This is a genomic window from Sphingomonas sp. (genome assembly GCF_036269755.1).
GTDB lineage: Bacteria > Pseudomonadota > Alphaproteobacteria > Sphingomonadales > Sphingomonadaceae > Sphingomonas.
In genome coordinates, this window is the sequence record NZ_DATBDV010000006.1 from 1 (window position 1) to 56,326 (window position 56,326).

Below are 56,326 nucleotides of genomic sequence, written 5' to 3' on the forward strand. Positions count from 1 at the left end.
CAGCGGCGGGTTCACGCATAGCGCGGGCGAGGTCATCGCGACCTATACCGGGAGCACCTGGCTGATCCAGGGCGACAGCGACGGCGACGGGGTCGCCGACCTCTCGATCCAGGTCGACCAGGCATCGAGCTATGCGTGGAGTGCTGCCGACTTCCACCTCGCCCCCGCTCCGAACGCGCTGGTGCTGCCGATCGACAGCGTGACGAGCAACGACATGCTGGTGGTCAGCATGGACGTGCTGTCGTCGGGCCAACCGGCGCCGGCCAGCAACGATACCGACACGTTCGGGCTGCACCACCTGATGCTCGACCACGTCTCGCAACCCGGTTACGACCACATCGTGTGATCGACAGACAATAAGGGACCGCTCTCATGCCCACCGACCCCGCGCCGGCACCCGCGCCGACCCCCGACACTCGCCAGCCCTGGACCCCGCCGGTCATCCACGCCATCCGTGCCGGCGACGCCCAAGCCGGACCCACACCCGTCATCCCAGAAGGCCCTCTCGCGTTCGGAAGCTGAAGGGGGGCAGGGCGGCCGCTTCGACCGGAGCTGAGTTCGCGAGCGTGGCCGCACGACCAGCCATTTCGTGACGCTGGCTTTCGACAAGGTTCTGCCCGACAAGCGAGCGGACGCTGCGCCCGCCAAGCGCCGCGCGGCTGCAAAGCGAGGGGGCTTATCAAGCGCGTTCATTTAGCTTCGCTGCTTTTAGCTGTGGGCATGCCGCTGGGCGCATGTTCGAAGCTCGCGGGCGATGGGCGGAGCGAAGCGTCGGACGAGGCCTTGCGAGCTTGTGCGAACCTTGCTCGCGCGCCGATGGCCGAGATCCCCGGCGGCAGCTTCACGATGGGCGACGACCCGCGCTATCCAGAGGAGGGGCCGCCGCGGCGTGTTTCGGTCAAGAATTTCTGGATCGACACGCACGAACTGACCAACGCCGAGTTCGCGCGGTTCGTGAAGGCGACCGGCTATCGCACCATTGCCGAGCGCGACCCGCCGGCGACGCCGGGGGCGCCGCCTGAAATGCGCTTACCCGGATCGGCGGTGTTCTCGACGCCGGACGGAGGCGATCCCCGCTGGTGGCGCTGGGCGGTCGGGGCGCAATGGCGGCATCCGTCGGGGCCAGGGACCGAAATTGCCGGACGCGGCAGCGAGCCGGTGGTGCAGATCGCCTATGCGGACGCTGCGGCTTATGCCCGCTGGGCGGGCAAGCGGCTTCCGACCGAGGCGGAGTGGGAATATGCCGCGCTGGCCGGTGGCAAGGCGCTGCCCGAGCCGGTCGATGCGCGCGGGACGCCGCAGGCAAACTATTATCAGGGCGTGTTCCCGATCCGCGACTTGGGCCTCGACGGGTTTCGCGGCCGCGCGCCGGTCGGTTGCTTCAAGCCTAACGCTTACGGGCTCTACGACATGATCGGCAATGTGTGGGAATGGACCAGCGACGCCGGCGGGCGGCGCGACACCGGCCTCATCAAGGGGGGCTCGTTCCTGTGTGCGGCGAATTACTGCGCGCGCTATCGCCCCGCCGCCCGCCAGTTCGAGGAGCGCGGGCTGGGCACCGACCATATCGGCGTGCGCTTCGTCAGTGATTGGCCCGTGGCGCCGCGTTGACGGCCTGTCCATATTATGGCACGATGAGTGCCAATAAAAATGTCGTTGAGGGGAGAGCGGCAATGCATGTGTTGAGGACGCCGGACGAGCGCTTCGCCGATCTCGCTGATTATCCCTTTGCCCCACATTATCTTACCGTCACCGATGCCGACGGGACCGATCTGCGAATCCACTATATCGATGAGGGGCCGCGCGACGCTTCGCCGATCCTGCTGATGCACGGTGAGCCGAGCTGGTCGTATCTCTACCGCAGGTTCGTGCCGAATCTCGTCGGGCGCGGCCATCGTGTGGTGGCACCCGATCTGATCGGGTTCGGCAAGTCGGACAAGCCCGCCGCACGCGACGATTACACCTATGAGCGGCATGTCACCTGGATGAGCGATTGGCTGACCGCGCTCGACCTCTACGACATCACCTTGTTCTGTCAGGACTGGGGCGGGCTGATCGGCTTGCGGCTGGTCGCGGCGTTCCCCGATCGCTTCGCGCGGCTGGTCGTGTCGAATACCGGGCTGCCGGTCGGCACCGGATCGTCGGCCGGGTTCGACGCGTGGCTGGCGTTCAGCCAGAACGTCCCGCTGTTCCCGACCGGCGCGATCGTCAATGGCGGCGCCACGCGCGAGCTGAGCGCGGCCGAGATCGCGGCCTATGACGCGCCGTTCCGCGATGAACGCCACAAGGAAGGCGCGCGGCAATTCCCCAAGCTGGTGCCGATAACACCCAAGCATCCCTCGGTCGCCGAGAACCGCGCCGCATGGGCCGTGCTCGAGACGTTCGAGCGGCCGGTGCTCACCGCGTTCGGCGACAAGGACGCCATCACCAGCGGGGGCGAGAAGGCGTTCATGGAGCGGATTCCAGGCGCGCGCGGGCAGCCGCATCGGATCATCGCCGGCGGCGGGCACTTCATCCAGGAAGACGCGCCGGAGGAGTTGTGCGGACTGATCGACGATCTGATTCGCGCCGACGCGGGAGCGCTGGCGTGAACTACGCGAACGCCATCTTCCCCGGACCCGAGCAGACGGCAGCCTTCTTCGGCGGCGGCGAAGATGGTGCGTTCGTGATGGTCAATCTGCTCAAGTTCAAGGACCGCGCCGAATATCCCGACGGCAGCGAACCCAGCCTGTCGGGCCGCGAAGCCTATGCCCGCTATGGTGCCGCGGTGCAGGCGTGCCTCGCGGCGGTCGGCGGCAAGTCGCTTTATGCCGGGGCGGTGACCGACCTGTTGCTCGGCGAGGTCGAAGACCTGTGGGACATGGTCGCGCTCGCGCAATATCCATCGCGCGCGGCGATGATGGCGATGGTGCAATCGCCGGAATATCAGGCGATCGAGAAGCACCGCGTCGCCGGGCTGGCGGGGCAGCTCAACATCCGCACCAAGCCGATCGGCGGCTGATCAGCCGACGGGCAGCCGGTCGAAATCGATCGTGCGCGAGCCGGCAGGCAGGCTGAACATCATCCCGTCCTCGCCGACGATGATCGGCCCATCATAGAGCTTGCGCGCGTCGCCGAGGAATGCCGGGTACATCATCCGCGACGGCAATTGTGGGATGATGTGGCTGAACACCAGATAGCGCACGCCCGCCGTCTGCGCTTCGCGCGCGACCATTTCGGGCGACGCGTGGTAGCTCAATATGTCGCGGGTGATCTGCGCGGTGCCGGTGATCCCGCGCCTGGTCAGCGCGACGGTCATCAGCTTGACCAGCTTGGGCTGCAGCCCTTCGTGGATCAGCAGGTCGACGCCCCGCGCCGCCGCGACCAACGCGGGACTCGCGGTCGTGTCGCCGCTCATCACCACCGATCGACCCTTATAATCGAAGCGATAGCCGACCGCCGGATCGACCGGACCATGATCGACGCGAAATGCGGTCACGCGCAGACCGTCCTTGGCGTAGACCAATACTCGGTCGTTCGATCCGCGCGGCGGGATGGCGAAGGGCAGGGCAACGCCGCCAGCGCCCGATGGCGGCGCGATCACCGGCCCGTGATGCGCCGTGCGATAGCCCGAATCGAGCGCATAGGCCGCGTCGTATCCCGCCACGACTCGATCGACGCCAGGCGGCCCATGGATCGGCAGCGGGCTGGTGGCGCCGTTGCCGGTCCAGCGCAGCAGCATCATCGGCCCGAGCCCGTCGATATGGTCCGAATGGAAGTGCGTCAAGAACACGCCCTCGATCGCACCGTTGGGAATGCCCATCAGCGAGATGTTGCGCGCGCCGCCTTCGCCCGCATCGACGACGAAGATGTGCTTGCCAGCAATGATCACGGTGCACGCGGCCGCACGGCTGGGATCGGGAAGCGGTGAGCCGGTGCCGCACAGCGCAACGTGCAATCCGTCAGGCAAGCCCTGTGTCCGGTCGAGACCGGCGCGATCGGCAAACACCGCGCCGAGGATCTTCGCGCCGATCGGGCGCTGGAACGCTGCGATGGCCGCGATCAATGCGACCATTGCGGCAATCGCCCCGAATAACTTTGCCCGCATTCCTCTGCCCCCTTGCGCCACCGATGCAGCCATATTGTGGCATTAGCAATGCCGAAACATTGCACCCGGCGCGAATGGTGATAGACTGGCGCCAACTTAAGGGGGGACGAGGATGCGAAGCGGGGTACGCGCCGTGGTGGCCTTGGTCGGGGTGTTCAACCTGATGCTCGGGCTTGGCTTCCTGATCGACCCGGCGCAGGCGGGGCTGCGTTTCTTCCTGGCATCGCTCGGCACGCAGGGGCTGGCGACGATGCGCGCCGACTTCACTGCTTTTTTCGTGACCGGCGGGACGTTCGCGTTGATCGCCGCCTGGCGCGCGCGGCGAGCGCCGCTGCTGGTGCCGCTGATGCTGCTCGGCGTCGCGATCGGCGGGCGTGTGATCAGCCTGATCGCGGACGGCGCGCCGGGAAAGGCGTTCATGCCGATGATCGCCGAAGCGGTGATGATCGTCATCCTGGCGTTCGGCTGGCGCTATTTTGAAGACGAGGCGGCGCGATGAAGCGCTGGGTCAAGATCACGCTCGGCGCCGTGGCAACGCTCGGCGTCGCAGGATATCTGTCGAAGGATTATGTGTTCCTTCACCTGCCCGGCTGGCTCGCGCCGCGCGTCTATGACAATCGCCCGGTAAATTGGCAGAAGGGCCCGGCGACCGCCGCGGTGCCGGTCGACGAGCGCCCGCCCAATATCGTCCTGATCGTCGCCGACGACCTCGGCTATAACGATATCAGCTTCAACGGGGGCGGTGTCGCCGGCGGGCTGCTCAAGACTCCGAACATCGACGCGATCGGCCGCGATGGTGTCACGTTTTCAGACGGTTATGCCGGAAACGCGACTTGCGCGCCGAGCCGCGCCGCGTTGATGACCGGACGCTACCCGACGCGCTTCGGCTACGAATTCACCCCCGCCGAAACGCACCCGCCGGCATGGTTCCCCTCCAGCCTGATCCGCACCGATGTAACCTTCGCGCGCAACATCGCGAGCTTCCAGACCGATTGGGAACACAAGACGATCTTCGACGAAGATGCCGCGCGCCAGCCGGCGACGACCGCCGACAAGGGCGTGCCGGCGAGCGAGATCACCATCGCCGAATTGCTGCGCGGCCGCGGCTATCACACCGTCCATCTCGGCAAGTGGCATCTGGGCGATGCCAAGGGCATGCGGCCCGAGGACCAAGGCTTCGACGAGAGCTTGGGCTTCATGATCGGCGGCCAGATGTATCTGCCCGAAAACAGCCCCGACGTGGAGAATTCGAAACAGGATTTCGATCCGATCGACAAGTTTCTCTGGGCCAATTTGCCGTTCAGCGTGCAATATAATGGCGGCGACCGATTTCGGCCGAGCAAGTACATGACCGACTATCTGACCGACCAGGCGGTCGCGACGATCGACGCCAACCGCAACCGGCCGTTCTTCCTCTACCTCGCCTATAACGCGCCGCACACGCCGCTCCAGGCGTCGAAGGCGGATTACGATGCGCTGCCGCAGATCGCCGACCACCGCACGCGAGTCTATGCGGCGATGATCCGCGCGCTCGACCGCGGCATCGGCCAGGTAATGGCCGAACTGAAGGCGCGGCGGCTAGACCAGAACACGCTCGTCATCTTCACCAGCGACAATGGCGGGGCGCATTATATCGGGCTGCCCGACATCAATCGGCCATATCGCGGCTGGAAGGCGACATTCTTCGAAGGCGGCGTGAAGGTGCCGTTCTTCATGCGCTGGCCGGCGCGGATCAAGCCGGGCAGCCGGTTCGACGGACCGGTCAGCCACTTCGACATCTTCTCGACCGCCAGCGACGTGGCGGGGGCAAAGCAGCCAACCGACCGGCCGATCGACGGCGTCGACTTGCTGCCGTTCATCACGGGCGCAAAGACTGGAACGCCGCACAACACCTTGTTCTGGCGCAGCGGGCCGTACCGGGTGGTGCGCGATGGCGACTGGAAGCTGCAATTGCTCGACCTGCCGCACGTCGCTTTGCTCTACGATATGAAGGCCGATCCGACCGAACGGCGCGACGTTGCCGCGCTCCATCCGGATGTGGTGGCGCGGCTCAAGGGTCTGATCGCGCAGCACGATCGTGAGAGCGTAAAGCCGGCCTGGCCCTCGCTGATTCGCTCGCCGATCGCGATCGACCGTCCGCTCGGCACCAAGCCGCGGCCCGGCGAAACCTACATCTACTGGTCCAATTGATGCGCCAATCCGACGCCCAGCAGGACGGCCGCCGGCGGCGATCGCAAACCAGCCGTGACAAGATCGTCGCGGCGATGCTTGAGCTCGTTGCCGAAGGGCGGATCACCCCGAGCGCCGAAGAGGTCGCGGCGCGCGCCAAGGTGGGCCTGCGCACCGTGTTCCGCCACTTCGCCGACATGGAAAGCCTCTACGCGGCGCTGACGCACACGCTCGCCGAGCAATATGAGATGTGGCTGATCCCGTTCGAATCAAGCCACTGGCGCGAGCAGTTGATCGAAGTGATCGAGCGCCGCACCGCGACTTACGAACGCCTGCTGCCGTTCAAGTGCGCCGGCGACGCGCACCGTCACATGTCGCCGTCGATGCAGAATCAATATGCGCGCGTGCTGGGAATCATGCGGCAGCGCCTGCACTCGTTCCTGCCGCGGTCGATCGTCGAGGATCCGACGCGTTTCGAGCTGATCGACCTGATGCTCAGCTTCGAGGTCTGGCAGCGGCTGCGCGGCGAGCAGCAGCTGGAAAGCGACCAGGCGCACCGGATCGTCAGCGCGGAGATTCTGCGCCTAGCGGAGGAGTCCTGAGCTCTCGCTATAGAGAGGTTGCCGACGTCACGCCGGTTAAGCGAAGTTTGGCAATTACTTGGCTCCGCATGGCAAGTCTCGAGACAGCCGGCGAGCGCGATTCCGCCACCCCGTTGATTACACTGCGAGTCGCGTCGCACGCGATTCCCGCCAAGCCTGTCCCAAATTTTTTCCGCACGGACAGCAAGTATTAAACTTTGACGCAAATTCAGACGCTTAAAAGCAAGCTACAATTCGCGACCTCGAACGAAATCGCCTCCGGGAGTGCTTCCACTCCGGCCACAAACGGCTTATGGTGTCGCACCGGTTTACCATCAGGGGGTATCATGAAAAGTTCGATCAAGCTGCTTTACACCGCTGGCTTCGCGCTGGCGGGCACCGTTGCGTTCGCGTCGCCCGCTTCGGCGCAAGCGACTCGGACATGGGTTTCCGGGACTGGCGACGACGCCAATCCCTGCAGCCGTACCGCGCCGTGCAAGACCTTTGCCGGTTCGATCTCGAAGACCGCCGCGGGCGGCGAGATCAACTGCATCGACGCGGGTGGTTTCGGTGCGGTGACGATCAACAAGTCGATCACGATCCTGTGCGACGAGACTGAGGCCGGCGTGCTTGTCTCGGGCACCAACGGCATCGTCATCAACGATGGCGGCGCTGGCACGGCTCAGGTGACGCTCAGCGGGCTGGATCTGGAAGGACTCGGGTTCACGACCTCAGGGTCAGGGATTCGCGGGGTATGGTTCATCTCGGGTGCGTCGCTGGTTGTGCGCAACAGCACCATCCGCAACTTTCGCGACGCCACCAACGGCACCGGCATCGCCTTCACGCCGAGCACGACGGCGAAGCTGTTGGTTGATAACGTCTCGGTCACGGGCAACGGCAACGGCACTGCGGGCGGCGGTATCGTCATCCAGCCGACCGGCAGCGGCAGTTCGAAGGCAACGATTACCAACAGCCGCATTTTCAACAATGGCGGAACTGGCGTTTTGACGAGCGCTGTCGGGCTGACCGCCGGTACGGCGCTCTACACCGAAATTCGCGGCAGTGAGATTTCGAATAACAACGCCGGGGTGGGTGCGATCTCGCCACCATCGACGCGCAGCGTCATGGTGACGACCGTGCATAGCACGTCCTCGCAGAATACGCTGTACGGCGTCCTCAGCAACGGCTCGAGCGCGCAGAACCGGTTGTCGGACGACGTGATAAACATCAACGGCACCGGCGTTCAGTCTGCGGCGGGCGGTTTCTTGCTTAGCTACGGGGACAACCTGCTGTTCGGCAATACCACCGACGGCACGTTCAGTTCGACGCTCCCGAAGCAGTGATCGACCGGGCGCCGGGCTCCCCAGCCCGGCGCCCTACCGGTCCGCGGCCCTGCGACGTCGCAGCGTGCCGGACAAAAGAAAAGCCCGGCGACCAAGCCAGTCGCCGGGCTTTCTCGTAAGGGCGATACCGCCCTGACCGATCGTGACTACGAAAGGCTGGCTTCGTTGGTGAAACCGCCTGACGTTTCCGCGCTTCCAGCCAGGAAACGATCCACCGCCGGACGTTCCCAGGTGGGACGCGGTGCAGGATTGCGAGTGCTTACGTCCCGCTTAGGCTCATTGGTCATGCGTTCGTCCCCTGTTAAATTCGAACTCGAAACGGACATAACATTCGATCTGCCGTGCTGCCAAGGATTAATTGCGCATCCGCTTCCGGACGAGCCGCACATTCGCGGACGCAGCTCACGCGTTGCTGCCTGAAGCCTTGCGCATGAAATGGCCGCTGGTGACGCCGCGCGCGAGCGCCTGACGATACGGCATGTCGATGTCGGGCCGGTTCCATCCGCCGTCCGGCCACTGCTCGATCAGGCGCAACATACGCTCGACGTCCAGCGCGGTCGCCGCGGCGGGCACGTCCGCCAATCGGGATACCTCGTCGCGCAAGTGTTCGCGCGCCGCGGTCAGGCCTTCGTGCCAATCGATGGATTGTGCTCCGCGTCTTCGTTCCGACAACACGGCTGGCGGCAAGCGATCGGCCAGCGCATCGAGCGCGAGTGCGCGTGGCCGCCCGTCGCGCAGGAACATCTCCATCGGCACCGAAAGGCAGAACTCGATCAGCCGCCGATCGGTGCTGACGTCGCGAATGTCGGTCCCCCAGCCGGCGAGTGCGCCCTTCTGGTTATTGCCGAAATCAACTCGCCGCAGGATCCACAGACGCGTCTCGAACCCGTTCCGCCGCGGCCGATACGACAGGTCGAGCGCATGCTCGCGCGCGCGTCGCTCGATCCCCAGTTCGTTGAAGCGGCGCATGTTGCTCGCGGTGTAGACCGACACGTCCGGGACGGGGTGGTTCTTGGCCCGATTGAGCGCGCGCCACATGGCATCGGGAAGCCAAGGCCCGAACGCCTGGACTAAGGCGCCCCCCGCGCGCATGCCCGTCTCGCGCATCGTCGCCCGCGCGGTTTGCCACAAGCGAAGCCAGTGCAGCTTGGCGGCCTGCTCGGCGAACAGCTCCAGCCCCGCATAGCTGAAGGTCGCGTTGCCCATCGTTGCCGAGAGCACGACCCCCGCGCCGCGCTTCTGCGCCGCGCCGTTGATCGCGTTCCACCAATGCTGAATGTCGCTGTTCAACAGCGGTCGGTCGAACAGGTAGAAGTCGCGGTCGAGATCGTCGAGCATCGTCCGCGCACCGGTCCTGACCGTGACATGCTCGACATTGGGATAGAGCCCGGCGGTCGCCGCGGCGAGCGCGCTTTCGTCGCCGATGCGATTGGCGGGAACGAAGCCGTCATAGCCCGCCCGCGGTGCCGAAGTGAACGCGAGCACCCGACCCCCGCTTTGCGCCATGAGCCGCGCCGCCGTCGCGGTCGTCGCCCCGCTATCGAGCCCGCCGCTCAAATGCGTGGCGACAAGGCCGTTAGTCCCGCGCAGACGCGCCGCAATCGCGCGGTCGAGCTGTTCGCGGAGCGCTTCGGCATAATCCGTCGGCCTGCCGAGCTTCAACAGTCCGGGCGAAGGCTCCCAATGGCGCGTCGTTGCCACGCCGGAGCGCGAGACCGTGACGATCTGCCCCGCCTCGACCCGACTGACGCCTTCGTAAAAGCTGCGCGGGCCGTATTCCGGCAGCAGCGCGAGGAATTCCGCATTGCGCACCGCGTCCGGCGCGCGCGGAACCCGCTCGAGCGCGTGCAGTCCCTTGGGCATCGACGCAACCGCCACGAACCCGTCCGCCAAGTGATAATGGAGCGCTCGGCCGCCGATATGGTCGCGGGCGAGCACCAACTGCTGCTCGGCCGAGTCCCATAACACGAACGCATAATCGCCCGCGATATGCTCGAACAATGCGCTGCCCCAGCGCTCCCAGGCGCGGAGCAGGAACGCGGAATCGGGCAGCATCACGGAGTCTTGCGGATCGATCGCCAGCGCGCTCGCCAGGTCGTCGCGATTGTCGAGACGCACGTCCGCGACGAGGACGAAGCGTCCGCCACCGCCGACCAGCGGCTGGCGGTCGTACCGGTCCTCCGCGAGCAATTGATAGCGGCAGCAGCCCAGCGCGATCGCGCCATCGTCCCAATCGACGTTGCCGTGTGGCCCGTACATGCGTTGTGCGGCCATGATGCGGCCGCAATCGGCAAGCGCGTCGGGCCGGCCGTCGATGTTCCAGATCGCCGCCAAGGCGGTCATTGCCTGTCCGTCCCCCAAACGCCCAACTCGGCGGAAGGCTTCGAAGTCGCATCGCGCGCCGCGCCATGCAAGCCGCTTTTCGATTCGATCCACGATGGCTAGGGACGGCGGATGCCGAGCGAGGTCCGCCATTATCGATTGTTCGGCCTGACGCTGGCGTCGGCGATCGAATTACCCGACTTGCGCGAAGTGACGGAGTCGCGCCCGGACGTAACGATTACGATCGGTGAGGTGCCGATGCCGGCGCAATTGTCGGAGGTCGGGCTCAACCTCGTCGACGACGCTGCCGTCCTGCCGGTCGTTGGTGCGGGTCGCTATCGCGTGCGCGGCGGCACATCGATCCAAATCGATCCCGAGCCCGGCGCACCGGCCGCGAATATCCGACTGTTCCTGCTTGGCTCTGCGATGGGAGCGTTGTTGCACCAGCGGGGGATGCTGCCGCTCCACGCCAATGCGATCGACGTCGGGGGCAGGGCGATCGCCTTTATCGGCCGGTCGGGGGCGGGCAAGTCGACGCTCGCCGCCGCGTTCCACGACCACGGCTGCGCGCTCCTGTCGGACGATATCTGTGTCGTGACCGAGGGCCCCGACGGCGGCCAGTGCGCCCAACCCGGAATCCCGCGCGTGCGGTTATGGCGCGATGCGGTCGAACGCAGCGGTCGAGACGCCGCTGGCCTGGATGTTGCTTATGCCGGGGTGGAGAAATATGTCCTGCAGATCGGCGAGACCTACGCCGATACGCCGCTGCCGCTCGCCGCGATCTACGTGCTCGCCGAGCCGGATGAAGGCGATGCTCCCCCCGAAATCGCGCCGATCACGGGCGCCGCGGCAATCCGCGCACTCGCCGTCAACACCTACCGCGGCGCGTACGTGCCCCTTGTCGGCAGTCCGGCGGACCATTTCGCGCAATGCCAAGCGCTAGTCCGCGACGTTCCGATTTTCCTGCTTCGTCGTCCCTGGCGCGCCGATCGGATCGACGAGACCGTCCGCCTGGTCACCGCGCAAGTTGCGCGTGTCAGCGAGGATCGCCACTTTCCGAAATAATCACGATGCCGTCGCTCGACAGGTCTTGCAGCAGGTCGCGGACATCCGCCTCGCACGTCGCGGGATCGACCTCGAACTCTTCGGCCAACGCCGCGCAAATCTCCGCGAACGACCGGGGCTGCTCGATCAACTGCCAAGTCCGCGTCGCGGTCGCGTTGAACCCGTAGCACATGCCGTTGCCGATATGCAGGCCGACGATCTCGCCATCCATTTCGGCCTCGATCAGCCCGGCGCCTCGCCGCACCAGAATGTTGCTCGTATCGCTCCAATCCATCGCGCGCTTCCAGCATAACGGGGTGCGACGTTCAAGTTCGGCCGGGCGCATGGCGGCAGGAAACCCGTTGCGGGACTCGTCCGGCTGCGACAAACGGGGCGGGTGGGGCGACACGGGATCACGGATTGGGCGTTGGCCGCCGAAGCATTCGCGTCGCTCGCGGTCGCGCGGCTGACGCTGCTGGTCGTGCCGTTCCCGGTGCTGGCGAAACGTCTGTCGGCGCCGCTTGTCAAACGCCGCTCGGTTTCCGCCGCCATTCCCCGGCGCGTCGGCTGGGCGGTCGCAGCGGCGGGCCGGCACAGCCCGATACGGTTCGTCTGTTTTCCGCAAGCGCTGGCGGCAAGGGCAATGCTGCATCGGCGCGGGGTTCCGACGATGCTGCATTACGGTGTTGCCAAGACCGAGGGCAAAGTTCACGCGCATGTCTGGCTGAGCGCGGCGGGCACCGACGTCGTCGGATACGTCAATAAAGCGGATTTCAAGCTGGTCGCGACGTTTCCTGCGCAAGCGATTTGTGCGGAATGACGATGCCCGGCGCGCCTGGCTTGCGGGGAAAGGCGACGGACAGGAACGCGGCAATGCGCTTTCTGTGCCTTCTCTGTTCGCAAGCAACGCCCGATGGCTCGGCGGACGCCGCCGCGCTCGCGAGGCGCATCGCCGACTGGAACGCGTTCGAGCACCTGGTGGCGCGCCATCGGGTGGCCGGGCTGGTGCATGCCGGGCTCAAACGCCAACCGCAGATCGTCGTCCCTGTTACCCCGCGTCAGTCGATCGCGGGCGCTGCCGCGACGATCGCGCGCGAGAACATGGCGATGGCGCTGGAGACGGTGCGGCTTCAGCGGCTGTTCGACGAAGCCGGTGTGGACGCGATCTTCTTCAAGGGCGCGACGCTGGCGCAGCAGGTCTACGGTACTTTCGCGATCCGGCACGGCAAGGACGTGGATTTCGTCGTTTCGCCGGGCGACGTCGAACGATGCGTCGCGCTGCTCGAGCAAGACGGTTACGCGCTGTTCGATCTGCCGTCGCCGCTCAGCCCGCGGCAGTGGCGCGGGCTGCTGCAGTTCGCGATGGAGATCGTCATGATCCATCGCGACCGGCACATTCAGATCGAACCGCACTGGCAGCTTAGCGACAACAGGCGGCTCCTACCGCTCGCAACGCTGGCCCGGTCGGCGAGCAAGGAATGGACCCGGATCGGCGACGTCGCGATCAGGACGTTCCATCCCGACGACTCGTTCGCGTATCTCTGCATGCACGGGGCGCGAAGCGGCTGGTATCGCCTGAAATGGCTGACGGACATCGACGCGCTCCTCAACCCCGCAGGGGAGGACGATCTTGTAAGGCTTTATCGTCATTCCGAAAGCTTGGGCGTCGGTCCGGCAACGGCGCTTGCACTATCGCTCTATGCCCAGCTGTTCGGGCGCCCGGTCCCGGCCGAAATACTCGCTCGCGTAAGTGGCAACTGGACGTTGCGAAGGCTGCGATCCTTGAGCCTTTCCAATCTCGATCGGCCGCGGTCGATGCCGGGTGCGCGTCGCACATTCATGCTGCACATGCTGCTCGCCGCGGCACACGGCTATCTGCTGTCCGAGCTCTGGCGGTGGAGCGTCTCGGTGATTGACGTCGTCAGGGTTCCGCTCCCGCGACCGCTTCACTTCCTGTACCCGGCCTTGCGGTTCCCCCTTTTGATCGGACGGCGGGTCGCGGCCTTGTTCGCCAAAAGCTCGGCTGATGACGCCCCCGCAGCCTAGCCTCCCGCGCGTCTAGGCGACGATCCGCACCGGCACGCCCTTGGCGGCCGGCGTTTTCGATTCCTCGTCGTGGTACCAGAGCGGAACCAGCGGATTCAGCTCGGGAAAGTACCCGCCGATGCAGCCGCGCGGGAGCAGGAACGGCGTGACGGCCAAGCCACCGACCTGTCGATCGACCCCGTCGTCCGCATCGCTCGCCAGCGCGACGACCTGGCCCTTGGTCAGCCCCGCCGCGGCGATGTCCTCGGGGTTCATCAGCACCACCTCGCGTGTTCCCTCGATCCCGCGCAAGCGGTCCGAATAGCCGTAGATTGTCGTGTTGAACTGGTCGTTCGACCGAAGCGTAATGAGGCGATAGCGGCCTTCCTTGTCCGAAAATCCGATCGAGCGCATCGATTTGGGCACGGTGAACTGCGCCTTGCCGCTCTTGGTCTTCCACACGCGCTCGCGCGCCGGATTGCCGCGATAGAAGCCACCGGGGGTAAACACGCGCGCATTGAAGTCGTGGAACTGATCGGGGTAGGTTTCCTCGATCAAGTCGCGGATCCTGGCATAGTCGCCGGTCCAGCCGTCCCAATCGACCTTGGGGTTGGGCGGCAACGTCGCCTTGGCCATGCCCGCGACGATCGCGACTTCCGACTTCAGATCCTTCGACGCCGGCTTATTCTTGCCGAGCGAGCCGTGAATGCACGACAGCGAATCCTCCATCGTGACCGCTTGCTCGCCGCTCGCCTGGACATCGTGCTCCGAGCGGCCGAGGCAGGGGAGGAGGTAGGCGACCTCGCCGTTGATCAAATGGCTGCGGTTGAGCTTGGTCGCGATCTGGACGGTCAGCCGCAATTTCGTCCACGCCGCTTCCATCTTCTCGCGCTCGGGGATCGCGCGGACGAAATTGCCGCCCAGCCCGATGAACGCCTTGACCGCGCCCGACAGGATGTTCTCGCACGCCTTGACGGTGTTCATTCCCTCTTCGCGCGGCGGCTCGAACCCGAATTGCTCGGCGATCTTGTCGAGCGGGACGAGCTCCGGCTTTTCGGAGATGCCGACGGTGCGCTGGCCCTGCACGTTCGAATGGCCGCGCACCGGCGAGATGCCGGCACCGTCGCGGCCGATATTTCCCTTGAGCAGCCACAAATTGGTCAGCATCGCGAGATTGTCGAAGCCGTGGACGTGCTGGGTCAGCCCCATACCGTACAGGCAGATCGCGCGGTGCGATTCGACATAGATTTGTGCTGCAGCCTCGATGTCCGCGCGGGCGAGGCCGCTCTCGCGCTCGATCTCGTCCCAGCTCGCCGCGTCCGCCTTGGCCTTGATCTCTTCGAACCCGACCGTGTGTTGCTTGATGAAGTCCACGTCTAGGACGTGGAGCTTCTCTTCCGCCCACTTCTTCTCCTCGGCGGCGAGAACGTATTTGATCATCCCCATGATCGCCGCGATGTCGCCGCCCGATTTGACCTGAAGATAGAGCGTCGAGATTTGAGTCTCTTTCGGCGTCAGCATTTCGGTCGGGCTTTGCGGGTTCTTGAAGACCTCGAGACCCTTTTCGCGGATCGGGTTAAAGGTGACGATCTTGACCCCGCGCCGCACCGCTTCCTGCAGCGGATGAAGCAGCCGCGGGCTGTTGGTGCCGGGATTTTGCCCGAAGAAGAACATCGCGTCGCACAGATGAAAGTCGCTCAGCACGCAAGTGCCGACCGGAGAGCCGATCACCTTCTTGAGCGCGACCGAGGTCGTCTCGTGGCACATGTTCGAGCTGTCGGGCAGGTTGTTGTGGCCATAGAGCCGAGCGAACAGCGCGTAGAGGTAACTCGTCTCGAGGCTGGCGCGGCCCGAGGCGTAGAATACCGCCGCCCCCGGATCGATCGCCTTCAACTCGCGGCCTATGCCCTCGAACGCTTCCTCCCACGGACAGGGGACGTAGGTGTCGCTGGCATGGTCGACCCGCATCGGGTGCGTCAGCCGTCCCTGCTGTTCGAGGTCGTGGTCCTTCCACGTCTTGAGCTCGGTGACGGTGTGCTCGGCGAAGAATTCGGGGGTGCAGCGCCGCGTCGTCAGCTCCCACAAGGTCGCCTTGGCGCCGTTCTCGCAAAATTCGAACGCATGCGGGTGCGCCGGCTTGGTCCAGGCGCACGACACGCACATGAACCCCTTGACCTTGTTCTGCCGGCGCAGCGTGTTGAGTGCGCCGAGCGTCGGCCGCTCGCGCAACGCCGTCTCGGCGATACCGCGCAGCGAGCCCCAGCCACCTTCGGCACCGTTATAGTGGACCGTCTCGTCTTCGTCGGTCATCGCAATTCCTTCGCCTCGTCGCCAGCCGTCCAAGCTTAGCGCCGGCGGCTGTCATTTGCGAACGCTTGCACCGGCTACGCGATCCTTCAGGGGCTCCCCGGCGGAAAAATTAGCTCGCGATCGCTGGTCGACATTGACGAGTCCGCCTGCGGCCCCAGCTACCTTTTTGCGCGATCGCGCTCCGTTTTAAGCGAAATCAAACGAATATGTTGTTTGATGGCGCTCATGACCAGCCAATCTTCCCAAGCTCGGGCGTCGTCCGAAGCGTTCGCCTTTGTTCCCAGTGCAGCGGGTGTTCCCGCCGATGCGATCACGCGCGTGGCGCGCGCGCATCCCGACCGGACCGCATTGATAGCGCCCTGCGGGACGCTCAGCTATGGCGAGTTGCTCGACCGCGCGGACCGCGTTGCGGCGTGGCTGCGAACCAAGGGCGTCGGCGCGGAAAGCCTGGTCGGTATTTGCATGGAGCGGTCGTTTGACCAGCTGACGGTCGCGCTGGGCATATGGAAAGCGGGCGGCGCCTATCTGCCGCTCGATCCATCCTGGCCCGACGGCCGCTTGCGGATGATCGTCGAGGATGCCGCGTGCGCGGTCGTGGTCGGCCGCAATGAGGTGGTCGAGCGGCTGGCGGGGGTCGATACCCCGGTCGTCGCGCTCGACTGGAACACCTTGCCCGCCGCCGAGGAAGCGTCCGCGACGCCGGTCGATGCGGAGGGCTTGGCCTATGTGATTTACACCTCGGGCACGACCGGCAAGCCCAAGGGCGTCGAGGTGAGCCACGGCAACCTCGCGCATCTGATCGCGTGGCATAACCACGCGTTCGGCGTGACCGCCGACGATCGCGGCAGTCACCTTGCCGGGCTCGGGTTCGACGCCTCGATCTGGGAAGTCTGGCCGTATCTCTGCGCCGGTGCCTCGGTCGTGCTCGCGCCCGATGAGGTCCGCACCTCCGACACCAAGCTGCGCGCCTGGCTGATCGTTCAGGGCGTCACCGTCGCGTTCGTTCCCACCGCGCTGGCGCAGGAGCTGATCCGCGACGATTGGGCGAGCGGCGCCAAGTTGCGCTACCTGCTGACCGGCGCCGACCGTCTGCTCGGGCGTCCCCGCGCGGGGTTGCCGTTCGCGCTGGTCAACAATTACGGTCCGACCGAATGCACCGTGGTCGCGGCGTCCGAAGTCGTGCCGCCCGAAGCGGTAGAGAAGGGTATCCCGGCAATCGGCCGCCCGATCGGCGCGACGACGATCCACATCCTCGGCGCCGAAGGCCAGCCGGTCGCAACCGGCGAGCAGGGCGAAATCTTCATCGGCGGGCCGTCGGTCGCGCGTGGTTACCGCCACCTGCCGGCGATGACCGCCGAGAAGTTCGTGACGATCGCCGGGGAGCGCTGCTATCGCACCGGCGACCGCGGATCGTGGCGACCGGACGGGCAGATCGCGTTCCATGGCCGGGTCGATGACCAGGCCAAGGTGCGCGGCCATCGCGTCGAGCCCGAGGAAACCGCGCATGTGCTGCGCGAGCATCCCGCGGTCCGCGCCGCCGCGGTGATCGCGGCGCCGGCCGCCGATGGCAGCGACATGCTGGTCGGCTATGTCGTCGCCAGCGACACCGTCACCGCCGAGGATCTGCGCGATCACCTCGCCAATACGCTTCCCGAATATATGATCCCATCCGCATTCGTGCGGATCGACGCGCTGCCGCTCACCGCCAACGGAAAGCTCGACAAGAAGGCGCTGCCCGAACCGTCGGACGACAATGCGCTGGCGTCGGCCGGGTTCGCCACCGCGCAGACCGCGGCGGAGGAACGGCTGGTCGAGATCCTGACCGCGGTGCTCGGCCGCGGCAATGTCGGGATCGACGACAATTTCTTCCTGCTCGGCGGGCATTCGCTGCTCGGCACCCAAGTCGTGCTGCGCGCCGGCGAAGCGTTCGGCATCGACCTGACGCTGCGCGACCTGTTCCAGGCGCCGACGATCCGTCAGCTCGCGGCGCGGATCGAGGAAATCTTCCTGCGCATGATCGATGAAATGAGCGACGACGAAGCGCAAGCGCGCGCCGCCGAATAGGACGCATCCATGACCGACCAAGCACCGATCAAGGCGGCCGCCGCGCTCGACCCGAGCCTGAGCCTGTTCCAGCTGCTCGAGCCGGCGATCCACGCCGACCCGTTCCCGTTCTACAAGCGCCTGCGCGAGGAAGCGCCGGTGGCGTGGGACCCGTTCATGCACACCTGGGTCGTCACTCGGTACGAGGACGTCCATTTCGTGCTGAAGGAATTCAGCGCGGATCGCACGCCCGACGTCGCCAAGATGGAGGCGCTCGGCCTGCCGTCGCTCGGCCCGGTCGCCGATGTGATGGCCAAGCAGATGCTGTTCCTCGACGCGCCCGCGCACACGCGGCTGCGCAAGCTCTGCATGAGCGCGTTCACCCCGCGCCGGGTCGAGGCGATGGAAGGCAAGATCCACGAAATCGCGCACCAGCTGATCGACGACCATATCGGCAATGGTCAGATGGAACTGATCGCCGATTTTGCCGAGCCGTTTCCGGCGATCGTCACCGCCGGTCTGCTCGGCGTGCCGCTCGACGATCATCGCCAGCTCAAGGCGTGGTCGGCGACCTTCGCGGAGATGCTCGGCAATTTCCAGCATAACCCCGATCGCATCCGCGACGTGCTCAAGTGCGTCGCCGATATGACCGGCTATTTCCGTGACGCGGTTCGCGAGCAGGAGCGAAACCCGCACGACGGGCTGATCCGCTCGCTGATGGACGCCGAAGTCGACGGCCAGCGGCTTAGCGAGGACGAGGTCATCGCCAACACCATCGTGACGATGGTCGGCGGGCAGGAGACCACGACCAACCTGATGGGCAACGGCCTGCTGACGCTGATCCGCCAGCCCGACAAGCTCGCGCAGTTGCGCGACAATCCGGAGATCATCGCCAGCGCCGTCGAGGAATTGCTGCGCTTCGAGACCCCAAGCCAGCACACCGCACGGATCTGCCCCGCCGATACGATGATGGGCGGCCAATTGATCCGCAAGGGCGAGGCGGTGATGGCGGTGATGGCGGCGGGCAATCGCGATCCGGAACGCTTTGCCGATCCCGACACGCTCGATCTGACGCGCACCGACAACCGCCATCTGGCGTTCGGCTGGGCGGCGCATTTCTGCTTCGGCGCGGCCTTGGCGCGGATGGAGGCCCGGATCGCGTTTCCCGCGCTTGTCGGCCGGCTCCAGAACCTCAGCGTGACGAGCGATATCCTCGAATGGCGGACCAATTCCGGACTGCGCGGGCTCACCGCGTTGCCGATCGCGTTCCGCGCGGGGGAGCGGGCCGCGTGAACGCCCACGCCGCGCTGTCGGATTCGAAACGACAGTTGCTCGAAAAGATGATGCGCGGCGGCATCGCGCCCGCCGACAAGCCCGCACCGATCCAGCCGCGCCGGCCGGGCGCGGCGATCCCGCTATCGGCCGACCAGCGCCAGGTGTGGCTCCACGCCATCATGGCGCCGGACGTGCCGCTGTATAACGAATCGATCACGATCCATCGCTTCGGCAGCTTCGATCGCGACGCGATGGCGCGCAGCGTCAACGAGATATTGCGCCGTCACGAAGCGTGGCGGACGGCGTTCGTCGAAGAAGCGGGCGAGCTCGTCCAGCACGTCCGTCCGCACCGCGACATCGAGCTGCCGTTCGACGATGTCAGCCACTTGCCGGAAGACCAGCGCGATGCCGCCGCGCTCAAGATCGGCAGCGATGACGCCCGCCGCGCGATCGACCTGTCCGACGCCCCATTGTTCCGCGCGCGGATCGTCAAGCTGTCCGACGACAATCACCGGCTCTATTTCACGCTCCACCACATCATCTTCGATGGCGTCGCGATCTATCGCGTGATCGTGCCCGAACTGGCGGCGATCTATGAAGCGTTCGCGCGCGGCGAGCCGTCGCCGCTGCCGATGCCGGCATTGCAATATGGCGACTATGCGATCTGGCAGCGGGAGCATCTCAAGAGCGCGCCGATCCAGAAGCAGATCGATTATTGGCGCACGACGTTGGCCGACGCGCCGGCCAAGCTCGAAATCCCCGGTGACCGCATCAAGGCGGCGCGGCCGACGCACGCCGGGTCGATGGAAGTGTTCCAGATCCCGCACGATCTGACCGAGGCGTTGAAGGAGGCGAGCCGGCGCGAAGGCGTGACGCTCTACATGACCTTGCTCGCGGCCTATCACGCGCTGCTGCATCGTTATTCGGGCGAGGAGGACATTATCGTCGGCGGGGTCACCGATCTTCGCCGCCGGCCCGAGCTCGACCAGGTGGTCGGCTATTTCCTCAACACCATCGCATTGCGCGCCAAGCCGAAGGGCGACCTCGCATTTCGCGATTTCGTGCGCCACGTGCGCGAGACCGTGCTCGGCGCGCTCGGCGCGAGCGAGGCGCCGTTCGACGAGGTGGTGCGCGCGCTCGACGTGCGGCGCGAGCCCGGCACGCATCCTTTGTTCAACTGCCTGTTCTCGATCGAGCCGCCGGTCGAGCCGTTCGCCGACGGCTGGGACTTGACCCAGATGGACGTGGTGGTCGGGGGCGCGAAGTTCGACCTCTACCTCGAACTCGACGAGCGGCCCGACGGGATGATCGGGCGGTTCCTCTATTCGACCGAGCTTTACGATCCATCGACGATCCGCCGGATGATCGGGCATTGGCTCACGATATTGCGCGCGGTGGCCGAGGACATGGGGTGCCCGATCCGCGACTTGCCGTTGCTCGATTCGGTGGAGTCGCAGTTGCTGGTCGACTGGAACAACACCGCGCGGCGGCACAAGGCGAAATTGCTGGTCGAGGCGGTCTCGGCGCAGGCGAAGGCGCGGCCCGATGCGGTGGCGGTGCGGTTCGGCGACCAGTCGATAAGCTACGCCGCGCTCGATGCCCGGGCGCAAGCCATCGCCGCGGCGTTGCGCGCGGCAGGGTTGGGCAAGAGCGACCTCGTCGGCGTCTGTCTCGATCGCTCGACCGACATGGTTGCAGGGTTGCTTGGCGTGTTGCGGATCGGCGCGGCGTACCTTCCGCTCGATCCCGACTTCCCGCCGGCGCGGCTCGATTACATCGTCGGGGAGGCCGGCGCCAAGGCGTTGCTATCCGAACGCAAGCTGGATGCCGTGCTGCCCGGATGCGCGCTGCCGCGCGTCCTGGTGGACGATATCGGCGCTTCGGCGACCGACGTGCCCGCTGCGGAAATCGCCGCCGGCGACCTTGCCTATGTCCTCTACACCTCGGGCTCGACCGGCCGCCCCAAGGGCGTCGAGATCAGTCACGGCGCGCTGATCAACCTGCTCGCGTCGATGCGCGAGCAGCCTGGGTTCGGCGCGGGCGATTCGTTGCTCGCAGTCACCACCCTGTCGTTCGACATCGCGATGCTCGAACTGTTCCTGCCGCTGATCGCCGGCGGCGAGTTGATCGTCGCGCCGCGCAACAGCGCAGTCGATCCGCGCGCGCTGATCGACCTGATCCATACTGCCAACCCGAGCGTCATGCAGGTGACCCCAGCGACGTGGCGCGCGCTGGTCGAGGCCGGTTGGCAAGGCTCACCGAGCTTGCGGGTTCTGTGCGGCGGCGAAGCCTTCCCGCGCGACCTGGCCGAAGCGTTGCTGATGCGTGCGGGCGAGGTGTGGAACGTCTATGGCCCCACCGAGACCACGATCTGGTCGACCGTCGCGCGCGTGACCGGCAGCACCGGCCCGGTCCCGATCGGCCGCCCGATCGCCAACACGAGCATCCACATCCTCGACCGCTACGGCAACACCGCGCCGATCGGCGTGACCGGCGAATTGTTCATCGGCGGCGCGGGTCTCGCGAAGGGCTATCGCAACCGTCCCGATCTTACCGCGGAGCGCTTCGTCGAGGTGCGCGGCGAGCGGCTCTACCGCACCGGCGACCTCGCGCGCTGGCGTCCGGACGGGACAATCCTGTGCCTCGGCCGTGTCGACAATGACGAGAAGATTCGCGGCTATCGCGTGTCAGTCGAGGAGATCGAGGGTGCGCTCGCAACGCATCCTGAGGTTGCCGCCGCCGCCGTCCGCAGCTGGCCGGACGCGTCGGGTGAACGCGCGCTCGCCGCCTATGTCGTCGCGCACGGTGGCGCCGAGCCGAGCCGCGCGGAGATGCGCGAGCACCTCGCGCAGACGCTGCCCCAATACATGATCCCCTCGACCATCGAGCTGTTGCCCGCGCTGCCGATGACGCCCAACGGCAAGATCGACCGCAAGGCGCTGCCCAAGCCGGGCGGGAACGCCGCCGCCGCGATCGAGCCGCCACAGGGCGAAACCGAGCAAGCGCTGGCCGCGATCTGGTGCGACATCTTGCGCATCCCCGCGGTCGGCCGCGACGACAGTTTCTTCGAGCTCGGCGGTCATTCGTTGCTCGTCGCGCGGCTGCTCGTGCGGATCGAGCAGCATTGGGGCCGCCGCATCGGCATGGCAGAATTCTTCGGCGCGCCGGTGCTCTCCAAGCTCGCCACACTGATCGACGGTGACGCCGGCGTCGAGGTGGGCGCGCTCGTCCCGCTCCAGCCGCTCGGCGACGAACTGCCGCTATTGTGGATCGATGGCGGCCCGACCTTCCTGGCGCTTGCCAACGCGATGGGCACTGATCGGCCGTTCCTCGGCCTCGCGCTCGGCCCGATCCTCGAGCGCGACCTCAAGCCCGGCATGCGGTTCGAGGATATCGCCGCCGCCGTGGTTGCGGTGATCCGCCAGCGCCGCCCGCGCGGACCGTATCTAATCGGCGGCTGGTGCACCAACGGCATCCTGGCGTTCGAGATCGCGCGCCAGCTTCGCGCCGACGGCGACGACGTTCCGCTGCTGGCACTCGGCCACACGATGAATCCGGTCGCGTTCCAGGAGATCACCACCGCGCAGATGCGGATGAGCAAGGCGCGCTACCATCTCGGCGTGTGGAACAGCCTGCCGTTCAACCGGCGCCTCGGCTATGCCCTCGAGCGCGCGCGCGGGATGCTGGAGGAAGTCGGCATGGCCGACGCCGACCGCCCGGACGGCCGCTATCGGCCTTTCGCGGCGGTGATGGAGCAGGCGGCGTACGGCTACACGCCCGGCGTCTATGACGGCGCGGTCGCGTTGTTCCAGCCGACCGAACGCCTCGACGTGCTCGACACGCGGCCGGGTTGGGCGACCATCGTTACGGGCCCGCTCCAAGCGCACGACATTCCCGGCAGCCACGGCACGATGACCGAGCCGCCCAATGCCGACGTCTTCGCGGCCCGGCTGCGCGACTCGATCGAGCGCGCCTTGAAGCCCGGACAGAGCGCGGCGGCAGCGTGACTCTGACGATCGACCTGTCGCAGACCAACGAGGTCGTGCTGGTCGAGCTCGAAGTGGCGCCTGCTGCGCTCGCGAATTTCCACGCGACGCTCGATTCCGGCGAGCGTGAGTGCGCGAGCCGGTTCCGCTTCGCGCGCGACCGCGACCGCTACATCGCGCGGCGGGGACAACTGCGAGCGTTGCTCGCCGAAAGGACCGGCGAGCGAACCGCCGCGCTGCGCATCGCGGCAGACGCGTACGGCAAGCCGTTCCTCGTTGACCGTCCCAAGCTCCACTTCAGCCTCTCGCACTCGCATGGCCGCGCATTGTTTGCGTTCGGCTGCGAGGCAATCGGGTGTGACCTCGAATGGCGCAATCCCGAGCTCGCCTGCCGCAGCGTCGCCGCGCGGCTGTTCGCGCCCGCCGAGGTCGCCGCGCTCGACGCGCTTCCCGCCGAGCAATGGGTCGCGGGGTTCTACAATTGCTGGACGCGCAAGGAAGCGTTCGTGAAGGCGATCGGCCTCGGACTGTCCTATCCGCTCGATGCGTTCGAGGTTTCGGTCGATAAGGCCGCGCGTTTCGTCACCGGCGCGGCAGGGTGGTCGCTCGTGTCGTTCGAACCCGCGCCCGGTTTTCAGGCAGCGCTGGTGACTCGCTTGCCCGAGGGTGCGACCGCCGGCTGATACGGCTTGCCGCGCGCCATCGAGATCGCTTCCAGCACGACATCGCGCGTGAACAGCATCAGCCAGCCGGCATAGACCGCCGCGCCCAGCCCGACCAATGCCAGCAGCCGCAGCTGCACCGCCATCTGCGGCAGTACATCGTCGAGAAGCATCACCAGCGCCCCCATCGCGAGCGCCGCCCCGATCGTCGGCGCGATCGCGCGGGCCAGTGCGGTCGCCCTGAGCCCGATCACCGGCAGCACCCGCACCGCGGTGATCGCGAGGTAGATCGGGTAGGCGACAAACCAGGAAGCGGCGAGCCCGGTCACACCCCAGCGCAACCCGACCAGGAAACAAGCTGGCAGCAACACCGCGCCGATCGCACCGATATGGACGGTGATCCCTGGGCGGCCCATCGCGCTGCACGCCGGGCTGAACAGCACTTGTAGCGTCATCATCGGCATCGCCAGCGCGAGCAATTGCACCAGCGGTGCCGCGTCGACCCATTTTGGCCCGAGCACGGTCGCGACCAGCGGCTGCGCGGTCACCGCAAGCCCGATGTAGAACGGCATCGCCACCAGCATCACCATCCGCGCCGACCGCGCGAATCCCTCGGCCACTGCGGAGCGGTTGTCCTGCATCCGGGCATAGATCGAGAACGCGACATCGTTGATCGCTGGAACGAATTTCGACACCAGGATCTGGGTCAGGAACAGCCCGGTCGTGTAGAGGCCGAGCGTCGCCGGGTCGAGGACGCGCCCCGCGATGAACACGTCGGCCTGGCTCTGCAGGAACCAGAACAACTGCCCAGCCGCCATCAGCCCGCCGAACTTCGCGAGCGCGCCAGATCCGCGGAAATCGAACAATGGGCGGTAATGGTGCCCCGATGCGACCGTCATCCCGATTGCGCGCGTGACGTACAGCACCGCGGGCGCCGCGATCAGCGTCCACACGCCGAGCCCGGTATAAGCCCCCGCCAGCGCGGTCAGCGCGCCCGTCACCGACGACAGCAGGTAAACCCGCGCCTGGTGCTTGAAGTCGATCGCGCGGGCGAGCAGCGCATACGGGAACGCGACGAACGGCGTCGTGAAATAGAGGAAGGACTGGACGCGCAACAGGTCGGCGACGATCGGCTGGCGAAAATAGGCGGCGACGACGGGCGCCATCGCGAATTGCAGCGCGCCGAGCGAAAAATTGAGCACGATCAGCATGCCGTACAGCTGCCGCACCGTGCGCTCGTCGGCGTCGGGCTTTTGGATCAGCCCGCTCGCGAGGCCTGCGCCGTTGAGCATGTTGAGCATCGCCAGCACGACCTGAGTCATTGCGAACAGGCCGTAATCGTTCGGATTCAGGATGCGGATCACCAAAAACGTCGCCGCCCAGGTGATGATCTGGCCGACGATCTGCGCGCCCGACCGCCAGATTACCGCACGCCGCGCCTGCGCGAACAGCGGCTCGGGTTCGGAATCGAGCGGATCGGACGGAGACTGCATCCGCGCATTGTGCGCACAAGATGCTTAAAGCGCGCCTAAAGGTGAGGTCCGCCGGAGCGGATTCGGCGCGAAAAGCAGGCCTCACGCAACATAGTCGAGCGCAATCCGTTGGCGCTTGGTGCGACGATGGAGCGAACCATGACCGGCGAAGACGACGGCATCCACCTTTACGGCACCCCCGACCCCGACAATCCGGGCCCACTCGCCGAAGGCGGGCTGCGCGGCGAGCGGACCGGCGATCGCGGCCCGGACCGCGCGCTCGAGGGCACGCCCGGCGGCAACGATCCCGAGAAGGTCGAGGATCGCCCCAATGTCAGCCAAGTGAAGCCCGGGGATTATCCCGCCGCGGACCGCGCGGAGTCGAGCCCCGACAAGGGCTGACCCTCGTCCGCCCATTTTAGCGAGATCGAAGCGAGACGCAGGCCTCGCGATCGGCCATAACCGCTCCAAAACCCGATAGGAGAGGCGCGGCGATGGGGCATTTCGGTGATTACCAGAACGAGATCTACGGCGCCGGCTTGCGCGGCGTGCTGACCAAGCTGCCGGTGGACTTCGCCACGCTGGTCGAGCGCGCGACCGCGGCGATGCCCGGCCACGTGCTCAACTACGTCCAGGGCGGCTGCGGCGACGAATGGACTCAGGACAGCAACGCCGCGGCGTTCCGCCATTGGGGCATGGTGCCGCGAATGATGGTCGGCACCACGCAACGCGACCTGTCGAACACGATTTTCGGCCACACCTATCACAGCCCGATCTTCATGAGCCCGATCGGCGTCACCGGCATGTGCTCGCAGGACCAGCATGGCGATATCGCGGCGGCGCAGGCGTCGGCGATGACCGGGGTGCCGATGACGGTCTCGACGCTCGGCAACGACACGATGGAGGATGTGGCAACGCGCCTCGGTGACGTGCCCGGCTTCTTCCAACTCTATACCCCGCGCGACAAAAATCTGGCCGAAAGCCTGATCCATCGCGCCGAGGCGGCGGGGTATCGCGCGCTGGTGGTGACGCTCGACACGTGGGTGACCGGCTGGCGCCCGCGCGACCTCAACGCCGGCAATTTCCCGCAGCTTCGTGGCCACGTGCTGACCAATTACTTTGCCGATCCTGTGTTCCAAAAGATGCTCGGCAAGGATCCGGCGTCGGCGCCCGCCGAAGCGACGATGCTATGGGCGTCGCAATTCGCGCGGCCGCTGACCTGGGACGACATGGCGTGGCTCAAGTCGGTGACGAAAATGCCGATCGTGCTCAAGGGCATCTGTCACCCCGACGACGCGAAGAAGGCGGTCGATCTCGGCGCCGATGCCTTGTTCTGCTCGAACCATGGCGGGCGTCAGGCCAATGGCGGGATCGCGGCGATCGACATGCTACCGGGCGTGGTCGCGGCGGCAGGGAACACGCCGGTGTGGTTCGACAGCGGCATCCGATCGGGCAGCGACGTGATCAAGGCGCTGGCGCTCGGTGCGAGCGCGGTCGGCGTCGGGCGCCCGTTCGTCTACGGCCTCGCGCTCGATGGCGCGGCGGGCGCGGCGCACGTGCTCAAGTGCATCCTGGCGGAGGCGGACCTGATGATGGCGGTGAACGGGATGCCGACGCTGGCGGATGTGCGGAAGGCGGGGGCGGCGCGGGCGTAAAGGGGGGCGAAAAATGACCGACAGTGACTCAACTCCACCGTCGAACGGTCGCTCACCATTCAATAGTCCAACTATATTATGGGCTGGCTTGGGGTTGGGGGCACTGCTTTTTGTTACGATGTGTAGTGGCAAGCGTCGAAGCGCGCCGACGACCGTCGCAGATTGCAAGTTCTCAGATGTTCAACCGGACTTGGACAAATTCGTAGCCGTTCTGCGGAACGAATGACGACGCAGGATACGCGCGTATCCGCTTGCAACGATTTCGCCGACATCTTGAGCGGCACTAACCGCGATGCCGATATGACAATCATCTCCCTGCCCAGTAATGACAGCTGCAGTTTTTACGATTCCGAGAGCGCAAGGCGTTATCTCATTAAGCAGGCCGGTGGGATGCGTGCCGAAGCAGATCGGATTTGTGGTGCTGGGCTTGAACGCCGGATTGATGCAGGCAAACTCCGCACGGAATTCTCGGACATCGTGAAGAACGCGAACGCTGGCGAAGCTGCGCGGCGTATAGGCAATCGTATGGCGTTGTTCGCGCCTGATATCGACCTGAGGCGCTGCATCGAAACGGCGGGCATTCGCGATGAACCAGCCGTGATGACCCAGCCGTTCAACCAGATTGTCCCGTCGTGCGAACTGATGCTGGGTCTGCCCGCTCAATCACCTGAGCAGCGATGGCGTATCCCCTCAGTCGATGAGCCTATCGCTAACGGAATTGGCGCCGCCTCCAATTCTGCTGACAACGCTGCTTCGGACGCACCGTCGGAGGACGAGAGCAACGAACTGTAGCGGCTAATCTGCGCGCTATCCGCCGTTTAGCGCCGCCGTTTGCCGCGGCCGCCGGTCATCAGATCGGGCTTTCGCGGCGGCTTCCACCCCTTCGGCGGCGTCATGCGTTGCTGGCTGGTGCCGAGGCCCATCTTGCCGGGCTGCTGGCGATCGATCCCCGACGTGTCGCTCGCTTCGGCTTCGGCGAGCGTGGCGCCGCCGCGCATCAGGTTGAGCTGGTCGCGCAGGCGCTTGGCCAGCTCGAAGTCGAGGGCTGCGGCGGCGGCTTCCATGCGCAGGCGGATGGCTTCGATGTCGCTGGTCATGGGTGCGAAACGCGCAACCATGCGGGTAGGCTCAATATGGCCCATTTGCGATCGAAGCCGATGGCGAACGCCCACTATCACCACCGCCGCAGGGCAGCGTGATAGTGTGACCTTGGTGTGACCTTTGGCCCGCGCGATCGTGCGAAACCGGGCGAATTTCGGCTAGGCGGCGGGTGCCGTGGCCTTGCGCGCGACTTGCTCGAACGCGTCGAGGACTTGGGGGATCAGCGGCTCAGGCAGGTTGTGCCCCATGCCGGGGATCTCGACGATCTTCGCGCCCGGGATCGTCTCGGCGGTATCTCGGCCGCCGGCGAGCGGCACGAGCGGGTCGTCGACGCCGTGGATCACCATCGTCGGCGCGGTGATGCCGCGGAGCGCTTCGCGGCGATCGCCGCTGCCGACGATCGCCGCCATCTGGCGCGCGATGCCGGGCGGATAGTGCATCCGGCGGAAGCTGGCGCGGACTCGCTCGCTCAGCTCGGCTTCGTCAGCGGGGTAACCGGGACTGCCGATCACCTTTTCGGCGCGGACGCCGTGTGCGACCATCGATTCCTCGTCGCTGCTCGTCGGGCGCTGGGTCAGCACCGCCATCGCTTCGCGCGTCGCCGAGGGCAGCGCAGGGTTGCCGGTGGTCGACATGATCGAAGTCAGCGACAGCACGCGCTCTGGATAGGCCGCCGCGACCATCTGCGCGATCATTCCGCCCATCGACGCGCCCATGATGTGTGCCTTGGCGATGCGGAGCGCGTCGAGCAGCCCGATCGCGTCGGCCGCCATGTCCCCGATCAGATAGGGCACGTCCGGCTTCGCGCCCATCATCATCTCACCGATGATCGCGGCCATCGCCGGCGCTTGCTCGTGGTCGAACTTGGTCGACAGCCCGACATCGCGATTGTCGTAACGGATCGCGCGATAGCCGCGCGCCACCAGCTGATCGACCATCGGCATCGGCCACAGGGTCAGCTGCGCGCCGAGCCCCATGATGAGAAGCACAGGCGGCGAGTCCTTGTCGCCATAATCCTCAAACTCGATCTCAATGCCGTTCGCCTGAGCTTTCATGCGCGTCTCCTTTGTCGTCGGCCACGTTCGCAGGGCGGCGGCTTGTCGGCAAGCCCGGTCAGGGGCAGGGTGCGGCGATGGACCTCGACGATCAGCTCCGCCGCTATTTCGGGGCCACTGACCTCGCTTCGCTGTCGCCCGGCGGGCTGGCGGCGGGGACCGAGCGGATGCGGGTCGAGTTCGGCATGACCAAGGATCGCGGGCGGCGGTTCGCATTATGGGCGCTGATGCACATGCTCGGCGTCGCGCCCGACCTCGACGTGGCGTTCGAGGACGAGGCGGACCGCGATGCCGCGCGCGACTTCATGGACCTGAGCGCGGCGAGTAAATCCTGCCCGTGAACGGGGAGGATTAAGGAAGGTTCGCCGCGAGCTCGTCGAGGAAAGGCTTGGCCGTCCCGTCCGAGGGTGCGCGCCAGTCGCCACGCGGGCTGAGCGACCCGCCCGCCGAGACCTTCGGCCCGTTGGGGATCGCCGAGCGCTTGAACTGGCTGATCGCGAAGAAGCGGAACAGGAAGGCCTCAAGCCAGTGCCGGATCGTCGGCAGATCGTAAGCGACGCGCGCCGATGGGGGGAAATCCCGCGGCCAGCGGCCTCGCTCGACATCCTCCCACGCCTTCAAGGCGAGGAACGCGATCTTGGACGGCGCCATGCCGTGGCGGACGACATAGTGCGCGAAGAAGTCGTTGAGCGCGTACGGCCCGATCTTGTCCTCGGTCGACTGGATCGCCCCGCCGGCGTCGGCCGGGACCAGTTCAGGCGAGATCTCCTGCGCCACGATCGCGTCGAGCACGCGGTCGGTCTCGGCATCGTACTGGCCGGTGCGGATGCACCAGCGGATCAGGAACTGGATCAGCGTCTTGGGCACGCCGGCATTGATCGCATAATGGCTCATCTGGTCGCCGACGCCGTAGGTGCACCAGCCGAGCGCGAGCTCCGACAAGTCGCCGGTGCCGACCACGAGGCCGTTGTGGCGGTTGGCGAGGCGGAACAGGTAGTCGGTGCGCAGCCCCGCCTGGACGTTCTCGAAGGTGACGTCATAGACCGGTTGGCCGCTCGCGAACGGGTGGCCCATATCCTTGAGCATCTGTTCGGCGGCGGGGCGGATATCGATCTCCTCCGCAGCAATGCCGAGTGCCCGCATCAGCGCCCATGCATTGCCTTTGGTCCCCTCGCTCGTCGCGAACCCCGGCATGGTATAGCCGAGGATGTGATCGCGCGAGCGACCGAGCCGGTCCATCGCCTTGGCCGCGACGATCAGCGCGTGGGTCGAATCGAGCCCGCCCGACACGCCGATCACCAGCCGCTCCGCCTTGGCCGCGACGATGCGCTGGACGAGCGCGGAGACCTGGATGTTGAACGCCTCGTAACAATCGTCGTCGAGCCGTTCGGGCGTGTTGGGGACGAACGGGAAGCGGCGGATCTCACGGCGCAAGCCGACATCGGCGAAATCGGGCTTGGCCTCGAAGCCGATGCGGCGAAAATCGTCGGCTTCGACCCCGGTGAAGCGCGCGGTGTCGTTGAAGGTCGGGTTGCGCATCCGTTCCTGGCGCAACCGGCCGCAATCGACGTCGGCGACGAGCAATTCGGGTGCATCGTCGAACCGCGCAGACGCGGCGATCAGCTCGCCGAGCTCGTGGACCATGCCCTGGCCGTCCCAGGCGAGGTCGGTGGTGCTTTCACCGGGCCCCGCCGCGGAAAAGACATAGGCGCAGATCGCGCGGTCGGACTGCGCCGCCGAGAGCAACATTCTTTGCCGCGCCTTGCCGATGACGACGTTCGACGCTGACAGGTTGCAGCACACCAAGGCCCCGGCGAGCGCGGCGAGGCTCGAGGGCGGGATCGGCCCCCAGAAATCCTCGCAAATTTCGGCATGGAAGATGAAATGCGGCAAGTCGCTCGCAGCGAAGATCAGGTCGGTGCCGAACGGTGCGGTCTGCCCGGCAACGTTGATTTCGTCCCAGCTGATCCCGGCGCCGCTCGCAAACCAGCGCTTCTCATAATATTCGCGGTAATTGGGCAGGTAGCTTTTGGGGACGACGCCGAGGATGCGCCCGCGATGGATCGCGACCGCGCAATTGTACAGCCGCCCGTCCTTGGGCAACGCCGCGCCGACGAGCAGCACGGGTCGAAGCTTGGCGGTCGCTGCGGCGACCTCGGCGATCGCGTCTTGCGCCGCGCGCTGGATCGCTTCCTGGAGGTGGAGATCATCGATCGCGTACGAGCTGATGTTGAGCTCGGGATAGACGAGCAAGTCGCATGCCGCCTCGTGCCCGCGTTTGGCGAGCGCGATCGTTTCCGCGGCGTTGGCGGCGATGTCGCCGACGGTCGCGATCGGCGTGCATGCGCCGACCCGCAGGAATTCGTGCGCGTGATGCGAGAAAAAACGATGCGTCTTCGCCATGCCGCGCATTTAGCGGGGTTTCGCGACAGGCGCTATCCGCACGGTGGAACGGCGGGACGAAAGAAAGGCTTGCGCAGCGCGATTGAGAACATATCATGAACACGTAATGTCCGAGTCGGTTGCCTCGCTCAGCAAGTTGCGACGGCGGCTGGCGCGTTTGGAGCGCGCCGCGCCGCGCGAGGTCGTGCGGTTCGCGACCGGGTGCGAAGTCGTCGATGCATGGCTCGATGGCGGGCTGTGCCGCGGGCGGCTGCACGAGGTCGTCGCTAGCGAGAGCGGCGATGCGGGCGCAGCGGCGGGGTTCGGTGCCTTGCTGGCGTTGCGCGCGGGCGAGGGAAAGCCGCTGTTGTGGCTTCGCACCGAGGGGGGCGAACGGCAGGGGGGCAAGCTCCACGCCGGCGGCCTTGTCGAGCTGGGGTTCGACGGCGGCGCGGTGATGCTCGGGCTGGTCGCCGACGATGCCGCGTTACTCAAGGCGGCGAACGACGCGGCGCGATGCGCTGGGTTGGGGGCGTTGCTGATCGAATGCTGGGGCGATCCCAAGCCGCTCGACCTCACTGCGACTCGGCGGCTGATGCTGGCGGCCGAAGCGTCGGGGGTGACGGTGCTGTTGTTGCGAATCGCCGCAGCCGAAGCGCCGAGCGTCGCCGACACGCGCTGGCGGGTGGCGTCGGCACCGTCGGTGCCGCTCGCCGATGGCAGCGCGGCCGGGGCGCCGGGCGATCCGGCGTTCGACGTGGAATTGTTGCGCCGTCGCGCCGGGCCTGCCGGCGCCAAGTGGCGCGTGGAGTGGAATCGTGAACGACGTGCCTTCCAGGAACCAGCCGCCGCGCCGTTACCTGGCGCTGTACTTCCCGTGGCTGCCCACTGAGCGGCTGCGGATCGCGCGCGCGCATCTGTTCGCGGGCGCGGGGCGCGATGTGCCCTATGCGGTGGTGGAGAAGGTCAAAGGCGCGCAGCGGCTGTACGCGGTCGATCCGGCGGCGGCGCGATCGGGAATCGAGCCCGGCATGCCTCTCGCCGATGCGCGTGCGCGGGTGCCCGAGCTCGCGGCGTTCGATCATGCGCCATACGAGGATCATCGCTGGCTCGAGCGGCTCGCCGATGGCTGCACGCGGTACACGCCCTGGGTGATGCTCGATACGCCCGACGGGCTGGTGCTCGACGTGACCGGCTGCGTGCATTTGTTCGGCAGCGAGGCGGCGCTGGTGGCGGATGCCGTCACCCGGCTCGAACGTCTCGGTGTGGCGGCGGCACATGCCTTTGCCGATAACCCCGATGCGGCACGCGCGCTGGCGCGGTGGCGGGTGAGCGGAGCAAACGAGGAGGAAGCGATTCGCCGGCTGCCGGTCGCGGCGCTGGGGCTCGACGACCAGGCGACGCTGGCGCTGAAGCGCGCTGGATTGAAGACGGTGGGCGATGTCGTGGTGCGGCCGTCGTCGGCGATCGCCGCGCGCTTCGGCGGCGATGCGGCGGCTCGCGTTCGGCGGATCATCGGCGAGACAGACAGCCCGCTCGCCCCGCGCACCGTCAAGCCGCCACTACATGTCGAGCGCCGCTTCGCCGAGCCGGTCGCGCGCACCGAATTCGCGCTGGAAGTGGTCGGCGAATTGATGGCCGAGGCTGTCTTCCAGCTCGAGCAAAGCCACGAAGGCGGGCGCCGGTTCGAAGCGCGCTTCTTCCGCACCGATGGATTGGTCCAGCGGCTCGCGATCGAAACCGGGCGGCCGAGCCGCGATGTCGCCGCGGTGCTGCGGCTGTTCCGCGAACGGATCGACGCACTGGCCGATCCGATCGATCCCGGCTTTGGGTTCGACCTGATCCGGCTCGATATTCCAATTGCCGAGCGGCTCGATGCGGCGCAATTGAAGCTCGAAGGCGGAGCGGTCGCCGAGGCCGAGCTGGCGGCGCTGATCGACCGGCTGTCGACTCGATTGGGCCGCGGACGGGTGCGCCGCTTCGTCCCACGCGACAGGCATTTGCCCGAACAAGCCGAGTTCATGCTCCCCGCGGTCGAGCCGGTACCGGCGGGCGAGTGGCCGACACCCGAGCCGGGCGAGCCGCCGTTGCGCCCGATCCACCTGTTCGACCCGCCGCAGCGAATCGAACAGGTCATCGCCGGCATTCCCGACGGCCCCCCAGCACGTTTCCGCTGGCGCCGCATGCTTCATGACGTTGCACGTGCCGAAGGCCCCGAACGGATCGCCGCCCCATGGTGGACCAAGCGCGAAGCCCCAACGCGCGATTATTACCGCGTCGAGGATCGGCGCGGGCGGCGACTGTGGATCTTCCGCCATGGCCTGTTCGAAGACGGCAAATCCGCGCCTGCCTGGTACGTCCACGGAATATTCGCATGACCGGTTTCGCCGAGCTGGTCGCGGCGACCAATTATTCGTTCCTGCGCGGCGCGTCGCATCCCAGCGACATGGTCGGCGAGGCGATCCGGCTGAAGATGCGAGGAATTGGTATCGCCGACCGCAACACCGTCGCAGGCGTGGTGCGGGCGCATGTCGCGCTTAAGCAAGCGCGTGAGAAATGCAGCGAAGATTGGGCCAAAGCGCGCGCCAAGCACGAAGCCGATCGGCCGTGGGAGCCCTTCCCACCGCCTCCCGAATTGCCCGAGCCCGATCTCCATTTCCGCCTGGTGGTAGGCGCACGTTTGGTTTTCCGCGACGGCACCCCGGACATCGTCGCCTATCCCGCGACGCGCTACGGCTGGGGCCGGCTGACTCGATTGCTCACGGCTGGCAACCGCCGCGCGGCGAAGGGGGGATGCCTGCTCGATCTCGGCGACCTGATCGCGCACCATCAGGATTTGCTGCTGATCCTGCTGACGGAAAGCACATTCGATGCCGCGGAAGTCGAGCAACTAGCGGAGAAGCGGCGGGTCGCCGAGGAGCAGGATCGCGGATTTCTGCAACTGGGGGAGGAAGAAGCGGGCGAGAGCAACGTCGTCCAATTCCCAGCACGTCATGCTGGGCCTGTTTCGGCACCCGCCGTTCCAGAGGCCACAGCTCAAGTGGTGCAATGGACCCCGGAACAGGGTCGCGGCGATGTTGGAATCGAAGGAATCCTGGGCCGTCTCAAACGTATCGTTGGCGATCGTCTCTGGCTCGGAATCACGATGCCGCACGGCGGACGGGACAATCGACAGGTTCGCGATCTCGCGAATATTGCGAGGACGGCGGGCGTGCCGCTGCTGGCCACCAACGACGCGCTCTACGCCTCGTCCAAACAGCGCCCGCTTCACGATGTCGTCACTTGCATCCGCAAAGGCACGACCGTGAAGGCCGCGGGTCGGCTGCTCGAAGCCAATGCCGAGCGGCATTTGAAGCACCCCGACGAAATGGCGCGGCTGTTCCGCCGCTATCCGCAGGCGATCGCCGAAACCGAACGACTGCTCGCGCGGATCGATTTCACGCTCGACCAACTCAGCTACGAATATCCCCACGAGCCCGTGCCCGATGGGTGGGAGGCGCAGGATTGGCTGGAGCATCTGGTCATGGAGGCCGCGCACAAACGATATGATGGCACGATTCCAGTCAAAGCGAAGGCGCTGATCCAGGAGGAGTTCGCCCTCATCCGCCAGCGTAAATACGCTTATTATTTCCTCACCGTGCACGACATCGTTCGCTTTGCGCGAAGCTGCGAGCCGCCGATCCTGTGCCAGGGACGCGGATCGGCCGCCAATTCGATCGTCTGTTGGCTCCTCGACGTGACCTCGGTCGATCCGGTCAAGCACGACCTGTTATTCTCGCGCTTCGTGTCCAGCGAGCGAAACGAGCCTCCCGATATCGACGTCGATTTCGAACATGAGCGTCGCGAAGAGGTGATGCAGTACATCTACAAACGCTACGGCCGTCACCGCGCCGCGATCGCCGCTACCGTCATTCACTATAGGTCGCGCAGCACGTTGCGCGAGGTAGGTAAGGCATTGGGAATGAGCGAGGATGTCACGTCTCGTCTCGCCGGTACGATTTGGGGAAGCTATTCCAGCAAGGTGGAGGAAGATCGTTTCACCCAGGCCGGCTTCACGCTCGACAATCCGGAGATTGCGCAGCTCAAGACGCTGGTCGATCAGTTGGTCGAATTTCCCCGGCACCTCTCACAGCATGTCGGCGGGTTCGTGCTGACCCAGAATCCGCTGATCGAGACGGTGCCGTTGCACAATGCCGCTATGAAGGATCGCACCTTCATCGAATGGGACAAGGACGATATCGATGCGCTGAAATTGATGAAGGTCGACATTCTCGCGCTTGGGATGCTGTCGTGCATCCGCAAAGCATTCGATCTGATCGATCAGCACACGTCGGTTCGGCCCGAGCTAGGGACGCTTGCAACCGACGAGAATCCGATCGTCTACGAAATGCTTTGCCAAGCGGACAGCCTGGGCTTGTTCCAGGTCGAAAGCCGCGCGCAGATGAGCATGCTGCCACGGCTCAAGCCGGAAAAGTTCTACGATCTCGTCGTGCAGGTGGCCATCGTTCGGCCGGGTCCGATCCAGGGCAATATGGTGCACCCTTATCTGCGACGCCGCGCCAAAAAAGAGAGGGTTCGCTTCCCCAAGCCATCTTCCGAATTCGGACCACCCGATGAGCTGGTCAACGTGCTCGGCAAGACCGAAGGCGTGCCGCTGTTTCAGGAACAGGCAATGAAGCTGGCCATCGTCGCGGCGGACTTCTCGCCGGACGATGCCAACCGTTTGCGGCGCGCAATGGCCACGTTTCGTAACGTCGGGACGATCCAGAATCTCGAAACCAAGATGGTCGAGGGCATGGTGAGGCGGGGTTATGATCGCGACTTCGCGCAACGCTGTTACGATCAGATCAAGGGGTTCGGCAGTTACGGCTTTCCTGAAAGCCATGCTCTATCATTCGCGCGGCTGGTGTACGTCTCGGCTTGGTTGAAATGTTTTCATCCCGCGGTGTTCGCCTGCGCGCTACTCAATTCGCAACCGATGGGATTCTACGCGCCGGCGCAGATCGTCCGCGACACGTTCGAGCATGGCGTCGCCATCCTGCCGATCGACGTTAACGCAAGCGATTGGGACAACGGGCTGGAGGCGTGCGACGACGCGCCAGAACCGTTGCCACGCTGGATCAAGCGGGATCGCCGTGATGCTGGCCTCGCACTCCGATTGGGCTTCCGCCAGATCGACGGCTTTCGTGAGGAATGGGCGAAGGATCTCGTAAAGGCTCGCGGCCAAACACGCTTCGCCTCGATCGAGGAGTTCGCGCGCCGCGCCAATCTCCCTTCGCGGGCGCTGCGCTTGCTGGCGGACGCCGATGCCTGGGGATCGATCGGCAAGGGGCGGCGCGATGCCTTGTGGGAGGTGCGGCGGACGCCGTCGGGTGAACTGCCGTTGTTCGCCGCGGCGGATGCGCGCGAACTGGGCGAGGAAGAGGATGCGCGGCTGCCGGCGATGCCGCTCAGCGAAGAGGTCAGTGCCGATTACCAGCTCACGCGGCTGTCGCTCAAAGGCCATCCGATGCAGTTCCTGCGGCCGGTGTTTGCTGCGGAGAACGTGCTGAGCTGCGCCGACGTGTCGAAAGCGAAAAACGGCGCGCGTGTCACCGTTGCCGGTGTCGTATTGGTGCGCCAGCGGCCGGGCACGGGCAACGCGATCTTCATTACGCTGGAGGACGAAACCGGAATCACCAACGTGCTGTTGTGGGCGCGCGTGTTCGAAGCGCAGCGGATGCAAGTGATGGGGGCGCGGCTGATGACGGTCGAGGGCGAGGTGCAGCGCAGCGCACCAAGGGATGGAAGCGTCGTTCACTTGATCGGCACTCGGGTCATCGACCGTACGCACGAACTGAGTCGATTGTCGGAGGATCGCGAGACTCGCCCGGCGATGGCGCGCGCCGATATCGGCCTGACGCCTGATCCACGCTATCGAGCGGCTCAGCGCGTGCGGCATCCCCGCAACGTCCGCATCCTGCCGCCGTCACGCGACTTTCATTGATGCGCAAACTTGTATCTTCGCGACCGATTTATCCAATACCGAGGCGCCCCAATTCCCCTAGATTGCATTGCCACTCGGTACGCATATCCAGTAGGCTTATTCGGGGAAAATGCCTTTCCCTGCGTCGTTGAGAGGGGAAATCGATGACCAGGTTATTCACATCCTTCGCCGCTGCCGCCGCTCTGACTGCCGTTGCGATCGCCAGCCCGGCGCTTGCCGCGGGCCGCGGCTTCTATGTCAACAACACCAACAGTTCGGTATCGGTCCAGCGCGTGTGGTATGCCGCTGCAGGCACCACCCAGACCTGGGAGGAAATCTACCTCGACTACCCGGTCAAGCCGAACACCAAATCCAACTTCACGATGGGCGACGGCGACACCTGCCTGTACGACATCAAGCTCAAATTCAGCGATGGCTACGAACAGACGTTCGCCAACGTCAACGTATGCCGTGGCGACGGCGTTCACGCGACCTGATCGCCGTTACGACCTGAAAAAGAGTGGGTGGTCGGTTCATTCCGGCCGCCCTTTTTGTGACGCCTTCGCCTCGGCGCGAAAGGCGTGGAGTAGCGGCTCGGTATAGCCGTTGGGCTGCACCGTCCCTTCGAACACCAGCGCGCGCGCTGCACGAAAGGCCGAGCCCGTCGGGTTGTTCACCAGCGACCGGTAGGCGGGATCCCCGGCATTCTGGGCATCGACCTTGATCGCCATTCGCCCGAACGCGGCTTCGACCTCCTCGGGCGTGCAGACGCCGTGGAGCAGCCAGTTGGCCAGCGCCTGACTTGAAATCCGCAGGGTCGCGCGATCTTCCATCAGGCCGACATCGTGAATGTCGGGCACTTTCGAACAGCCCACACCCTGATCGATCCAGCGCACGACATAGCCAAGGATACCCTGGCAATTGTTGTTGAGTTCGGCGCGCACCTCCTCGGGCGTCCAGTTGCGCCCCAGCGCCAGCGGGATCGTCAGCAGATCGTCGAGGCTGGCGATCGGCTCATCCCTGCGTGCCTGCTGGCGCTCGAACACGTCGATCCGGTGATAGTGCGTGGCGTGGAGCGTCGCCGCGGTGGGCGACGGCACCCAGGCGGTGGTCGCCCCGGTCATCGGATGACCGATCTTCTGGTCGAGCATGTCGGCCATGCGGTCGGGCGCCGCCCACATGCCCTTGCCGATCTGCGCCTTGCCGCTGAGCCCGCAGGCAAGCCCGATCTGGACGTTGCGGTCCTCGTACGCCTTGATCCAGGCGCTGGTCTTCATCTCTCCCTTGGGCACCATTGGGCCTGCCTGCATGCTGGTGTGGATCTCATCGCCGGTGCGATCGAGGAAGCCGGTGTTGATGAAGACGATCCGATCCTTCACCGCATGGATGCATGCCGCGAGATTGGCCGAGGTGCGGCGCTCCTCATCCATCACGCCGACCTTGATCGTGTGACGCGGCAGGCCCAGCAGATCCTCCACCGCGTCGAACAGCTGGTCAGTGAAGGCGGCCTCGTCGGGCCCGTGCATCTTGGGCTTGACGATATAGATCGATCCCGCTTGGCTGTTGCGGAATTTGCCGAGCCCCTTCAGGTCGTGAAGCCCGATCAGGCTGGTCATGATCGCGTCGAGGATGCCCTCTGGCGCCTCGCCGCCGTCGGGCAGGATCACCGCCGGTGTGGTCATCAAGTGACCGACATTGCGCACGAACAGCAAGCTACGGCCGTTCAGCGTGAACTCGCCGCCGTCGGGCGCGGTGTAGCGGCGATCGGGGTTCAGCCGGCGAGTCACGCTGCGGCCACCCTTGTCGAACGTCTCTTCCAGATCGCCGCGCATCAGCCCGAGCCAATTGGCATAGGCCGCAACCTTGTCCGCGGCGTCGACTGCGGCGATCGAATCCTCGAGGTCGGCGATGGTCGTGATCGCACTTTCCAGGATCACGTCGGCAATCCCGGCAGGGTCATGGCAACCGACTGGATGCTCGCGGTCGATTACCACTTCAATGTGCAGCCCGTTGTGACGGAATAGATAATTCTCGTCCGCGCGACCGACCAGCAGCGAGGGATCGGCAAGTTCGGGCGCGCCACTCAGGTCCGCCCAGCTCCCGTTCGCCAGCGGCACCGCCTCGTCGAGAAACGCCTTGGCTCGGGCGATCACCTGCGCGCCGCGCTCGGCATCATAGCCGCCGGGCCTGGGCTGACCGGGGATTGCGTCGGTCCCATACAGCGCATCGTACAGGCTGCCCCAGCGTGCATTGGCGGCGTTGAGCACGAAGCGTGCGTTGAGCATCGGCACGACGAGCTGTGGCCCGGCAGTGGTCGCGATCTCGGGATCCACGTTCGTAGTGTCGATACGAAACGGCCCGGGTTCTTCGACGAGATAACCGATCGATTTGAGAAACGCCTGATACTCGGCCTGGTCGATCGCCTCACCCGCGCGTTGCGCCAGCCAGCCGTCGATCTCCGCCTGGATCAAATCGCGCTTTTCCAGCAGCTTCGCATTCTCGGGCGCGAACCGCGCAAAGACGTCCGCCACGCCCGTCCAGAATGCGTCCGAGGCGATTCCTGCGCCCGGCAGCGCGCTCTCTTCGACGAACGTCACGAGCTCGCTCGCGATTTTCAGGGCGGCTCGGTCGATCATGGAACCTTCGGACACATGTTGCTCCGTTGTCTGACGAGGGGGGAGCCGGCTGATACACCGGCCGGCCGCGCTGCCCATCGGGAAATTGCGCTTGCCGCTTGCGTCAACCAGTGGCTAACTGCAACCGATAAGGAGAGCGAGGATGGCGGAAGCGTATATCGTGTCGGCGGGGCGGACCGCGGGCGGGCGTCGTGGCGGTAAATTGGCCGGGTGGCACCCCGCCGACCTCGCCGGCAAGGTGCTCGACGCGGTGGTGGAGCGCGCCGGGATCGATGGCGCCGCGGTCGAGGACGTGATCATGGGCTGCGTGATGCAGGCCGGCGAGCAATCCGCACATATCGGCCGCAGCGCAGTGATGGCTTCGTCGCTTCCGGACAGCGTCCCCGCGGTCTCGATCGACCGCCAGTGCGGATCGTCGCAGCAGGCGATCCAGTTCGCGGCGCAAGCGGTGATGTCGGGCACGCAGGACGTGGTGATCGCGGCGGGCGTCGAGAGCATGACCCGCGTGCCGATGGGACTCGCCAGTTCGGCGCCCGCGCAACTCGGCATCGGGATCGGTCCGTGGTCGCAGAAGATCAAGGATCGCTACGGCGTGCCCGGCTTCAGCCAGTTCGTCGGCGCCGGGATGATGGCGCAGAAATACGGGTTCAGCCGCGAGGAGCTCGACGCTTTTTCGCTCGAAAGCCATCGCCGCGCGGCGGCAGCGACTCAGGCGGGCGCGTTCGGCGATGAGATCGTGCCGATCGAAGTCGTCGATGAAGACGGCAACACCCAGCTCCACACCACGGATGAGGGCATCCGCTACGACGCGACGCCCGAATCGATGGCGGGCGTGAAGCCGCTCGGCGAGGGGAGCGTGCTGACCGCGGCCTCGGCTAGCCAGATCTGCGACGGCGCGTCGGGGGTGATGATCGTCAGCGAACGGGCCCTCAAGGGGCATGGACTTACCCCGCTGGCGCGGATTCATAACCTGACAGTCACCGCAGGCGACCCCGTGATCATGCTCGAGGAGCCGCTGCCCGCGACTCAGCGCGCGCTCCAACGCGCCGGTATGAAGATCGAGGATATCGATCTGTACGAAGTCAACGAAGCATTCGCGCCGGTGCCGCTGGCATGGCTGCGCGTGATCGGCGGCGATCATTCGCGGCTCAACGTCAATGGCGGCGCGATCGCGCTCGGCCACCCGCTCGGCGCGTCGGGGACCAAGCTAATGACGACGCTGCTGCACGCGCTGAAAGCGCGCGACAAACGCTGGGGGCTGCAGACGATGTGCGAAGGCGGTGGAATCGCCAACGTGACGATCGTCGAGCGGTTTTAAGAGATTTACGGGAGAGAGATAAATGAAGCTGGATTCATCGGTGGCTGCCGTCGTCACCGGCGGGGCGTCGGGGCTCGGCGCGGCAACCGCGCGGGCGCTCGCGGCCAAGGGCGTCCAGGTCGCGATCTTCGACATGCAGGCCGAAAAGGGTGAGGCCGTCGCGCAGGAGATCGGCGGGCTGTTCTGTGAGGTCAATGTGACCAGCGACGAGAGTGTCGACGCCGGCTTCGCGAAGGCGCGCGCGGCGCACGGGCAGGAGCGCGTCCTTGTCTGCTGCGCCGGCACTGGCAACGCGGTGAAGACGGCGAGCCGATCGAAGGAAGACGGTTCGATCAAGCATTTCCCGCTCGAGGCGTTCAACTGGCTCATCCAGATAAATCTGGTTGGCACGTTCCGCTGCGTCGCCAAGTCGGCGGCCGGAATGCTGAGCCTCGAAGCCGGCGAGGATGGCGAGCGCGGTGCGATGGTGATGACCGCGAGCGTGGCCGCGGAGGACGGCCAGATCGGCCAGGCGGCCTATTCGGCGTCGAAGGGCGGCGTCGTCGGCATGACGCTGCCGATCGCGCGCGACCTGATGAACGAAGGCATCCGGATCAACACGATCCTGCCGGGCATCTTCGAGACCCCGTTGATGCAGGGCGCGCCGCAGCAGGTGAAGGACAACCTCGCTGCATCGGTGCCGTTCCCCAAGCGGCTCGGCAATCCGCCCGAATACGCGCACCTCGCGCTGACGATGATCGAAAACGGCTATTTCAACGGCGAGGACGTCCGCCTCGACGGTGCTATCCGCATGGCGCCGCGCTGACGTCATGCCCGGGCCGCTGACCGGCATTCGCATCGTCGAGCTGGCGGGGATCGGCCCGGCGCCGTTCTGCGGGATGATGCTGGCGGATCACGGTGCGGAGGTGATCCGCGTCGATAGGCCGGGCACGGCGCTCAACCCGCGCGATCCGTTGCTGCGGGGCCGGACGGCGATGCAGCTCGACCTCAAGGCGGCCGAGGACGTCGCAAAGCTGCGCGAGCTGGTGAAGACGGCCGACGGGCTGATCGAGGGGTTCCGTCCCGGCGTGATGGAGCGGCTCGGCATCGGTCCCGACATACTGCTCGGCGACAATCCCAAGCTCGTCTACGGCCGCATGACCGGATGGGGGCAGGACGGGCCGTACGCGCACGCCGCCGGGCACGACATCAATTACATCGCGCTGTCGGGCGTGCTCGGCGCGCTCGGCCGCGCGGGCCAAAAGCCAACTCCGCCGATCAATCTCGTCGGAGACTTTGGCGGCGGTGCGATGATGCTCGCGTTTGGCATGGTCAGCGCACTGCTGGCCGTGAAGAACGGCGCCGACGGCCAGGTGATCGACTGCGCGATGACCGATGGATCCGCGTTGCTGATGGCGATGATGTGGGGCTTCCGCGCGCAGGGCATGTGGAGCGAGGATCGCGGCACCAATCTGCTCGATACCGGCGCGCCCTTCTACGACACCTACGAAACCGCGGACGGCGGCTATGTCGCGATCGGGTCGATCGAGCCGCAATTCTACGCCTTGCTCCGCGAGAAGCTCGGACTGATCGAAGATCGGCTGTTCGACGCCCAGTTCGATCGCGCGCAATGGCCAGCGCAGAAAGAGCGGCTGGCCGCAATCCTCCGGAGCAAGACGCGCGACGAATGGTGCGCCCTGATGGAGGGGAGCGACGTCTGCTTCGCGCCGATATTGTCGATGTCGGAGGCCGCGGTGCACCCGCACAACGTGACGCGCAAAACGTTCGTCGACATCGACGGCGTGACTCAACCCGCGCCGGCCCCGCGCTTTCTTCGCTAGGCCGCGCCGACTTTACGATCGAGGCACGCCACCACGCGACGCGAAAGATCATCGATCGCGGATCGGATTTCGGGCGTGTCGACGACGTGCGGTACCGGGTCGATCGCGCACAACGTTCCGAAGAAGCTTCCGTCCGCGCGGTTGAGCGGCACCGAGACGTAGCTCTGGAAGCCGTAGAGGATAGGTGTCGGATGCGTTCGCCACATCGGCGCGTCGCCGACGCAATCGATGTAAACCGCCTCCCCGCTGTCGCGAATCTCGTTGCAGATCGTGGTGCTGACCTTGAGCTCGCCGCCGGGTTCGAGCCCGAACTCGATCTTATCGAGCACCTGGCATGCGATCCAGCGGTGTTCGGTCACGCGGGCGACGGCGGCAAAGCCCATGTCGGTCACGTCGCAAAGCTCGCGAAGCACCTCACCTAACACGCCGCTTGCCGACAAGGTGCTCACTTCCCGCTCGAAGTCCATCGGCCGCCCTTCATGCACTACAAAATGGCGCGCCCGGCAGGACTCGAACCTGCAACTCCAAGCTTAGAAGGCTCGTGCTCTATCCAGTTGAACTACGGGCGCCCGCGAGCGGCCTAGCCCGGATTGCGCGGGCGCGAAACGGGCTTCATATCGGCGAGGATGAAGGGGAGGGCAGGCATGGCGCTCGATAAGGTCACCGCCAATCAAATGCGCGGGGCGCAGTTCCGCTATTTCGATTTCGTGATGGTGGCGTTCGTCGTCATCCTCGTGCTGTCGAACGTGGTCGGCGCGGGCAAGCGCGCGGTGATCGATTTGCCTTGGTTCGGGCTGTGGCCGTTCGGCGCCGGCATCCTGTTCTTCCCGCTCTCTTACCTTCTCGATGACGTGCTGACCGAGGTCTACGGCTACGCGCGGGCGCGGCGCGTGATCTGGACCGGGTTCGTTGCGCTCGCCTTCCTGGTGGTGATGGAATGGACCGTCGTCGCGCTTCCGCCCGCCGCCGACTGGGAGGGGCAGGCTCAGTACGAATATGTTTTTGGCCTGCCGCCGCACCTGATCGATACGTTCCCGTATGTGAGCGTCGGCATTGGCGGCCGGATTGCCTTTGCCTCGCTGTGCGCGTTCTGGGTGGGCGATCTGCTCAATTCCTATGTGCTGGCCAAGATGAAGATCTGGACCAGCGGGCGGTGGCTATGGACTCGAACGATCGGCTCGACGATCCTCGGCGAGGGCGCCGACAGCCTGATCTTCTACCCCATCGCATTCTTTGGCGCCCCCGATTGGCCGATCCATGCGATGCTGCTCGTGATGCTCAGCCAGTTCGTGCTCAAGGTCGGTTGGGAAGTCGTGCTGACCCCCGTCACTTATGCCGTGGTCGGATTCCTCAAGCGTAAGGAAGGCGTCGACTTGTACGACGAAGGGACCGATTTCAGCCCGTTCCACGCCGGAGTGTGAGCGCGAAAGGTCACACAAGGGGTCACACTATCACGACGCACCCGCCAAATCCGACAAGCCGGACAAGCGCGGATCGACGATGTCAAAGAGTAAGGGCTGACCCTGACTCTTCAATTCCAACATTACCAGCCGAAGAGTTAGGCCGCGATCAGCTCCATCAGGCCCTCGAACAGCCGCCGGCCATCGTCGCCGCCATGCGTGGCTTCGATCTTGCGCTCGGGGTGCGGCATCATGCCGAGCACGTTGCCGCTCGCGTTTAGCACACCTGCGATGCGCCTCGCCGATCCATTGACCTCGCCGGTATAGCGGAACGCCACGCGGCCTTCGCCTTCGATCCGGTCGAGCGTCTCGGGGTCGGCGGTGTAATTGCCGTCATGGTGCGCGACCGGGATCCGGATCGTCTCGCCAGCGGAGTAGCGGCTGGTGAAGACCGACTGCGCATTCTCGACGGTCAGTTCGACATCGCGACAGACGAAGTTGAGTCCTGCGTTGCGCATCAGCGCGCCCGGCAGCAGCCCGGCTTCGGTCAGCACCTGGAAGCCGTTGCACACGCCCAGAACCGGCACGCCGCGCTCGACCGCGGCGATCACCGCGCGCATCACCGGCGACCGCGCCGCCATCGCGCCCGAGCGGAGATAATCGCCGTATGAGAACCCCCCGGGCAGCGCGATCAGATCGGTGCCGGCGGGCAACTCGGTCTCGCCGTGCCACACCATGTTGGGCTTGCGCCCGGTCACCGAATCGATCGCCACTGCGAGGTCGCGGTCGCAATTGGAGCCGGGGAATACAACGACCGCCGCGGTCATCGCTCGATCCTGTAATTCTCGATTACCGTATTCGCGATCAGCTTGCGGCACATGCCGTCGAGATCGGCGTCGCTGATATCGTCGGCGACGTCGAGCTCGATCACCTTGCCCGCGCGGACGTCGTTGATCCCGCCGAACCCGAGGCTTTCGAGCGACTTGTGGATCGCCTTGCCCTGCGGATCGAGCACGCCGGGCTTGAGGGTGACGACGATGCGGACCTTCATGGGGCGGCTTCCTGGTTCGAGGAGGGAGTCGGCGCCCCTATGGCCGCGCCCGCCACTCGTCGCAACTTTTACGTTTCGTTAACGGTCGGGGCGCAGCTTTTAGGACAGGACCGGCCCGACTCACTGGGTAGCGCGGGCAAGTTGGGGGTACCGGACATGGCCATCGTGGCAATGTTCCTGTTCATCGCAGTGTTCGCGTTCGGCCAGAACTATTTCGGCTGGAGCGATCCCGCAGGCTACGTCCAGCTCTCGCTGGTGTCGTGCTTCGTGTTCGGGATCATTTGCGGGATACGGGTGAAGAGCTGAGGGTCGGCCCGCGGCTCACTTGCCGCGGTTCTGCCGATGCTTTTCGAGATCGAGCACCGCCGAATCCTCGCCCTCGGGCATCAGCCCGAGCCGCCGCGCGACCTCCTGATATGCCTCGGCCTCGCCGCCTAGGTCGCGGCGGAAGCGGTCCTTGTCCATCTTTTCGTTGGTCTTCATGTCCCACAGACGGCAGCCGTCGGGGCTGATCTCGTCGGCGAGGATGATCCGGCTGTAATCGTTGTCCCAAATGCGGCCGAATTCGAGCTTGAAGTCGACCAGCCGGATGCCGACCCCGGCGAACAGTCCGCACAGGAAATCGTTCACGCGGATCGCCAGATCGGCGATGTCGTGCATCTCCTCCTGCGTTGCCCAGCCGAACGCGGCGATATGTTCGTCGGTGATCATCGGATCGCCGAGCGCATCGTCCTTGTAATAATATTCGATGATCGTGCGCGGGAGCTGGGTGCCTTCCTCGATGCCGAGCCGAGTCGACAGCGACCCGGCGGCGACGTTGCGCATGACGACCTCGATCGGCACGATCTCGACCTGGCGGATCAGCTGCTCGCGCATGTTGAGGCGACGGATGAAATGGGTGGGCACGCCGATCAGCCCGAGCAAGGTGAAGATGTGCTCGCTGATACGGTTGTTGAGCACGCCCTTGCCGTTGATCGTGCCCTTTTTCTGCGCGTTGAACGCAGTCGCGTCGTCCTTGAAATACTGGATCAGCGTGCCGGGTTCGGGCCCCTCATAGAGGATCTTGGCCTTGCCCTCGTAGATCTGGCGGCGGCGTGCCATCGTCGGCGCGTGTCCTTCATGAAACGAGCGGCCCCGGCAACGCGAGTGGCGCGCCGGGGCGGGAGCCGAGGCCCTTACAGGAAGCGTGACGGGGGCGCAATCAGGCGGGCGTGTCCGCCTGCGGGACGGGGCGCCGACGCGGACGCAAGCGGCGCCACAACAGGAAGCCGCCCAACAGGATGATCCCCGGCGGGGCAAGCGCGGCGAGCAGCGTCAGCACGAACCCGATCGTGACGGTGGCGGAGCCGACGAACACGTTGGCGGCGCTGGTGATCGGTGCGCTGCCGTCGAAGCCCTGCACCGCGGGGCCGGATTCGTAATCGAATTCCATCGGCGTGTTGGCGAGCGAGTCGGTCTGCTCGCCGACGTTGCTCTTGGCGGCGGCGATCCGGTCGGTGATCGCTGCGCGCTGGTTCTGCAGTTCGGCGCGCTCGTCGCTTTTCAGATCGCTGCGCTTGGGCTCGCCGTCGATGCGTTGAAGCTCGGCTGCCGCCTGCGCGCGCAGACCCTGCTGCTTGGCGATCTCCGCCCCGGCATCGGTACCGGTGATTTCGGCATCGACCAGCTTGCCTTCGGAGGCGGTGATCGCATCGATGCCTTGCTTGCCGAACGCCCGGGCGAGCGCGGGGTCGAGCTTGAACAGCAACGTGCCTTCGCTGCTGTTCTCGCCGAGCACGCGATAGCGCATGCCGATGATCCGGCAGCGCGCGACGCCGAGCTTTTCGCACGCCTGGGCATGCGTTTCCTGCGCGGCGGCGAGCTTTTCGGCGGGCAGGCGGAAGGCGTAGCGATAGTTGAACGCGACGCCCGGCGCGGCGGTGACCGCGATACCCGGCGCGGCGTCGCTCATCGCGGCCGGGGCGTTCGTGCCACCCCCGCCGCTCGAATAGCCGGAATTTTCGGATCTGGAGCAGCCGGCAAGCGCCAGGGCCGCAACGCAGACGGACGTCATCACCAAATGTCGCATGATCGCTCTCCCAAACGCCGACAATACACCATCACATCGATAGGGTATTGCCGTCAAGCGGAGAGATTCAGGAGTGAAACGCCAGTTTTATTAAATGCTTAGCCTTATTCCACGCAGACGATCCGGGGGCGATCAGTTCGACGTGGCCGGTATTCGGGACGGTATGGAGCGTCGCTCCGCCGCGCGATTTGGCGACGTAATCGGTGGCCAGTCGGTAGGGGATGATCGTGTCCTCGCGCCCGTTGACGAGATCCTGAGCAGCCGCGAGCGGGAAGAGCCGCGGGACCGACGTGTCGGCATAGACATCGGCGCGGCCGGAGGTCGGCTTACCAACGAGTCGAGTGACGACGTCGGTGCCGCAGCCATTGTCGGGGCTGGCGGCCGTTTCCTCGAGATCGGGCAGTCCGCCGAGGCTGATGACGTTCGCGATCGGGAGCGGGTCGGGGGTGTAGAGCGGGCTGGTCCTGGACAGGTTGGGACGTGCCGCCAGCCACAAAGCGAGGTGTCCGCCGGCACTGTGCCCCACCGCGACGATGCGCGTGAGATCGAGGTGATACTTAGCGGCGTTGGCGCGCAACAGGTCGGCTGCTGCGGCGGCATCCATAAACGTGCCGGGATAGCCGCCGCCGGGGCGGTCGACGCCGCGATAGTCGATATTCCACACCGCATAGCCGGCGCGGCGGAGGTCTTCGGCGGCCCAATCCATGATGCTGCGGTCGGCGACACTGGTCGTCCAGCACCCGCCATGCACCATCAGCACGACCGGAAACGGGCCGGCTCCGGTGGGCAACCATAGGTCAATCTTCTGAAAGTCGTCCGCGCCATAGGCGATCGTCGCTTGCGGTGCAGGGCGCGGGCGCGACAGCAGGTCGGCCCAGGTCATCGGCGTGAAGGTATCGCTCGGCATGATCGCGAGAGACCCCAGCAGGGCGAGGAAGGCAAGCCGGATCATCGCCGCGAACTATAGCATCGCCGGGCCGATCGCGAGGGAGCGGGCGATCGGCCCGGCGAGGGTCAGCAGCGCTCGCTGCCGATCTTCACCTGGCGCCAGCGATGCTGCCACGGTGCGTCGAATTGCTGGCGGGCCAGCGCGTCGAACGTGTCGCCGACGGCGTGTGCGAGCTTTCGAACCAGCTTATCGACGCCCGCACTGAGATGGTGATGGTTCGCGACCCAGTCGCCGCGCAGGAAATCGTCACGCATGGTTCAAATCCTTCTTCGGTCTCTCGGGTTTCGCTAGCCGCTGCGATATGCGTGGCGCGCGCCGCGCGCACCAACAAATCGTTGGACACGATCGACAAGCGACGCTTATGGAAAAGCTATGCGTCGCCTGCCGCCCCTTGCCGCCGTCCGCGTGTTCGAAGCCGCGGCGCGGCATGAGAATTTCACCGCCGCGGCCGCCGAGCTCGGCATGACCCAGGCCGCGGTCAGCTATCAGATCAAGGTGCTGGAAGAGCGGCTCGGCGCGCCGCTGTTCCGCCGCGAAAAGCGCCGCGTCGTACTGACCGACGCCGGCCGCGCCGCGGCGCCACCAATCACCCGCGCGTTCGACGCAATCGATTCGGCGTTCGGCGCGATCCGCGCGGCGGATGAGGCGGTACTGACCGTTTCCACCTCGAACACGTTCGCCAACACCTGGTTGGCATGGCGGCTCGGCAGCTTTCAGATGAAACACCCCGAAATGGCGGTGCGGCTGCAGACCAGCGATGCAATGGCCGATTTCGGCAGCGACGATGTCGATGTTGCCGTCCGCGCCGGGCTGGGCGGATGGGACGGGCTGATCGAGGATTTGATCGTGCCGATCGATTTCACTCCGATGTGCTCGCCGGGGTTCCTGCGGCGCCACGGCCCGCTCACCCCCGAAAAGCTGCTCGACGTGCCGCAGATCAGCCTGCACGATCCGTGGTGGCCATTCTGGCTGCGCGAGGCCGGGGTCGACGTCCCCGAAGGCCCGCCGCGCGCCGGGGTCCGTCTCGACAGCCAGGCGCATGAAGGCCATGCGGCGATGGCGGGGCAGGGGGTGGCGATGCTGACGCCGTTCTTCTGGCGCAACGATCTGGCGGAGGGGCGACTGGTGCGGCCGTTCGAGCAAGTCTCGACGCGCGGCTATGCCTATTGGCTTGTCTACCCCCAGGCCCGGCGCGGCACGCCCAAGATCAAGCGCTTCCGCGAATGGCTGCTCGCGGAATTGGCGCGTGATCTGCCGAGCCCAGTCTAGCCGCCCACAGCTTTGCGGCCACTGGCTGTTCCCTCTTTGATCAATCCGCACTAACCGAAGCCGATGGCTTCAGAGATTACCGACCTTCCCGACAATCCCCCAATCGCCGTGCTGGACGCTCCGTTCGATAGCGCGCTTTCCGAACGCTATCTCGTCTACGCGCTGTCGACGATCACCGCGCGGTCGTTGCCCGACGTCCGCGACGGGCTCAAGCCGGTGCACCGCCGGCTGCTGTGGGCGATGCGGTTGCTGCGGATGGATCCGGCGGGCGCGTACAAGAAATCGGCGCGCGTCGTCGGCGACGTGATCGGCAAGTATCATCCGCACGGCGACCAGTCGGTCTACGACGCCATGGTCCGGCTCGCGCAGGATTTCTCGCTGCGCTACCCGCTGGTCGACGGGCAGGGCAATTTCGGGAATATCGATGGCGATAACGCCGCCGCGTACCGTTATACCGAAGCGCGGCTGACCCAGGTCGCGATCGACCTGATGAACGGGCTCGACGAGGACGCGGTCGGGTTCCGCCCGACCTACAATAACGAGGATCACGAGCCCGAGCTGATGCCGGGGCTGTTCCCCAATCTGCTCGCCAACGGCGCCGCCGGGATCGCGGTCGGGATGGCGACGAGCATCCCGCCGCACAATGCCGCGGAATTGCTCGACGCGGCCGTCGCGCTGATCGACAACGCGCAGGCGAACGTGCTCGATTACGTCAAGGGGCCGGACTTCCCGACCGGTGGCTTGGTCGTCGACAGTCCGGCGGCGATCGCCGAATGTTACGCGACCGGGCGCGGCTCGTTCCGGACGCGCGCCAGGATCGAGCGAGTCAATGAAAAGGGCGGCGGCTGGCATCTGGTCGTGGCCGAAATCCCCTATGGCGTGTCCAAGGGCAAGCTGATCGAGAACATCGCCGACCTGATCAACGACAAGAAGCTGCCGATCCTCGGCGACGTGCGCGACGAGTCGGCCGAGGATTTGCGCATCGTCCTCGAACCGCGCAGCCGCACGGTCGATTCCGACACGCTGATGGAGAGCCTGTTTCGGCTGTCCGATCTCGAAACGCGCATTCCCCTCAACCTCAACGTTCTCGACGCGACGCGCACGCCGCGGGTGATGAGCCTCAAGGAAGCGCTCGCCGCCTGGGTCGATCACCAGTTCGTCGTTTTGCGCCGCCGTTCGCGGCATCGGCTCGACAAGATCGCCGACCGGCTCGAACTGCTCGGTGGGTATCTGATCGCATTCCTCAACCTCGACCGAGTAATCGAGATCATCCGTACCGAGGACGAGCCCAAGCCAGTGATGATGGCGGAGTTCGGCCTGACCGATCGCCAGGCCGAAGCGATCCTCAACATGCGCTTGCGCAGCTTGCGGCGGCTCGAGGAAATAGAAATCCGCAAGGAGCGCGACGGGCTGGAGAAGGAACAGGGCGAACTTGAGTTGCTGCTGTCGAGCGACGCGCGGCAGCGCACGCGGCTGAAGCGCGACCTCGGCAAGATACGCGAGCGCTACGGTCCGGAAACGGCGCTCGGCAAGCGCCGCACGACGATCGAGGAAGCTGCGCCCGCGCGCGAAATCCCCTTGGAAGCGATGATCGACCGCGAGCCGATCACCGTGATCCTCTCGCAACGCGGCTGGATTCGCGCGATGAAGGGGCATGTCGAGCTCGCGAGTGCCGACGCGATGAAGTTCAAGGAAGGCGACGGCGCGTTCCTTGCCTTCCACGCGCAGACCACCGACAAGCTGCTCCTCGCCGCGGAGAACGGCAGGTTCTACACCTTGGCCTCCGACCGCTTGCCCGGCGGGCGCGGGTTCGGCGAGCCGGTGCGGCTGATGATCGATCTCGACGGCGCGGTCGGGATCGTCGCGCTGTTTCCCGCCGGTCGATCCGAAAGATTGCTCGTGGCCGCGTCGGACGGGCGAGGCTTCGTGCTCAAGGCGGCGGACGCCGTGGCGGAGACGCGCAAGGGCAAAGGCGTGGTCAGTCCGCGCGCGGGGGCCAAGCTCAAGCTGGTCAGGCCGATCGCGCCCGACGACGATTACGTCGCGGCGATCGGCGACAATCGCAAGATGCTGGTCTTCCCGCTGGCCGAGGTCGCCGAGCTCGCCAAGGGGCAGGGCGTCCAGCTCCAGCGCTATCGCGACGGTGGGCTGGCCGATGCGACGACCTTCAAGTTCGCCGAAGGTCTGAGCTGGGCAATGGGCGGCGAGAGCGGACGGACGCGGACCGAAACCGACCTCCAGCCATGGCGCACCGCGCGCGGTGCCGCAGGCCGGATGCCGCCGACCGGGTTCCCGCGCGACAATCGATTCTGATACCCTGGTTTAGGTCAAGCTTCAGAGCACCTTAACCAATGCCGATTAGGCGGGTCGGCAATGTCACTTGGCTTTTCCCGCGCGAAGACCGCTCGCGCCGCCGCGGTCGCTTTGCCCGACGCGGTGCCGGCCGTGCTTGAGCCGCAGCAAATCGCCAACGTGGCTGCGTCGATCGAGCTGATCCCGGTGGCGCTCGCACTGGTCGGCCCGGGCGATGGCGGCGTCGTCATCGCGGCCGCCAACAGCGCCTTCCGCCAGGCCGGGCTGGGGGCAGACGGCGACGGTTCGCCGATGGTCGAACAGCTCGGCGAGCGCATCGCCGCATTCCTTGCGAGCGACAAGGAGCGCGAGGAGTTTTCCTGGGAATATGGCGCCGCGGTCGATTGCCGGTATTTCCGCGTGATGGCCGCGCGCCGCTCCGCGCAATCGAGCCACTGCTTCGTCACCTTGACCGATCACACCGGCGAGCTTCGCACCGAGCGCAACTTGCGGCGCGAAATGATGACTGACAGCCTGACCGGGCTGCCCAATCGCGCCGCCTTCAGCGAACGGCTGGAGGAACGGATTGCGGCGGGTGAGGATACCGCGCGCTACGCCGTGCTGATCGTCGATCTCGACCGCTTCAGCCGAGTCAATGCGTGCCTCGGTTCGATGGCCGGCGACGAATTGCTGATCACCGTCGCGCGGCGGCTGAAGGGCGCGCTCCGTGCGGTCGACGTGCTGGCGCGCACCGGCGGTGACGAGTTCGGCATCCTGCTGACGCTCGAGCAAAGCGGCGCCGAGGCCGACCAGGTCGCGCACCGCATTGAACAGGCGCTGGCGACGCCGTTTCGCCTGTCCGATTTCGAGATCCGAGTCGCTTGCTCGATCGGCATCGCGTTCGGGTCGGACGACGTCGAAGATCCCGAGGACTTGATCCGCCACGCGCAGTTTGCGGTGAAGCGTTCGAAGACGTCGGGCCACGCCGAACACTACCAGACGCGCGCGTTCGACGCGGCGCGGACTCAGTTCGGGATCGAGACCGAGCTTCGCCGCGCGATCGAGAACGGGGCGTTGCGGCTGAGTTTCCAGCCTATCTGCGATCTGGCGAGCGGCCGGATCGTATCGTTCGAATCGCTCGCGCGCTGGACCAGCGAGAGCGGTCAGGAATATTCGCCCACCGAATTCATACCGGTCGCCGAAGAATCGGGGCTGATCGTGCCGCTCGGGCGCTGGGCGCTCGACGAGGCCGCGCGGACGCTACGCGCGTGGGACGTGCGCGCGGGCGGGGGATGCGGGGTGCGGTTCGCGGTCAATCTGTCGGCGATCCAGCTGCACCGCGACGACATCGCGCCCGCGGTCGAATCGGCGCTGACGGCGCACCAGCTCGCCGGCAGCCGCTTCACGCTCGAGCTGACCGAAAGCGCGCTGATCGCCGATCCCGCGCGCGTGTCGGACATGATGCATGCGCTCAAGCAGCTAGGCACGACGCTGGCGATGGACGATTTCGGGACGGGCTATTCGAACCTGGCCTACCTCCAGAAGCTGCCGATCGATGTCCTCAAGATCGACCGCAGCTTCGTCACCGGTATGCTCGCCGACCGCGACAAGATCGCGATCGTGCGCGCGATCCTCAGCCTCGCGCAGGCACTGGGAATGGATACCACCGCCGAAGGAATCGAGACCAACGAACTCGCGCAGACGCTCGCGGCGCTCGGCTGCACCTATGGTCAGGGGTATGTCTATGCCAAGCCGCTCGAAGCCGACGCGGCCTACGATTTCCTGATGGCGTCCAACAGCTGAGCGACTTCGTCGTCGGCGATCGCGGCGACACGCGCGGCATCGGGAAAACCTTCGGCGATCCAGCGATCCTCGATTCGGCGTAGCGTTCGCGCGACGTCGGGGCCGGCGGTGAGCCCTTTCGCGACCAGCTGACCGCCCGACAGCGGCAAGCGCGGCGGCGTCCAACCGTCAAGATCGGCGGTGCTTTCGCCCGCCAGCAGCAGGCGATCGACCGCGAAATCCACGCCGATACGATAAGCGAGCGCGCGCGGCGCCGAATCGGCGGGGAGCATCGCGCTTTCGAGACGGCGGCGCTGGAGGTTGGACAGCTTGAGCCGCGCGCCGACATTGGCCGCGGCCGCCGGATCGGGCGGCAGCAGCGCGGCGAGCCGGCGGATCGGGTCGGGCACGACGCCAGCCTCGGCTTCCGCGCGGGCCAGCGCCGCGAGCCGCAGCGCATCGGCAATCTCGGGCAGAACGGGCGCAAGGATGCCACGGTCGATCATCAGTTCGACCACTTCAGGCGCGCGCGGCGCGACCAGCAGGCGCAACAGCTCGTTGGCGATCCGCTCGCGCGACAGCGCCATCAAATCGTTGGCGCGATCGGTGCAGGCGGCGAGCCCCGCCGGATCGGGCGTATCGCCGAACCGCGCGAGAAAGCGAAAGAAGCGCAGGATACGCAAATGATCCTCGGCGATACGCACCAGCGGATTGCCGATGAAGCGCACGTGCCGTGCCTCCAGATCGGCGATACCGTTGAAATAATCGAATATCTCGCCGCTTTCGGGATCGGCATAGAGCGCGTTGAACGTGAAATCGCGCCGCGCCGCGTCCTCGCGCCAATCGTCGGTGAACGCGACCGTCGCGTGGCGGCCGTCGGTGTCGACGTCTCGCCGCAGCGTCGTGACCTCGTACACCTCCTCGTCCGACACCGCGGTGATCGTGCCGTGCTGAATCCCCGTCGGCACCGTCTTGATCTGCACCGCTTCGAGCAACCGAATCACCTCGTCAGGCGCATGGATCGTCGCGAGGTCGATGTCGGCGGTTGGTAGCCCGAGCAATGTATCGCGCACTGCGCCGCCGACGATGCGCGCGGTCCCGGGGCCGAGCGCGGCGATCAGCCGGGCCAGCCCCGGGCGGTCGCGCCACGCGGCGGGCGGCAGGGTCATGCCACCCATCGCAGCCGCCGCGACAGATTGACGATCATCGCTGCGGTCGCGCCCCAGATGCGGCGGTCGCGCCAGTTGATCTCGTAATAGGTCCGCGTGCGTCCCTGCCATTCGGCCTGCGTCTCGACCTGGTTGGCGGGGTCGAACACAAAGGCCAGCGGCACCTCGAACACGTCGGCGACCTCAGCCTCGTTGGGACGATAATCGAGGTCGGGGGCGATCACGCCGATCACCGGGGTCACCGAAAAGCCGGTGACGGTGAGGTACAGGTCCGCGGGTCCGATCACTTCGACGGCGTCTCGGGGCAGCGCGATTTCCTCTTCGGCTTCGCGCAAGGCCGCAGCGGCGGCATCGACATCCTCGGGATCGATTCGCCCCCCGGGAAACGCGACTTGCCCGGCGTGACGGCGCAACGTCTCGGTGCGCTGGGTGAGGATCACCCCCGGCTCGGGACGGTCGGTGATCGCGACCAGCACGGCCGCGGCCGCGGGATCGCCCGCGTCGAACGGCGGGATCCGCTGGTCCCCGGCGAGCAGTATCGGCGTGTGATCGTCCGCCGTGAGCGCGGCGCGCAGCCGCTCGGCGAGCGTCATGCGCCCGGCTCGAGCGCGAAAAAGGCGCCGTTGCTCCACACGCCGGTCGGGTCGTCGTCGCGCGCAAGCGCCCGCTCCGCAATCTCGTAATAGACACTGCGCGCGACCAGCGCTTCGAGCCTGCCGCGAACATGCAGGTACGGGCGAGGGCCATCCTCGCTTAGTTCAAAGCGCAAGCGGTGCTCGGCGTCCGCGCTCACCAGCTCCCCGGTGTTGAGCCGAAACGCCAGCCGAGATTCGCGCCCTTCGCCTTCGGCCTTCATCTCGACTGCGACGAACGGCGCATCCTCCACCGCGATGTCGAGCTTCTCGACCGGCGTCACCAGCACATAGCCGCCGTCTGCGTCGCGGCGCAGGATGGTCGAGAACAGCCGCACCATCTCTTGCCGGCCGATCGGCGAACCCATGTGAAACCAGGTGCCGTCGCGCGCGATCCGCATGTCGCTATTGCCGCAGTGCGTGGGGTTCCACTTGTCGACCGGCGGCAGGCGCTTCTCCGCGG

49 protein-coding genes, 1 tRNA gene and 1 pseudogene (1 of these 51 cut by a window edge) are annotated in these 56,326 nt (G+C 66.0%); 31 read left to right on the top strand and 20 right to left on the bottom strand.

Going from position 1 to position 56,326, the window contains the following annotated elements; genetic code table 11:
* The 4 genes and pseudogenes from VH326_RS05985 to VH326_RS06000 form a co-directional block, all read left to right on the top strand.
* Nucleotides 1-346: pseudogene (locus tag VH326_RS05985) on the top strand (hypothetical protein); the annotation flags it as partial.
* 470 nt (nucleotides 347-816) lie between these two features.
* Complete coding sequence (locus tag VH326_RS05990; protein WP_329630895.1) at nucleotides 817-1,611, top strand: SUMF1/EgtB/PvdO family nonheme iron enzyme; 795 nt, start codon at nucleotides 817-819, stop codon at nucleotides 1,609-1,611.
* 62 nt (nucleotides 1,612-1,673) lie between these two features.
* Complete coding sequence (locus VH326_RS05995; protein WP_329630896.1) at nucleotides 1,674-2,591, top strand: haloalkane dehalogenase; 918 nt, start codon at nucleotides 1,674-1,676, stop codon at nucleotides 2,589-2,591.
* A complete protein-coding gene (locus tag VH326_RS06000) occupies nucleotides 2,588-3,001 on the top strand; it encodes a DUF1330 domain-containing protein (RefSeq protein WP_329630897.1) in 414 nt (137 codons plus the stop codon). The genes VH326_RS05995 and VH326_RS06000 overlap by 4 nt, the downstream gene beginning before the upstream one ends.
* Here VH326_RS06000 and VH326_RS06005 read toward each other — a convergent pair whose 3' ends face one another.
* On the bottom strand, nucleotides 3,002-4,054 hold the full coding sequence (locus VH326_RS06005; protein ID WP_329631004.1) for an MBL fold metallo-hydrolase: 1,053 nt from the start codon (nucleotides 4,052-4,054) through the stop codon (nucleotides 3,002-3,004).
* A 145-nt stretch (nucleotides 4,055-4,199) separates the two neighbouring features.
* Here VH326_RS06005 and VH326_RS06010 point away from each other — a divergent pair, with 145 nt between their 5' ends.
* From VH326_RS06010 to VH326_RS06025, 4 genes are all read left to right on the top strand, one after another.
* Nucleotides 4,200-4,586, top strand: coding sequence for a hypothetical protein (locus tag VH326_RS06010; RefSeq protein ID WP_329630898.1), 387 nt, complete (start codon nucleotides 4,200-4,202; stop codon nucleotides 4,584-4,586).
* The gene (locus VH326_RS06015; RefSeq protein WP_329630899.1) at nucleotides 4,583-6,277 is read left to right on the top strand and encodes a sulfatase-like hydrolase/transferase; all 1,695 of its coding nucleotides are present in this window, start codon (nucleotides 4,583-4,585) and stop codon (nucleotides 6,275-6,277) included. The genes VH326_RS06010 and VH326_RS06015 overlap by 4 nt, the downstream gene beginning before the upstream one ends.
* Nucleotides 6,277-6,858: a TetR/AcrR family transcriptional regulator gene (locus VH326_RS06020; RefSeq protein WP_329630900.1), complete on the top strand. Its 582-nt coding sequence runs from the start codon at nucleotides 6,277-6,279 to the stop codon at nucleotides 6,856-6,858. The genes VH326_RS06015 and VH326_RS06020 overlap by 1 nt, the downstream gene beginning before the upstream one ends.
* 326 nt (nucleotides 6,859-7,184) lie before the next feature.
* Entirely contained in the window at nucleotides 7,185-8,180 is a 996-nt protein-coding gene (locus VH326_RS06025) for a hypothetical protein (RefSeq protein WP_329630901.1), read from the top strand.
* Nucleotides 8,181-8,582: 402 nt separating this feature from the next.
* Here the strand turns inward: VH326_RS06025 and VH326_RS06030 are convergent, their stop codons facing one another.
* On the bottom strand, nucleotides 8,583-10,523 hold the full coding sequence (locus tag VH326_RS06030; protein WP_329630902.1) for an asparagine synthetase B family protein: 1,941 nt from the start codon (nucleotides 10,521-10,523) through the stop codon (nucleotides 8,583-8,585).
* A gap of 111 nt (nucleotides 10,524-10,634) precedes the next feature.
* On the opposite strand from VH326_RS06030, the gene VH326_RS06035 reads away from it, so the two are divergent.
* Nucleotides 10,635-11,567 carry a hypothetical protein gene (locus VH326_RS06035; RefSeq protein WP_329630903.1) on the top strand — a complete coding sequence of 311 codons (933 nt, stop codon included), beginning with the start codon at nucleotides 10,635-10,637 and terminating at the stop codon, nucleotides 11,565-11,567.
* Here VH326_RS06035 and VH326_RS06040 read toward each other — a convergent pair.
* Entirely contained in the window at nucleotides 11,539-11,841 is a 303-nt protein-coding gene (locus VH326_RS06040) for a PqqD family protein (RefSeq protein ID WP_329630904.1), read from the bottom strand. The genes VH326_RS06035 and VH326_RS06040 overlap by 29 nt on opposite strands.
* Before the next feature lie 132 nt (nucleotides 11,842-11,973).
* On the opposite strand from VH326_RS06040, the gene VH326_RS06045 reads away from it, so the two are divergent.
* Nucleotides 11,974-12,366, top strand: coding sequence for a lasso peptide biosynthesis B2 protein (locus VH326_RS06045; RefSeq protein ID WP_329630905.1), 393 nt, complete (start codon nucleotides 11,974-11,976; stop codon nucleotides 12,364-12,366).
* Between the two features lie 53 nt (nucleotides 12,367-12,419).
* Nucleotides 12,420-13,592, top strand: a complete 1,173-nt coding sequence (locus VH326_RS06050) for a nucleotidyltransferase family protein (protein ID WP_329630906.1) — start codon at nucleotides 12,420-12,422, stop codon at nucleotides 13,590-13,592.
* A gap of 12 nt (nucleotides 13,593-13,604) precedes the next feature.
* On the opposite strand, the gene VH326_RS06055 is transcribed toward VH326_RS06050, so the two are convergent.
* Nucleotides 13,605-15,881, bottom strand: a complete 2,277-nt coding sequence (locus VH326_RS06055; RefSeq protein ID WP_329630907.1) for an FdhF/YdeP family oxidoreductase — start codon at nucleotides 15,879-15,881, stop codon at nucleotides 13,605-13,607.
* Between the two features lie 216 nt (nucleotides 15,882-16,097).
* On the opposite strand from VH326_RS06055, the gene VH326_RS06060 reads away from it, so the two are divergent.
* From VH326_RS06060 to VH326_RS06075, 4 genes are read left to right on the top strand one after another with little or no spacing between them, the layout of a single operon-like run.
* Entirely contained in the window at nucleotides 16,098-17,945 is a 1,848-nt protein-coding gene (locus tag VH326_RS06060) for a non-ribosomal peptide synthetase (protein ID WP_329630908.1), read from the top strand.
* Nucleotides 17,946-17,954: 9 nt separating this feature from the next.
* Nucleotides 17,955-19,217 (top strand): cytochrome P450, encoded by a 1,263-nt coding sequence (locus VH326_RS06065; RefSeq protein ID WP_329630909.1) that lies wholly within the window; start codon nucleotides 17,955-17,957, stop codon nucleotides 19,215-19,217.
* On the top strand, nucleotides 19,214-23,206 hold the full coding sequence (locus VH326_RS06070) for an amino acid adenylation domain-containing protein (protein ID WP_329630910.1): 3,993 nt from the start codon (nucleotides 19,214-19,216) through the stop codon (nucleotides 23,204-23,206). The genes VH326_RS06065 and VH326_RS06070 overlap by 4 nt, the downstream gene beginning before the upstream one ends.
* Nucleotides 23,203-23,868, top strand: coding sequence for a 4'-phosphopantetheinyl transferase family protein (locus tag VH326_RS06075; RefSeq protein ID WP_329630911.1), 666 nt, complete (start codon nucleotides 23,203-23,205; stop codon nucleotides 23,866-23,868). Before VH326_RS06070 ends, VH326_RS06075 begins: the two co-directional genes overlap by 4 nt.
* Here the strand turns inward: VH326_RS06075 and VH326_RS06080 are convergent.
* Nucleotides 23,820-25,340, bottom strand: a complete 1,521-nt coding sequence (locus VH326_RS06080; protein WP_329630912.1) for a lipopolysaccharide biosynthesis protein — start codon at nucleotides 25,338-25,340, stop codon at nucleotides 23,820-23,822. The genes VH326_RS06075 and VH326_RS06080 overlap by 49 nt on opposite strands.
* 138 nt (nucleotides 25,341-25,478) lie before the next feature.
* Between VH326_RS06080 and VH326_RS06085 the strand changes: the two genes are divergently transcribed.
* The 3 genes from VH326_RS06085 to VH326_RS06095 all read left to right on the top strand — a co-directional run bounded on the left by VH326_RS06085 (nucleotide 25,479) and on the right by VH326_RS06095 (nucleotide 27,766).
* Nucleotides 25,479-25,721: a hypothetical protein gene (locus VH326_RS06085; protein ID WP_329630913.1), complete on the top strand. Its 243-nt coding sequence runs from the start codon at nucleotides 25,479-25,481 to the stop codon at nucleotides 25,719-25,721.
* Between the two features lie 92 nt (nucleotides 25,722-25,813).
* Complete coding sequence (locus VH326_RS06090) at nucleotides 25,814-26,974, top strand: alpha-hydroxy-acid oxidizing protein (protein WP_329630914.1); 1,161 nt, start codon at nucleotides 25,814-25,816, stop codon at nucleotides 26,972-26,974.
* 222 nt (nucleotides 26,975-27,196) lie between these two features.
* Nucleotides 27,197-27,766, top strand: coding sequence for a hypothetical protein (locus tag VH326_RS06095; RefSeq protein ID WP_329630915.1), 570 nt, complete (start codon nucleotides 27,197-27,199; stop codon nucleotides 27,764-27,766).
* 26 nt (nucleotides 27,767-27,792) lie between these two features.
* On the opposite strand, the gene VH326_RS06100 is transcribed toward VH326_RS06095, so the two are convergent.
* A complete protein-coding gene (locus tag VH326_RS06100; RefSeq protein WP_329630916.1) occupies nucleotides 27,793-28,071 on the bottom strand; it encodes a UvrB/UvrC motif-containing protein in 279 nt (92 codons plus the stop codon).
* 162 nt (nucleotides 28,072-28,233) lie between these two features.
* Complete coding sequence (locus VH326_RS06105) at nucleotides 28,234-29,130, bottom strand: alpha/beta hydrolase (protein WP_329630917.1); 897 nt, start codon at nucleotides 29,128-29,130, stop codon at nucleotides 28,234-28,236.
* Between the two features lie 77 nt (nucleotides 29,131-29,207).
* Between VH326_RS06105 and VH326_RS06110 the strand changes: the two genes are divergently transcribed.
* Nucleotides 29,208-29,471, top strand: coding sequence for a hypothetical protein (locus VH326_RS06110; protein ID WP_329631005.1), 264 nt, complete (start codon nucleotides 29,208-29,210; stop codon nucleotides 29,469-29,471).
* A gap of 10 nt (nucleotides 29,472-29,481) precedes the next feature.
* Here the strand turns inward: VH326_RS06110 and VH326_RS06115 are convergent, their stop codons facing one another.
* Complete coding sequence (locus VH326_RS06115) at nucleotides 29,482-31,533, bottom strand: NAD(+) synthase (RefSeq protein WP_329630918.1); 2,052 nt, start codon at nucleotides 31,531-31,533, stop codon at nucleotides 29,482-29,484.
* A 106-nt stretch (nucleotides 31,534-31,639) separates the two neighbouring features.
* Here VH326_RS06115 and VH326_RS06120 point away from each other — a divergent pair, with 106 nt between their 5' ends.
* The 4 genes from VH326_RS06120 to VH326_RS06135 all read left to right on the top strand — a co-directional run bounded on the left by VH326_RS06120 (nucleotide 31,640) and on the right by VH326_RS06135 (nucleotide 37,974).
* Nucleotides 31,640-32,404 carry a hypothetical protein gene (locus VH326_RS06120; protein WP_329630919.1) on the top strand — a complete coding sequence of 255 codons (765 nt, stop codon included), beginning with the start codon at nucleotides 31,640-31,642 and terminating at the stop codon, nucleotides 32,402-32,404.
* A 4-nt stretch (nucleotides 32,405-32,408) separates the two neighbouring features.
* Entirely contained in the window at nucleotides 32,409-33,890 is a 1,482-nt protein-coding gene (locus VH326_RS06125) for a DNA polymerase Y family protein (RefSeq protein WP_329631006.1), read from the top strand.
* A complete protein-coding gene (locus VH326_RS06130) occupies nucleotides 33,887-37,498 on the top strand; it encodes an error-prone DNA polymerase (protein ID WP_329630920.1) in 3,612 nt (1,203 codons plus the stop codon). Before VH326_RS06125 ends, VH326_RS06130 begins: the two co-directional genes overlap by 4 nt.
* Before the next feature lie 143 nt (nucleotides 37,499-37,641).
* On the top strand, nucleotides 37,642-37,974 hold the full coding sequence (locus VH326_RS06135) for a hypothetical protein (RefSeq protein ID WP_329630921.1): 333 nt from the start codon (nucleotides 37,642-37,644) through the stop codon (nucleotides 37,972-37,974).
* 36 nt (nucleotides 37,975-38,010) lie between these two features.
* Here VH326_RS06135 and VH326_RS06140 read toward each other — a convergent pair whose 3' ends face one another.
* Nucleotides 38,011-40,113, bottom strand: a complete 2,103-nt coding sequence (locus tag VH326_RS06140; protein WP_329631007.1) for a malate synthase G — start codon at nucleotides 40,111-40,113, stop codon at nucleotides 38,011-38,013.
* Nucleotides 40,114-40,255: 142 nt separating this feature from the next.
* Here VH326_RS06140 and VH326_RS06145 point away from each other — a divergent pair, with 142 nt between their 5' ends.
* From VH326_RS06145 to VH326_RS06155, 3 genes are read left to right on the top strand one after another with little or no spacing between them, the layout of a single operon-like run.
* Nucleotides 40,256-41,431 carry an acetyl-CoA C-acetyltransferase gene (locus VH326_RS06145; protein ID WP_329630922.1) on the top strand — a complete coding sequence of 392 codons (1,176 nt, stop codon included), beginning with the start codon at nucleotides 40,256-40,258 and terminating at the stop codon, nucleotides 41,429-41,431.
* A gap of 22 nt (nucleotides 41,432-41,453) precedes the next feature.
* The gene (locus VH326_RS06150) at nucleotides 41,454-42,236 is read left to right on the top strand and encodes an SDR family NAD(P)-dependent oxidoreductase (protein WP_329630923.1); all 783 of its coding nucleotides are present in this window, start codon (nucleotides 41,454-41,456) and stop codon (nucleotides 42,234-42,236) included.
* Between the two features lie 4 nt (nucleotides 42,237-42,240).
* On the top strand, nucleotides 42,241-43,251 hold the full coding sequence (locus VH326_RS06155) for a CaiB/BaiF CoA-transferase family protein (protein WP_329630924.1): 1,011 nt from the start codon (nucleotides 42,241-42,243) through the stop codon (nucleotides 43,249-43,251).
* Here VH326_RS06155 and VH326_RS06160 read toward each other — a convergent pair.
* Complete coding sequence (locus tag VH326_RS06160; RefSeq protein WP_329630925.1) at nucleotides 43,248-43,718, bottom strand: GAF domain-containing protein; 471 nt, start codon at nucleotides 43,716-43,718, stop codon at nucleotides 43,248-43,250. The two genes, VH326_RS06155 and VH326_RS06160, sit on opposite strands and share 4 nt — an antisense overlap.
* 25 nt (nucleotides 43,719-43,743) lie before the next feature.
* A tRNA-Arg gene (locus VH326_RS06165) sits at nucleotides 43,744-43,820 on the bottom strand.
* A 75-nt stretch (nucleotides 43,821-43,895) separates the two neighbouring features.
* Here VH326_RS06165 and VH326_RS06170 point away from each other — a divergent pair.
* Nucleotides 43,896-44,672 (top strand): queuosine precursor transporter, encoded by a 777-nt coding sequence (locus tag VH326_RS06170; protein WP_329630926.1) that lies wholly within the window; start codon nucleotides 43,896-43,898, stop codon nucleotides 44,670-44,672.
* A gap of 137 nt (nucleotides 44,673-44,809) precedes the next feature.
* On the opposite strand, the gene purQ is transcribed toward VH326_RS06170, so the two are convergent.
* Together purQ and purS are read right to left on the bottom strand one after the other, a co-directional pair.
* Nucleotides 44,810-45,478: a phosphoribosylformylglycinamidine synthase subunit PurQ gene (purQ, locus tag VH326_RS06175; RefSeq protein WP_329630927.1), complete on the bottom strand. Its 669-nt coding sequence runs from the start codon at nucleotides 45,476-45,478 to the stop codon at nucleotides 44,810-44,812.
* Complete coding sequence (purS, locus tag VH326_RS06180) at nucleotides 45,475-45,702, bottom strand: phosphoribosylformylglycinamidine synthase subunit PurS (RefSeq protein WP_329630928.1); 228 nt, start codon at nucleotides 45,700-45,702, stop codon at nucleotides 45,475-45,477. The genes purQ and purS overlap by 4 nt, the downstream gene beginning before the upstream one ends.
* A gap of 156 nt (nucleotides 45,703-45,858) precedes the next feature.
* Between purS and VH326_RS06185 the strand changes: the two genes are divergently transcribed.
* Nucleotides 45,859-46,008 carry a hypothetical protein gene (locus tag VH326_RS06185; RefSeq protein ID WP_329630929.1) on the top strand — a complete coding sequence of 50 codons (150 nt, stop codon included), beginning with the start codon at nucleotides 45,859-45,861 and terminating at the stop codon, nucleotides 46,006-46,008.
* Between the two features lie 15 nt (nucleotides 46,009-46,023).
* Here VH326_RS06185 and purC read toward each other — a convergent pair whose 3' ends face one another.
* The 4 genes from purC to VH326_RS06205 form a co-directional block, all read right to left on the bottom strand.
* Nucleotides 46,024-46,803 carry a phosphoribosylaminoimidazolesuccinocarboxamide synthase gene (gene purC / locus VH326_RS06190; protein ID WP_329630930.1) on the bottom strand — a complete coding sequence of 260 codons (780 nt, stop codon included), beginning with the start codon at nucleotides 46,801-46,803 and terminating at the stop codon, nucleotides 46,024-46,026.
* A 100-nt stretch (nucleotides 46,804-46,903) separates the two neighbouring features.
* Nucleotides 46,904-47,653: a hypothetical protein gene (locus tag VH326_RS06195; protein WP_329630931.1), complete on the bottom strand. Its 750-nt coding sequence runs from the start codon at nucleotides 47,651-47,653 to the stop codon at nucleotides 46,904-46,906.
* 184 nt (nucleotides 47,654-47,837) lie between these two features.
* A complete protein-coding gene (locus VH326_RS06200) occupies nucleotides 47,838-48,677 on the bottom strand; it encodes an alpha/beta hydrolase (RefSeq protein ID WP_329630932.1) in 840 nt (279 codons plus the stop codon).
* 107 nt (nucleotides 48,678-48,784) lie between these two features.
* A complete protein-coding gene (locus tag VH326_RS06205) occupies nucleotides 48,785-48,973 on the bottom strand; it encodes a hypothetical protein (protein WP_329630933.1) in 189 nt (62 codons plus the stop codon).
* A 118-nt stretch (nucleotides 48,974-49,091) separates the two neighbouring features.
* Between VH326_RS06205 and gcvA the strand changes: the two genes are divergently transcribed.
* The 3 genes from gcvA (at nucleotide 49,092) to VH326_RS06220 (ending at nucleotide 54,083) form a co-directional block, all read left to right on the top strand.
* On the top strand, nucleotides 49,092-49,988 hold the full coding sequence (gcvA, locus tag VH326_RS06210) for a transcriptional regulator GcvA (RefSeq protein ID WP_329630934.1): 897 nt from the start codon (nucleotides 49,092-49,094) through the stop codon (nucleotides 49,986-49,988).
* Nucleotides 49,989-50,051: 63 nt separating this feature from the next.
* Nucleotides 50,052-52,301 (top strand): DNA topoisomerase IV subunit A, encoded by a 2,250-nt coding sequence (gene parC, locus VH326_RS06215; RefSeq protein WP_329630935.1) that lies wholly within the window; start codon nucleotides 50,052-50,054, stop codon nucleotides 52,299-52,301.
* 60 nt (nucleotides 52,302-52,361) lie between these two features.
* Complete coding sequence (locus tag VH326_RS06220) at nucleotides 52,362-54,083, top strand: putative bifunctional diguanylate cyclase/phosphodiesterase (protein WP_329630936.1); 1,722 nt, start codon at nucleotides 52,362-52,364, stop codon at nucleotides 54,081-54,083.
* Here the strand turns inward: VH326_RS06220 and VH326_RS06225 are convergent.
* The 3 genes in view from VH326_RS06225 to VH326_RS06235 are tightly spaced (each overlapping or abutting the next) and all read right to left on the bottom strand, a layout consistent with a single transcriptional unit that may run on beyond the window.
* On the bottom strand, nucleotides 54,053-55,240 hold the full coding sequence (locus VH326_RS06225) for a CCA tRNA nucleotidyltransferase (RefSeq protein WP_329630937.1): 1,188 nt from the start codon (nucleotides 55,238-55,240) through the stop codon (nucleotides 54,053-54,055). The genes VH326_RS06220 and VH326_RS06225 overlap by 31 nt on opposite strands.
* Complete coding sequence (locus VH326_RS06230) at nucleotides 55,228-55,824, bottom strand: CoA pyrophosphatase (protein ID WP_329630938.1); 597 nt, start codon at nucleotides 55,822-55,824, stop codon at nucleotides 55,228-55,230. Before VH326_RS06230 ends, VH326_RS06225 begins: the two co-directional genes overlap by 13 nt.
* Nucleotides 55,821-56,326 carry the 3' portion of a DUF1285 domain-containing protein gene (locus VH326_RS06235; protein ID WP_329630939.1) on the bottom strand. The gene runs 61 nt beyond the window's last position, so the window shows 506 of its 567 coding nt (coding positions 62-567); its start codon lies off the right edge, out of view; its stop codon occupies nucleotides 55,821-55,823. Before VH326_RS06235 ends, VH326_RS06230 begins: the two co-directional genes overlap by 4 nt.

What these genes read in the sequence shown, in the direction of transcription:
- VH326_RS05990 (WP_329630895.1), top strand. Translation starts at nt 817, where the DNA reads ATGGCCGAGATCCCCGGCGGCAGCTTCACGATGGGCGACGACCCGCGC.
- VH326_RS05995 (WP_329630896.1), top strand. Translation starts at nt 1,674, where the DNA reads ATGCATGTGTTGAGGACGCCGGACGAGCGCTTCGCCGATCTCGCTGAT.
- VH326_RS06005 (WP_329631004.1), bottom strand. Translation starts at nt 4,054, where the DNA reads ATGGTCGCATTGATCGCGGCCATCGCAGCGTTCCAGCGCCCGATCGGC.
- VH326_RS06010 (WP_329630898.1), top strand. Translation starts at nt 4,200, where the DNA reads ATGCGAAGCGGGGTACGCGCCGTGGTGGCCTTGGTCGGGGTGTTCAAC.
- VH326_RS06015 (WP_329630899.1), top strand. Translation starts at nt 4,583, where the DNA reads ATGAAGCGCTGGGTCAAGATCACGCTCGGCGCCGTGGCAACGCTCGGC.
- VH326_RS06020 (WP_329630900.1), top strand. Translation starts at nt 6,277, where the DNA reads ATGCGCCAATCCGACGCCCAGCAGGACGGCCGCCGGCGGCGATCGCAA.
- VH326_RS06025 (WP_329630901.1), top strand. Translation starts at nt 7,185, where the DNA reads ATGAAAAGTTCGATCAAGCTGCTTTACACCGCTGGCTTCGCGCTGGCG.
- VH326_RS06030 (WP_329630902.1), bottom strand. Translation starts at nt 10,523, where the DNA reads ATGACCGCCTTGGCGGCGATCTGGAACATCGACGGCCGGCCCGACGCG.
- VH326_RS06035 (WP_329630903.1), top strand. Translation starts at nt 10,635, where the DNA reads ATGCCGAGCGAGGTCCGCCATTATCGATTGTTCGGCCTGACGCTGGCG.
- VH326_RS06040 (WP_329630904.1), bottom strand. Translation starts at nt 11,841, where the DNA reads ATGGATTGGAGCGATACGAGCAACATTCTGGTGCGGCGAGGCGCCGGG.
- VH326_RS06050 (WP_329630906.1), top strand. Translation starts at nt 12,420, where the DNA reads ATGCGCTTTCTGTGCCTTCTCTGTTCGCAAGCAACGCCCGATGGCTCG.
- VH326_RS06055 (WP_329630907.1), bottom strand. Translation starts at nt 15,881, where the DNA reads ATGACCGACGAAGACGAGACGGTCCACTATAACGGTGCCGAAGGTGGC.
- VH326_RS06060 (WP_329630908.1), top strand. Translation starts at nt 16,098, where the DNA reads ATGGCGCTCATGACCAGCCAATCTTCCCAAGCTCGGGCGTCGTCCGAA.
- VH326_RS06065 (WP_329630909.1), top strand. Translation starts at nt 17,955, where the DNA reads ATGACCGACCAAGCACCGATCAAGGCGGCCGCCGCGCTCGACCCGAGC.
- VH326_RS06080 (WP_329630912.1), bottom strand. Translation starts at nt 25,340, where the DNA reads ATGCAGTCTCCGTCCGATCCGCTCGATTCCGAACCCGAGCCGCTGTTC.
- VH326_RS06085 (WP_329630913.1), top strand. Translation starts at nt 25,479, where the DNA reads ATGACCGGCGAAGACGACGGCATCCACCTTTACGGCACCCCCGACCCC.
- VH326_RS06090 (WP_329630914.1), top strand. Translation starts at nt 25,814, where the DNA reads ATGGGGCATTTCGGTGATTACCAGAACGAGATCTACGGCGCCGGCTTG.
- VH326_RS06095 (WP_329630915.1), top strand. Translation starts at nt 27,197, where the DNA reads ATGACGACGCAGGATACGCGCGTATCCGCTTGCAACGATTTCGCCGAC.
- VH326_RS06100 (WP_329630916.1), bottom strand. Translation starts at nt 28,071, where the DNA reads ATGACCAGCGACATCGAAGCCATCCGCCTGCGCATGGAAGCCGCCGCC.
- VH326_RS06105 (WP_329630917.1), bottom strand. Translation starts at nt 29,130, where the DNA reads ATGAAAGCTCAGGCGAACGGCATTGAGATCGAGTTTGAGGATTATGGC.
- VH326_RS06110 (WP_329631005.1), top strand. Translation starts at nt 29,208, where the DNA reads ATGGACCTCGACGATCAGCTCCGCCGCTATTTCGGGGCCACTGACCTC.
- VH326_RS06115 (WP_329630918.1), bottom strand. Translation starts at nt 31,533, where the DNA reads ATGGCGAAGACGCATCGTTTTTTCTCGCATCACGCGCACGAATTCCTG.
- VH326_RS06120 (WP_329630919.1), top strand. Translation starts at nt 31,640, where the DNA reads ATGTCCGAGTCGGTTGCCTCGCTCAGCAAGTTGCGACGGCGGCTGGCG.
- VH326_RS06130 (WP_329630920.1), top strand. Translation starts at nt 33,887, where the DNA reads ATGACCGGTTTCGCCGAGCTGGTCGCGGCGACCAATTATTCGTTCCTG.
- VH326_RS06135 (WP_329630921.1), top strand. Translation starts at nt 37,642, where the DNA reads ATGACCAGGTTATTCACATCCTTCGCCGCTGCCGCCGCTCTGACTGCC.
- VH326_RS06140 (WP_329631007.1), bottom strand. Translation starts at nt 40,113, where the DNA reads ATGATCGACCGAGCCGCCCTGAAAATCGCGAGCGAGCTCGTGACGTTC.
- VH326_RS06145 (WP_329630922.1), top strand. Translation starts at nt 40,256, where the DNA reads ATGGCGGAAGCGTATATCGTGTCGGCGGGGCGGACCGCGGGCGGGCGT.
- VH326_RS06150 (WP_329630923.1), top strand. Translation starts at nt 41,454, where the DNA reads ATGAAGCTGGATTCATCGGTGGCTGCCGTCGTCACCGGCGGGGCGTCG.
- VH326_RS06155 (WP_329630924.1), top strand. Translation starts at nt 42,241, where the DNA reads ATGCCCGGGCCGCTGACCGGCATTCGCATCGTCGAGCTGGCGGGGATC.
- VH326_RS06160 (WP_329630925.1), bottom strand. Translation starts at nt 43,718, where the DNA reads ATGGACTTCGAGCGGGAAGTGAGCACCTTGTCGGCAAGCGGCGTGTTA.
- VH326_RS06170 (WP_329630926.1), top strand. Translation starts at nt 43,896, where the DNA reads ATGGCGCTCGATAAGGTCACCGCCAATCAAATGCGCGGGGCGCAGTTC.
- purQ (WP_329630927.1), bottom strand. Translation starts at nt 45,478, where the DNA reads ATGACCGCGGCGGTCGTTGTATTCCCCGGCTCCAATTGCGACCGCGAC.
- purS (WP_329630928.1), bottom strand. Translation starts at nt 45,702, where the DNA reads ATGAAGGTCCGCATCGTCGTCACCCTCAAGCCCGGCGTGCTCGATCCG.
- VH326_RS06185 (WP_329630929.1), top strand. Translation starts at nt 45,859, where the DNA reads ATGGCCATCGTGGCAATGTTCCTGTTCATCGCAGTGTTCGCGTTCGGC.
- purC (WP_329630930.1), bottom strand. Translation starts at nt 46,803, where the DNA reads ATGGCACGCCGCCGCCAGATCTACGAGGGCAAGGCCAAGATCCTCTAT.
- VH326_RS06195 (WP_329630931.1), bottom strand. Translation starts at nt 47,653, where the DNA reads ATGAGCGACGCCGCGCCGGGTATCGCGGTCACCGCCGCGCCGGGCGTC.
- VH326_RS06200 (WP_329630932.1), bottom strand. Translation starts at nt 48,677, where the DNA reads ATGCCGAGCGATACCTTCACGCCGATGACCTGGGCCGACCTGCTGTCG.
- VH326_RS06205 (WP_329630933.1), bottom strand. Translation starts at nt 48,973, where the DNA reads ATGCGTGACGATTTCCTGCGCGGCGACTGGGTCGCGAACCATCACCAT.
- gcvA (WP_329630934.1), top strand. Translation starts at nt 49,092, where the DNA reads ATGCGTCGCCTGCCGCCCCTTGCCGCCGTCCGCGTGTTCGAAGCCGCG.
- parC (WP_329630935.1), top strand. Translation starts at nt 50,052, where the DNA reads ATGGCTTCAGAGATTACCGACCTTCCCGACAATCCCCCAATCGCCGTG.
- VH326_RS06220 (WP_329630936.1), top strand. Translation starts at nt 52,362, where the DNA reads ATGTCACTTGGCTTTTCCCGCGCGAAGACCGCTCGCGCCGCCGCGGTC.
- VH326_RS06225 (WP_329630937.1), bottom strand. Translation starts at nt 55,240, where the DNA reads ATGGGTGGCATGACCCTGCCGCCCGCCGCGTGGCGCGACCGCCCGGGG.
- VH326_RS06230 (WP_329630938.1), bottom strand. Translation starts at nt 55,824, where the DNA reads ATGACGCTCGCCGAGCGGCTGCGCGCCGCGCTCACGGCGGACGATCAC.